Genomic DNA, 57671 nt, shown 5'->3' with positions numbered 1-57671 from the left:
CGACCAGCTTTTCAATACGGTGAGGAGCAATCGCCGTCAGCGCCATTGCCACTTTGCCGCCCATTGAATGGCCGATAATAATGGCTTTCTCTATGGCGAGGTGGTCCAGCAGTTCCAGTACATCTTGCGCCATCGCAGGATAATTCACTTGCGGTGATCGGGGTGATAAACCATGGTCACGCATATCAACCTGAATCACGTTATGATCTTTTTGCAAGTCACGAGCCAAAACACCCAGATTATCCAGATTACCAAATAGCCCATGGATCAGCATGATTGGCAGGGAAGGTGTGGCAGAAAGCGCGTTTTGTAAGCGGAAGTTTAATTTCATAGCGGCGTTCATACGAAGGAATAATGTGGCTAGGATATCATGTCTGAACCAAGGTGTGCTGCTACACAATTATTGGCCTTATCATCAGGCATATGTGGATTACTGCGTTGTGGTGGGCGCGGCGGGCCAGTTATCTCGATAACGCCATGATAACGGTACTCATCAGTGCATGCTGAGAATGAAAAGTCACACCAGGCTCATTGGAGGGTGGGTTTATAATAACGGAAACCACTGCTTAAGTTTATTATCAGTAAAAGATAAATTATCCTACGGTCGGTAATTAAAATACGAGGAAATAATATTTTTTGGGTGGGAATCCTGATTGTGGGATATTTCCTACAATATTAATTCTTTATTTATTATATGTATTTAAAGTGACGATAAAAATATTGAAAATAACGTTTTTACAGGCATAATGCGCACAATCTATTTTATATTTATCTACCCAAAATATTGGGGAAGGGCCTCCTCGTGTCACGTCCTTGTTATTTCATATTAATAGCTGGCATATTATCGCCAGCATTGACTATTCCGTTATCCAGTGTTGGCGCGGAATTAGCCCCTGTTCAACAGAGTATTCACCAACAGGAACGGCAACGGGCATTGGAAGAGCGCCTGGCCCCCGCAACACCGGATGTGCGCTTATCGGCACCGGCGGCCTCTTGGGGCCGGATTGTCTTTCCGGTTGAGAAACCTTGCTTCGTTATTGACCGCGTTACCCTCAGCGGCACCGAGCCTCTACCCCGCTGGTTGCCTCTGCAACGCCTCGCCAATCAGGCACAAGGCCAGTGTTTGGGCGGGCAGGGCATTAATCTGCTGATGAGCCAATTGCAAAACCGCCTGATCGACCACGGTTATGTCACTACCCGGGTGCTGGCCCCGCAGCAGGACTTAAACAGCGGCACGCTGGCGTTACACGTAGTGCCCGGCAAAATACGCAGCGTAGAGCTGACGCCCGACAGTGACCGCCATGTCACGCTGTTCAGCGCCTTCCCCGCCCGCCCCGGTAACCTGTTGGATTTGCGTGATATCGAGCAAGGACTGGAGAACCTGCAGCGCGTCCCCACCGTGCAAGCCAGTATGGAATTGATCCCCGGCTCCGCACCCGGTGAGACCGACATCGCCCTGAGCTGGCAGCAGCGCAAAATGTGGCGGCTGGCGGCCTCACTGGATGACTCCGGCACCCGCAGTACCGGCCGTTATCAAGGTGGCGCGACCCTGTTTCTCGATAACCCGCTTTCGCTGAGTGACCTGTTTTATGTCTCGGCTGGCGGTTCAATAAAGAATCGCGGCGAGAAAGGCACCAATAACCTGACTGGCCACTACTCGCTGCCATTCGGTTACTGGACGGCGGGCATCACCGCCAGCAGCTATGACTATCACCAGACGGTGGCGGGCCTGAATGGTGATATCCGATACCGGGGTGACAGTGAGAATGTGACGCTGCAACTCAGCCGCCTGCTGCACCGCAATGCCAGCCAGAAAACCACCTTTACTTACGATGTGCTGACCCGTTCGTCAAAAAACTATATCAATGACACCGAAATTGAAGTGCAGCGCCGCCGTACCTCAGCCTGGCGCGTTGGCCTGCAACACCGCCACTTTATCTCGCAGGCCACGCTGGATGCCGGTGTCAGCTACCAGCGCGGCACCCGCTGGTTGGGTGCGGTGCCGGCACAGGAAGAGTACGCCGGTGAAGCCACTGCCCTGAGCAAAATTCTGCGTTTGAATGCGCAACTGGATATTCCTTTTGCGGTTGCGGCGCAAAATTTCCATTACAACCTGCAATACCAGCGGCAAAGCACCCACACGCCACTGACACCACAGGATCAGTTCGCCATCGGTGGCCGCTGGTCGGTGCGCGTAATGCGGGTGAAATAGGCGCGTCAGCCGGCGATATCTCCATTACAGCCGACGGTATGCTGGTCAACAGCGGCCAGATCAACAGTGCTCAGCATCTGGCGGTGAAGACCACCGCCGGTATAGCAAACGCAGGAGTGCTTTATGCGCAGGGCAATACCCAGCTCACCACCGCAGGCACGTTGAATAACACCGGCACTGTCGCGGCGGCGGGTGATACTTCGCTGCGCGCGGTAGAAGTGAACAGCAGCCGCAATTCGGTGTTAGGTGCGGGTGTCAAATCCGACAATAGCAGTGTTACCAGCGGCACTCTTAGCATTGATGCCAGCGGGCAGTTAATCGCCCAAGGGAAAAATATCAGTGGTACGGCGCAGAATCTCAACGCGCACAGTATCGATCTTAGTGGCAGCCAAACTCAAAGCCGTGATATCACATTGACCACCCAAGGCGGGGCTATCGATCTCACTGGCGCGAACCTCTCCGCCAGCCAGCATCTGTCTGCTTCGACCGCCGCGCAGTTACGTACCGACAGCGCCCGCCTGATTGCAGATCAAGTCACACTGAACGCCCAATCGCTCTCCAATGTCGGCGGGGTAATAGCGCAAACCGGTACCACGGACTTCAATCTGACTCTGCCGGGTGATGTCGATAACCGGGGCGGCACCTTGCTCTCTGGCGGGAAACTCTCACTGCAAGCTGAAAACCTGAACAGCAACGGCAACAGCCTGTTGGGTGCAGGTGTACAAAGCGATGGCAAACTGGCCCAAAGCGGCTCGCTGAATGTCGCTACGCGGCAAGCATTGATTGCTCAGGGGCAGAGCGTCGCAGCACAAGACATGACGCTAACCGGCAGCCGTGTTGATCTCACCGGTAGCCAAACTCAGGCTGGCAATATCACTATAACGGCCCGCGACGGCGATGTTTCTACGCAAGACGCGACGGTGCTCACTCCCGGAACTCTTGCGATCACCGCCGCAGCAAATCCGAAACAAACCCTGAATAACAGTGGCGGTAAATTGCATGCCGATAATATCCAGCTCAATCTGGCCAAATTGGATAACAGCAAAGGGGAAATTGCGGCAGCGACCGACCTGTGGATACGCCTGCAAAGTGATTTCACTCATCAGGCTGGCGCACGTTTAACGGCGGGGCGTGATCTGGTGTTCAGTTCCACCGGTTCCCTGATTAACCAATACAAACTGGAAGCCGGGCGGGATATGCAGCTCACCGCGCTCAGTATCAGCAACACCAATGCTGATGACAGTAGCGCCCTGCTGGCGGGGCGTGACATGGCCTTGAGCACCGACAGTCTGTTTAACCGGGGTGCTATCTATGCCATCGGTGTCGGGCAATTTGCGGTTAACGGCAATGCTGAGAACCGCGGTGAGATTTATACCGAACAGCAACTGACGTTCACCACCACCGGCAATCTGGCTAACCGCGGTGTGATGCAAACGCGCGGTGATATGCGGTTATCGACGCAGGGCGACCTCAATAACAGTGGCACGCTATACAGCGCCGGTGACCAGATGCAGTTGTCCATCAACGGTAATCTAACCAACCAGGGTAAGCTGTACGCCGCCAATGGCAACGTCCACCTGCGGGCAGAAGGTTATCTTGATAACAGCGGCAGCCTGTATAGTGCAGGCAACAGCGAACTCATTACGCACGGCGACGCGGTTAACAGCGGCTCAATTTATGCTCAGGGCGCACTGCAGTGGCAGGCTGATGGGCGCGTAGGCAACAGTGGTTCAATCGCCGCACTTAGGGATCTCCAACTGCGCGCTAATGACTTATTTAGCGCCCATCAATCCCTGATAGGGGCGGGATTGCAATCTGACGGCAACCGCGCCAGCAGCGGTGATTTGACGGTCAGCACTGAACACGCCTTGATAGCACAAGGGCAAAACATGGCCGCCGGTGCATTGGCGCTATCGGGGAGCCAACTTGATCTCACTGGCAGCCAGACTCAGGCCAACGCCATCAACTTTGTGGCTAAATCTGGCGATATCACCTTAACGGAGGCCGTGGTAAAAGCGGCCACGCAACTGTCGGCCAGCACCACCGCCCTGCTGCGCGCCGATAAGGCCAACCTGATGGCGGAGAGGGTCACACTTAGCGCCCAATCGGTCTCCAATCTCGGCGGGGTGATAGCGCAAACCGGTATCATGGATTTCACCCTCAATTTGGCTGGCTATCTGGATAACCGCGCGGGCACGCTGCTCTCCAAAGGTAACGTGACGGTACAGACGGAGCGCCTTGACAGTGACAGCGACAGTCTCTTGGGCGCAGGTGTGCAGAGTAATGGCCGCCTGACGGATACCGGTGACTTGGTGGTGGCGACCGGTCAGGATTTGAATGCGCAAGGGCAAAATATCGCCGCCGGTGCCATAACGTTAACCGGTAGCCGGATTGATTTGACCGGCAGTCAGACCCAAGCCCGCGAGATAAACATCACCGCCAACAGTGGTGATATCAGCACGCAACGCGCCAACATAATCTCTCTCGGCTCGCTGACCATTAATGCGGGGGCAAATGCCGGGCAAACCCTCCATAACCAGGGCGGTGCGCTGGCGGCGAATAATATCTCGTTGAATCTTGGTCAGTTTGATGGCAGCGCAGGTAAAGTCAGTGCCAGTCAGGATCTGACTATTGGTTTACTGAGTGATTTCAATAATCTGGCCGGTTCGACACTTCAGGCCGGGCGTGATTTAACCTTGAGCACTGACGGCACGTTAACCAATGACGGGCAGTTATTAGCGGGCGGCAAACTCAGCACCCACTCGGTCAGTTTATTGAATAACGGCAATATCAGTGCGACCCAAGCCAGCCTCACCGCGACGGGCGCATTGACTAACCGTGGCGAGATCTTAACCCGTGGTCGGCTCGATACCGACTCCAACACCCTGTTCAACACCGGCTCCCTGATCAGTGCAGAAGCCACGCTGAAAGCGCGGGAGCGTATCACCAACTCTGGCCCTAACGCCCTGATGGGTGCCACCGATGAAAATGGCACGCTAGCCCTGCTGGCACCGGTGATTGAGAACAGTGATCTCGTCACGAGCACTGACACTGCCCCGACCACCACCCTTTTAGGGATGGGCAAGGTCATTCTGGCGGGCGGGCAAGATAAGGGCGGAAATTACCTGACGGCGGCTCAGATCCTCAACATTTCCGGTCTGATCGAATCCGGCAAAGATATGTTGATTTACGCCACGACACTGACCAATCGCCGCCATATTCTCACCGCCAATACACAATTTGTGACGGGCAATACCGTTAGCGGATCAGCTTACTGGTCGCCAACCAATCCTGATGTACCGGGTGGTCGCTATGCTGAACCACCTCATGGCGGCTCGATGAACAGTGATTATATTGGCACTAATTATACGTCGACTTACGCCTATAACGGCATTGATCAAATTAGCCCTGAGGCACACCTGTTAGCGGGGGGGAACCTGACCCCGCAGGTGGGCACGCTGGAAAACTTCTGGAGTAAAGTGAGTGCGCAGGGAGAGATTGATCTTTCGGGTGTCACCCTGAACCAGGATGGTTGGGGGAATGCACAACGCCTGATTGAACGGACGACATCCAGCGGTGAGTGGCGCTACCGTACCTACAAAGGCAATTTGTGGGGCACGGCGTGGGGGCCGGAGGTCAGAGAGCACACCACCAACCAATATGCCTCCAGTCTTACGGCGAAAACCCTGAGTGGCAGCGGCACAACGATCAACAATGGGGCCAACCCCGGTGCTATTGCGCCGCCGAGTGGTCGCGACCATACCGGTAAAGATCTCGCCGTCGAGTTTAACGGTATTTCGTTGACACTCCCCAATGGCGGGCTATATCAGCTCAACACAGATAAAGGTCACTACGCGCCGGATCCGGAAGGCAAACTTTCGTTCGACAGTATCAATACCCCCTCCGCCAACGTGGATCGCACTGGCCTCGCCGCCCCAGATCGTGCAGTAAGTGGTGGCTATCTGGTGGAAACTAACCCGGCGTTTGCCAATCTTAATAACTGGCGCGGGTCAGATTATGTACTCCAGCAGTTGAATAACGACCCGGATGTGATATTCAAACGTTTGGGGGATAACGCCTACGAACAACGTCTGGTGCGCGACCAGGTGCTGGCGCTGACCGGTCAGGCAGTCGCCAGTGATTACCGTAGCGCTCAGGAGCAGTTCGAACAGCTCTTTGCAGCGGGGCTCGAGTACAGCAAGACGTTCAATCTTGCCCTTGGCACCCACCTCAGTGCGGAACAAATGGCGGCATTGACCCGCAATATCGTGCTGATGGAAAGCAGGGACGTTGCCGGGCAAACCGTGCTGGTACCGGTGGTCTATCTGGCTGGCGTCAAACCGGGTGACTTACAGGCTAACGGGGCCTTGATTGCCGCTAATAATATCGAACTCACCGATATGCAGGGGTTCAATAACTCAGGGGCGATTAAAGCCAGCAATGACCTGCGCATTGACATGGCAAAAGATATCACCCTGACCAGTAATGGCGGTTTACTTCAGGCCGGTGGCAACATGCAGCTCAGTACGCTCAACAGCGATATTGACCTGACTGGTACGCGGTTAAATGCCACTAATCTGCAACTGGATAGCGGGCGCGATGTGATCCTGCGCACGGACAGTGAGCAACTCAGTAGCAGCAATGGTGCTGTGCTGCGTAATCAAACCCTGCTGGGGCCACTGGCGAGTATCAATGTCAGTAATAACGCCGCTATCAATACCGGTCGTGATTTTATCCTGCAAGGTGCTGGCCTGACGGTTGGCAAGGATCTTCAGGTCAATACCGGCGGTGACTGGATCCTCAATACCGTGCAAAGCAGCGACCAGATAAGTGCGAATTATGGTTATGGCAGTTCGACCAGTGAGCATATCCGCCATCTGGGCAGCGAGGTGAATGTCGGTGGTGCGTTGATCGCTAAAGTAGACAACCTGACTGCGGTGGGGGCTAACATCAATGCCGGCACAGTGGATGTGCAGGCACAAAACATTAACCTGAGTGCGGCGACCGACAGCTTGCACGTCACCGGTGAATCCTCGAGCAAGCGCCATACCAGTTCAGTGGATCTCTACGATGAAACCCTGCGTGGTAGCCAGCTGAATGCCACCGGCGACGTCAATTTGCAGGCAGCAAAAGACATCAAACTGAGTGCCAGTACAGTGGAAACCGACGGTGCGCTGAAGCTGGCGGCGGGCGGGGATGTCACGCTCACCACCCAGACTGAACAGCATGACGCGCAGCGCAATCATACTGGCATCAGCAAAGGGCTGGCATCGACGACGACCACACGTACCGAAGACAGTATTAGCCAGACACTGGCGGTCGGCTCGATGCTGTCAGCGGGTTCTATCGATGTCAGCGGCAACAATATCGCGGTCACCGGCAGTAATGTGGTGGCCGATAACGATATTAACCTGCGGGCTAAAGAGAACCTCACCGTCAGCACCGCGCAACAGAGCGAGAACGAGTCTCACCTGTTCGAGCAGAAAAAATCGGGCCTGATGACCACCGGTGGGATAGGTGTCACGGTGGGGAGTAATAGCCAGAAAACGACTGACACCGGCAAATCCATCTCCAACGTGGGCAGCACGGTGGGCAGTCTGGGGGGGAATGTCACTCTTGATGCGGGAAATCAGTTAACTATTCACGGCAGCGAAGTGATCGCCAATAAAGACATCAGCCTGCAAGGGTCAGATGTCGCGATAACTGCTGCGGAAAACAACCTGTCCCAACAACATACCACCGAGAGTAAACAGAGTGGCATCACCGTTGCCCTGTCTGGCGCGGTCGGCAGTGCGGTCAATACCGCGGTCACTACCGCACAGGACGCCAAAAAAGAGACCAACGGGAGACTGGCTGCCTTGCAGGGCACCAAAGCGGCGCTATCGGGTATTCAGGCGGTGCAGGCCGGTCAACTGGCGCAGGCACAAGGCGGTGATGCCGCCAGCATGGTGGGTATCAGTATTTCATTAGGGTCACAGAAATCGTCCTCGCAACAACATCAGGAACAGACCCGTGTGAGTGGTTCGACCCTGACGGCGGGCAATAATCTGACCATCAATGCGACCGGAAAAGGCAGCTCGGCGAACAGCGGCGATATCCTGATTGCAGGCAGCCAGCTCAAAGCCGGTGGCGACACCACCCTGGATGCGGCGCGTGATGTGCTGTTGCTCGGTGCCGCCAACACACAGAAAACCGACGGCAGCAACAGCAGCAGCGGTGGCAGTGTGGGAGTCAGTCTGGGGTTCGGTAGCGCTGGCGGTGGTCTGAGCATCTTTGCCAATGCCAACAAGGGTCAGGGCAATGAGCACGGCGACGGCACCTTCTGGAGTGAAACTCAGGTTGACACAGGCGGTACGTTATCACTGCACAGTGGTCGTGATACGTCATTGATAGGCGCTCAGGCGAGCGGTGAAAGTGTCAAGGCCGATGTGGGGCGTGACCTGTTGCTGCAAAGCCAGCAAGACAGCGATAACTATGATGCGAAGCAGACCAGTACCAGCGGCGGTGTCAGCATGGCGGTGGTCGGCGGCGGAGGCTCTGCCAACCTGAGCATCAGTAAAGATAAGCTGCACAGCAATTATGACAGTGTACAGGAACAGACGGGTATCTTTGCCGGCAAAGGCGGCTTTGATATCACTGTCGGTGAACACACTCAGCTTGATGGCGCAGTGATTGCCAGCACCGCGGACAAGAGCAAAAACAGTCTGGATACCGGCACGCTCGGCTTCAGTGACATTGAAAATAAAGCCGATTTTAAAGCGGAACATCAGGGCGGTAGCCTGAGCACCGGTGGCCCAGTGGGGTCTGACCTGCTGAGCAATCTGGGTGGCGTGGTGCTGTCGGGTCTGGGTAATGACGGTCATGCCGAAGGTACCACGCAGGCAGCGGTCAGTGAGGGTACCATCACTATTCGTGACACCGATAAACAACAGCAGAATGTCGATGACCTGAGCCGCGACACCGACAACGCCAACGGCAGCATCGGCCCTATCTTTGATAAAGAGAAAGAGCAGAACCGCCTGAAAGAAGCCCAGCTGATTGGCGAGATAGGGGGTCAGGTCAGTGATATCGTACGCACACAGGGCAAAATAGCGGAAGAAAAAGCGCTAAAAGACCCAGAGGCTATTCAGGCCGCCAAAGAGACACTGGCCAAAAAAGGGATATTGACTCCAACGGAAGAACAGCTGACCAACCAGATACGTAATACCGCCATGGCCCCTTATGGTACCGGCAGTGCACTGCAACAGGGGATTCAGGCGGCAACGGCAGCGATACAGGGGCTGGCCGGTGGGAATATGGCACAGGCATTGGCGGGAGCCAGTGCGCCGTATCTGGCGGAAGTCGTGAAAAACCTGACTACAGACCCGGTAACTGGAAAAACCAACGTGGCGGCCAACGGCATGGCACACGCCGTACTGGGTGCTGTCACCGCCTATGCCAGTGGTAACAGTGCGCTGGCGGGCGCAGCGGGCGCGGCCACTGCCGAGTTGATGGCCCCGACTATTATCGCCGCAATGGGCTGGGACAAGGATAATCTCTCCGAAGACCAGAAGCAGACAGTCAGCGCCCTGGCGACACTGGCAGCCGGGCTGGCCGGAGGCTTGACCGGTGACAGTACCGCTGATACGGTTGCGAGTGCGCAGACAGGCAAGAATGCGGTTGAGAATAACTTCCTGAGCGGTCTGGAAGGGTTTGGTCAAGGCATGATTAGCGCTGGTCAGGCCACCTCTACCCTAGGGCAGTTTATGGAACAGAACGGTGCGACAACCGCAGAGATAGCACAAGCACAAAGCGACCTAGCGAAAGGCCTGGGAACCGGTGCACCACAACCTGCTAGTGAGCTGGTTAAAACATGGGCGTTATTAATGAGTACTGTTGCAACAATGGGAACAGGGACGGCTACCGGAGCTGGGGCAATGGTTACTGGCGGAGTGATCAGTGGCACAGCTAATGTCAGTACACAGCTCACAGTGAACGGTGATAAACCATTTAGTTATACCGACGCATTGATAGCGATAGGTGCGGGGGCGCTGACACAGGGAAAAGGTCCGGTGTTAACTGGGGTCATCAGTGTTGGTGGCGCTTATGTAGGCAGCAAGCTCAAAGGTGAAGACCCGACAAATGCGATGATCGGAGCAGGATTGGGTTCGACCGCGGGTAGTGGAACAAGTAAGGTTGTTACCGATAAGCTCAAACCAATAATATCAAATGGTGCGGCGGAAACTATAGGTAACATAGGTGGTTCGCTTGCTGGAGAGATAGTTGGCAACAAAGTTCAGGATAAACTTAATGAGTCTGGAGATAAGAAATGAAAATCCAGACTGTTGGGATAAAGTTGCTTGCTATTTTAATTTGTTATTGTGTTTTGATACTGATTGGCATTGCGCTCTTAGCATGCCTATGTGCGGCGTTTTTAGTCTTTCTCAAAAATGGCACGTTTATTTTTGGTTGGAAAGATGATGTTGTTTACTCGGTTAAGGCTGGTATAGCTGCAGGGGTTCCTACTGGAGTAGGTATCTGGTTTATGTCTTTGATGAAAGCTCGCAAAGAAAAACAATCTCCACCTAAAGAGTAGTCTAGTCATCTCCCAATACCGGTTGGCTGCCGAGGTTGGGAGGAAATACTCTAGGTATCATATCGAATGTGGGGGGAAGTGGTTTTGCACATTGTGAGATAAACGATTTCTCCCTAAGATAGGGATGTTGAGATTAATAATTCAAGTAGTAATATAAAAGGATTTTAATATGTTGTGTAATACATGTAGATTGGAAGAAGAAAATAAAGAGTCTGGTTTATGTACTCACTGTGAAGATAAGGAGGCTAGAAAAATAAACGGCATTTTGTACCTCCCTGCTTTAGGAATTATAGGTAATGTTGTCAGCGGTTTTTTGAGTTTATATGTTGTTCTTTCATTGTTTATTAGCACTTATAATTACTCAGGAGAAGTGACAGTTTACGGCGTGTGTTTGTTATCGGTTTTAATGATAAATATTGTCATTACGCTTTTAGCGGCATGGTTTTTCTTTCGACGTCATATGAAAACAAAAAAAGTAATGATTTTTTATTATATTTTCGGGTTGTTTTATGCATTAATTGTTGTTGTCTTCCCAGTTATTTATTATGAAGCCATTCCAACAAAAACAGATATTCGCACATTAGTGGGTAGCATTATTGGGGTAGTCGCCTGGATACCATATTTCCTATTGTCGAAAAGAGTGCCTGTAGTTTTCAGTAGGTGAGTATTGTTCTGGAGAATAATAACCTTGCTATCTTGCGTACCGGTGCAGCCGCTTGTGCAGAGATAGCCGTTTGTAGCAAAGCGGTCATAGATCTTGGGTTTGGTGCTCTCATCGGTGTTGGTGTTGCCACTTTAGCGATTGAAGAACTTTCTGGCGTACAGAAAACCAATGTTATGCTGGCTGCAATGTCAGGTGATCAGGAACAAATAGATAAACTGTCACCTTCCGAGCGAGCAGCCTACGAAGAATTAAAAAATGGTAAGGGTTTAATTACGGGGTTCCCTACTCCAGTTGATGATCCCACAGGCGGTAAGCTGGTAAATCCTGCGCCCGATCAAAACAAGGGAACGGCGTTGGTGACACCAGATAAAAGTGGCGAGCAAAAGGGAATGATTACAATAACGCCTGAAAGCCAAAGTGGTAAAAACGATGGTGTATACATTAATCCTAGACCGACTCAACCTGATGTTAATGGATCAACTTATATATCTGAATCGGGTGAAGAAATTAATGCAGGGAGTTTCTTTAATGGTACAAAGTACACTGATAAAGTAAAACAGCAGGCTTCATCAGGAGATTACCATTCATTCCCTGAGTCTGTGGATGGTCATTCTGCCCAAGGTACAGTCACTGAAATTACTGGTGGGGATGGTATTAAACGTTGGAAACTAGAAATTTCGGGAAGTTACAAAGGAAATGATGGTGTGTTCGAATATATTCGAAACCCAGATGGTTCGATTAACCATCGACTTTTTATTCCTAATAAAAATAAGTGAGAAAGAACATGATTAGTCAGATATTGGAGTTATATGCACGTTGCGGTCGAAGCTTATCAAACAACGGGCTTGATGAAGCAGTTCTCCCATTATCGGAAGCCGAATATGCACTTAATCTTTTTGCAGAAAAAGGCTGGATCATATTAGGTGGAGATGTTTATCAATATAATAAAAGTGGAGAAATGGATAATTTTTATGCTGATTGGTTCTATAGCTCAACAAATTGTATTGAAAGCATTGCTCATGCAAAGAACCACTTAAGTAAGCTAGTTGGTGATAATTTATTTGTATCGTTTACTATAAAAAATCAGTAAGACGCAGTACTCTGAATATAATCAAAAGCCACGATATCATGCCGCCTACCTGCGTTAGTTAAAGGGGGGCGTAGATAAATTTGGTATAAATAGAGTTGCCTCCGTGGTAAACGCGGTAATGAACCCAGTTCGATGGTGCGGTGATTGGCTCCACTGCCACCGCCGATAAAAACACGTTGGATACTAGCTCGCTCGGCTTCAGTGATATCGGGAATAAAGCGGACTTCAAGGTTGAGCATCAAAGTGTCGGTATCAGTACCGGCGGTAGCATCGACGGTCAGTTTGCCGGGAATATGGCCAACGGCTTGTTGGTTGGTGCTAACAATGAAGGCCACGCCGACAGCACCACCCATGCCGCAGTCTCCGATGGCACTATCACGGTGCGTGACACGGATAAGCAACAGCAAAATGTTGATGACCTGAGCCGTGATGCTGAACACGCCAACAATGCACTCTCCCCTATTTTCGATAAAGAGAAAGAACAGAATCGCCTGCGCGAAGCGCAACTTATCGGTGAAATCGGCAGCCAGGTCAGTGATGTTATTCGCACACAGGGGCAGATTATCGCCACTAAAGCGGCGAATGAAAAAATGCAGGATGTGAGTGAGGCTGACCGTGACGCGGCTAAAGCAAGCTGGCAAAAAGCGAATCCGGGCAAGAACCCTACGGCAGAAGAGATTGATGGTCAGGTTTATAAAACGGCTTATGACAAGGCGTTCAATGAATCAGGCTATGGCACCGGTGGCAAATTCCAGCAGGCGGCGCAGGCAGCAACTGCGGCTATCCGGGGATTAATCGTGAAGACCTGACTGAAGAGCAGCGACAGACCATCAGCGCCTTGGGTACACTGGCGGCAGGATTGGCCGGGGGCGTGGTGGGTAATAGCACTGCTGACGTCGTTGCCGGGGCGCAGGCTGGGAAGAATGCGCTGGAGAATAACTTCCTGCTGCAAATGTTGGTGCCACCGCCACCGGTAGCGCAAACACCTAATAACACAGGTAATACAGAAGGTGCGCCTGATTTACCGACTAATTACGAGAGTAGTAATAAAATCACGCAAGGCCAGCATGCTGAGATCCGAAATAGTGAGGGGCGTCCAGTTGGCGCTGTCATTAATGATGTACAGAAATCACGACCAGCAGACATTTTGCTTCAAGAAGATGGTCGTTGGATCGTTAAAGGTAGTGGTGGAAATATCCACGTCATTGATCCTAATGGGGAAGTTGTAACTTCATTCAAGAACTCTGACAAGAACACAGCGCAACGTTTAAATGATGGTCGATGGAGCAGACCTGATAGCGGTCAACTAGAGGAATTTAAAAATAAATTCTCTGACTATGTAAGGTGGTAATGATGGATGTTCTCAAGGTTGATTATATTCCAGGGGTAAACGTCACTTTGTTTGATGTTCGTCTCTCTGAGTCTGAAGTTGTAGTTTTTTCAGACTGTGTAAACTATGTTTTGAAAAATTGCTCAGATGCACAAATAGAGAAATTAACTGAGTGTTCAGGCAAAGAAGAGCTATCTTGGTTTTTAGCTGATCTTTTAGGTCTGATGAAATCTATGGAACATAAGGAATATATACCTGAGAGATATAAAAATCTGGATTAATATATAAACTAGGATCTTTATAAATAACTATGTGTCTAATCCCGGCCAACTGGCCGGGATCTTTGCCGTGTGCCGGGCATGCTCAGCAGCTCGGGGGGGGAAGTCCCCCTGTCCAGCCTGATGGTGGCGAAGGACTAGTGAAGCGCAAGGGCGTCGTCGTGAGGCGGGGTCTGAAGGAAGCGTGGAGCAAAACCATGACCTGACGAACAGAAACCCGATATAAGGCCTAGCATCGGCGGTCAGTTTGCCGGGAATATGGCCAACGGCTTGCTGGTTGGTGCTAACAATGAAGGCCACGCCGACAGCACCACCCATGCCGCAGTCTCCGATGGCACGATTACGGTTCGTGACACGGATAAGCAACAGCAAAATGTTGATGACCTGAGCCGTGATGTTGAACACGCCAACAATGCGCTTTCGCCTACCCAAGGTACCAACCCGACATTGCATGGTGGTGGCACTCAGATATTTTTACCTACACCTAAAGATGACTGGATCATAAAAAAATGAATACGAGTGAAATAGTTGAGTATTGGGTAAGTAAAAGAAGCTCATTTTATTTCTTTCTACCAGATGGTCCCTATGGAAGACCTTTTGATAATCAATATCTTATTGAAAAGATAGAAAAAACAGATGGGTTTGGAATTTTTCTTTCGGACAACCTAGTGCTTAACTTTATTGGGGACGCAGAGGTTGATGATGAGGGATGTAATCTGAAAATTAAGAACTTTAATCACTGCATCTTGGTAAGAAATGGGAAAATTCTAAAAAAATATGACCATGGGGACGTAGTTTTAAGTGGTTTCTGAATGATTCAGCTCCTGATTGCTATGCCGGGAGCTGCTTTTCTGCAGGCAATTTATCCGGTGGGATCTTCAGCGGCTCTATCGGGTATTCAGGCGGTGCAGGCCGGTCAACTGGCGCAGGCACAAGGCGGTGATGCCGCCAGCATGGTGGGTATCAGTATTTCATTAGGGTCACAGAAATCGTCCTCGCAACAACATCAGGAACAGACCCGTGTGAGTGGTTCGACCCTGGCGGCGGGCAATAATCTGACCATCAATGCGACCGGAAAAGGCAGCTCGGCAAACAGCGGCGAGATCCTGATTGCAGGCAGCCAGCTTAAAGCGGGTGGCGATACCACGCTGGATGCGGCGCGTGATTTGCTGCTGCTCGGTGCAGCCAACACGCAAAAAACCGACGGCAGTAACAACAGCAGTGGCGGCAATATTGGTGTCAGTTTGGGCGTGGGGAGCTCTGGTGGCGGCCTGAGTATCTTTGCCAACGCCAATAAGAGCCAGGGGAAAGAACACGGCGACGGCACCTTCTGGAGTGAAACTCAGGTTGACACAGGCGGTACGTTATCACTGCACAGTGGTCGTGATACGTCATTGATAGGCGCTCAGGCGAGCGGTGAAAGTGTCAAGGCCGATGTGGGGCGTGACCTGTTGCTGCAAAGCCAGCAAGACAGCGATAACTATGATTCGAAGCAGACCAGTATCAGCGGCGGTATCAGTGTCGCGGTGATTGGTGGGGGGGGTCTGCAAACCTGAGCATGAGTAAAGACAAGCTGCACAGCAATTATGACAGTGTGCAGGAGCAGACGGGTATCTTTGCCGGCAAAGGCGGCTTTGATGTTAAGGTCGGCGAGCATACCCAGCTCGATGGCGCAGTGATTGCCAGCACCGCAGACAAGAGCAAAAACAGTCTGGATACTGGTACGCTGGGCTTCAGTAACATCGAAAACAAAGCTGATTTCAAAGCTGAGCATCAGGGCGGCAGCCTGAGTACCGGTGGTCCGGTGGGGTCTGACCTGCTGAGTAATCTGGGGAGTGTAGTGCTTTCAGGGCTGGGCAATGATGGTCATGCCGATGGTACTACGCAATCGGCGGTCAGCGATGGCACTATCACTATCCGCGATACCGGTAAACAGCAGCAGAATGTCGATGACCTGAGCCGTGATACCGACAACGCCAACGGCAGCATCGGCCCTATCTTTGATAAAGAGAAAGAGCAGAACCGGCTGCGAGAAGCGCAGCTTATTGGCGAGATTGGTGGTCAGGCAATGGATATTGCGCGGACACAAGGGGATATCATCGGTCTGGAAGCCGCACTGAAGGCCAATCCGACGTTGAAAGGCGATGCGGAAGCCTTGCGTGAGACAAAAGAATACAAAGCCGAAATGCAGAAATACGGCACCGGCAGTGCGCTGCAACAAGGTATTCAGGCCGCGACAGCCGCCGTACAAGGCTTGGCCGGTGGTGATATGGCGAAAGCGCTGGCAGGCGCCTCAGCCCCGTATCTGGCTGAAGTGATTAAGAAAAGCACCGGCGATAATCAGGCAGCTAACCTGATGGCCCATGCAGTACTGGGTGCAGTCGTGGCACAGGTAAACGGCAACAGTGCACTGGCGGGCGCTTCGGGTGCAGCGATGGGTGAGTATATCGCCCAGCAGATGTATCCGGGGATTAATCGTGAAGACTTGACCGAAGAGCAGCGACAAACTATCAGCGCGCTGGGTACACTGGCCGCAGGATTGGCTGGGGGCGTGGTGGGTAATAGCACTGCTGACGCCGTTGCCGGGGCGCAGGCTGGGAAGAATGCTGTGGAGAATAACTATCTGAGCAGCACGGAAAAGAGCCGCCAGACATATCTCAACAACAAACAGAACCTGACACCAGAAGAACAGAAAGATAAGGAGGCGTTAAATCGCAAGGATCTGGAAAGTGATCTGGCTGCTTACGCGGCCTGCAGTGGCGAAGGTGGTGACTGTCAGGTAGAAAGAGCAAAAGCGAAGGACGCGCAAGATACCTACTTCAATCAGACCTACCAGAATCCGAAAGAGGCTCAGGCGGGGTATCAGCAGATAATGAACTTGCTGAACTCAACAGATCCGAATGCGAAGGAAGTGTTTAACATTCTGGAAGGGTATACGCAGGCGTTCATGTCGTTTGGGTACACTGAGGATGAAGCCAAAGCGAGAGCAGGAGCCTATGTTGGTTCCATGTATATCGCGGGTGGTGTGAGTGCAGTAGTGGCATCTGGAGCACTGACGAAACAGTTTGGGAAGGATGTTGCGCTCAACAATAAAGGTTCTGCTTCAGGGGCAGCAAGTTCACTTGTTAAGAATGCAGATGGCATTTACGAAGTAAAAGTCAATGTCACGCCGCTGGAAGGACATGACCGACTTAATACACCGGATCTGGGGGGGAATGGTAAGCTAAAACCGGCTGAAGCCGCATCTGCAGCACAATTAGAGCCTAATCTCGGTACAATGGAGCGTTATACACCACCACCCGGGATGATCACTGATAAAACACCTGACTTTGTGATTACGTCAGGCCCCAATAAAGGTAAAACCGTCGATGCCATGTATACGACAGATAGACTGTCACAGAAAGAAATAGATGGATTAAACAAATTCTATGAAAAAAACATGGTTTCTGGGAATGGGCAAAAAGTCATTCAGGATCATTTGCAAAAAGCTGATTTTGTTCCTGTTGATTTTAGAGTGCTAACGCCTGCTAACCAAAATATTTTTATGAATTATATAAAAACACTGCCTAAAGTACAGCAAGATAAAATTATCATTATGAGGTAATGACATGGGAGCAAGTATTTTCTTTCGTAGAGATGAAACTATCGAAAAACCGGAAGATAGATTGACCTCTGCATTTATTCATAGCAGTTATTGGGATGCCTTTGGCGATCTGCTGGATGCTGTTTTTTTACCAGACTACCCCAAGTTGCATGAAATAATTAAGTCTGAAGAAGGTGAGTATCTAAAGTTTTATTCATTTGTTGAGTTAGATAAGGCAGATTTTAACCATGCTGTTAAGCTAATCAGGGACTATCTTGTGAAGCAACAAAACCCAACCGAATGGCAAAAGATGGCAGAAGTGGTGTGGGAAGATGTTGCAGAACCTTACATTATCCAGGATGAGCGTTATCAGCCTGATTAATGAGTAAATAAAACCCCAGCTTCGGCCGGGGTTCCTTCTTCTAAGCCCTTAATCCCCCCACTTCCCGCCGCCACAACCTAATTACACCAGGCACGGCGGTAACATCACTTGTTCAGCGCTGGTGATACCGGACTCGGGTGAGCCAGTCGCCACTGACAATCGCCTCGCCGTTTTCCCGCACCCTGTCCGTCCCTAAATCTTGCCGCTGTTGGCTGGGTATACTCGCCCTATCTTGAGCCTAGCTCCTTCGGGGTCGCTGCAAGCAGCGTTCAATTTTGCCTCCTAGGTGGCTTTATCGGTGTCGACAGTGATCCAGAGCTGGTGATACTGGAGCGTCAGTTGTAACGGGGTGCCAGCGGCAAATCCCAATGCGCCGCCTGCCAGCGTCAGCTCTGGGATCGGTTGAGGGGTAAAGGTGATGTTCATGCGACACCGCGCAACAGAGCGAGAGCGAGTCTCACCTGTATGAGAAGAAAAAATCGGGTCTCTCCACCAATGGGGGTATTGGGGTATTCATCGGCTCTTCAAGCCAAAAAACCACCGACAAAACGCAGACTCTGAGTAACGTCGGTAGCACGATTGGCAGTTTGGTGGGCGATGTCACTCTTAATGCAGGAAATCAGTTAACTATTCATGGCAGAGAAGTGATCGCCAATAAACCCGCCCTCGCAGTTTGGTCCCCCTGAATGTAGTCTTACAGCACAGAAAGCAACGTTCAACGCCGTGAAGTTGAGCAGGATGGTTGCGATTGATATCACATTGAGGCTGGGCATTGTTGTGGTCACTATTCAAAGTCATTGCGGGGAAAGTTGGATGACCTTCTAGAGTCTGTTAATCTAACCGAAAGCAGTGAAATATCGTAAAACCAGATGGTTAAAAAAATGTAAGTCAAAATTAAACTTTTCATTGACTGTTATAAAAAATATATAAAAATCAATTGAATTATTGTTTTGGATAAAGATGAAAACTATTGAACTCGACGAAGAACTTTATCGCTATATTGCCAGCCATACGCAGCACATTGGCGAGAGTGCGTCTGATATTTTACGGCGTATGCTGAAGTTTACGGCCGGTCAGCCGGTACCAAGCCTACCTGCCAGCACTGATACGGTGAAAGTGGCGGCGGCTCCAGCACCACGAGATCGGGTTCGTGCGGTGCGTGAATTGCTGCTGTCCGATGAGTATGCGGAACAAAATAGGGCGGTTAACCGCTTTATGTTAGTGCTATCCACACTTTACACACTGGATGCGCAGGCGTTTACTGAGGCGACTGAATCATTACATGGTCGCACTCGGGTTTATTTTGCCGGTGACCAGCAGACATTGTTGCAAAACGGGACGCACACCAAACCCAAACATGTCCCGGGTACGCCATACTGGGTCATTACCAATACCAATACCGAGCGTAAACGCAGTATGGTGCAACATCTCATGCTGGCAATGCAGTTCCCGCCGGATTTGACCGAAAAAGTGTGCGGGACTATTTAATTTCGTTGAACCGATACCCAAAGAAATTGGAGTTGCAGGTAGGCAGCAAGCGAATGGCAACTTGGTTGTAAATCATGTTGAACAGCGCTTGCACTGGCCCGCAGGGTGAACCTCATAGAGGCTCATAATCCCGATGAGCTTACGTAAATAAGTGATTCGGGTGAGTGAACGCAGCTTGCGGCTCCAAGTACGAAGGGGATATATAGGGAGTAGTGACTGTGGCCAATCACCCTCGTGCCGGGCAACCCGCTCAGCAAAGCGATTTGATAAATGTTGCTCAGTTAACGTCGCAATATTATGTATTGCAGCCAGATGCTGAAAATTCGGCCCATGCGGTCAAATTTGGCACCTCCGGCCACCGTGGCAGTTCATTACGCCACAGTTTTAATGAAGCACACATTCTGGCAATCGCTCAGGCGATCGCAGAAGTTCGTCACCAACATGGCATTAGTGGTCCGTGTTATGTGGGCAAAGATACCCACGCATTATCTGAGCCGGCATTTATCTCGGTATTAGAAGTGCTGACGGCGAATGGTGTGGATGTCGTGGTACAGCAAGATAATGGTTTTACACCCACTCCGGCGATTTCGCATGCCATCCTTTGCCATAATGTGCAGGGTAAAGCCTTGGCTGACGGCATTGTTATCACACCGTCACACAATCCGCCTGAAGATGGTGGCATCAAGTACAACCCACCAAATGGCGGCCCGGCCGATACCAATCTGACCTCGGTAATTGAAAAAAGAGCTAATCAGTTACTCAGCCTGAAATTGGAAGGCATCAAACGCCAAACGCTGGATAAAGCCTGGCGTGGTGATCATCTGCGCGAACAAGATTTGATTCAGCCGTATGTTGCAGGCTTGGTGGATGTGGTCGATATCCCAGCCATTCAACGTGCTGGTCTGAAATTAGGTGTTGATCCTCTCGGTGGCTCTGGTATTGCTTACTGGCAACGTATTGGCGAGCACTATAAGTTGGATCTAACACTGGTTAATGATTCCATCGATCAGACCTTCCGCTTTATGCACCTTGACCATGATGGCGTGATCCGTATGGATTGCTCGTCAGAATCCGCAATGGCTGGCTTATTGGCGTTACGCGATAAATTTGATTTAGCCTTTGCTAACGATCCCGATTATGACCGCCATGGTATTGTGACTCCGGCAGGGTTGATGAACCCGAATCATTATCTTGCAGTATCGATCAATTACCTGTTCCAGCATCGTCCACAATGGGGCGCTGATGTAGCCGTGGGTAAAACGCTGGTCTCCAGTGCGATGATTGATCGCGTGGTGGCCGATTTAGGCCGTAAGTTGGTAGAAGTCCCGGTTGGCTTTAAATGGTTTGTTGACGGCTTGCACGACGGTAGTTTTGGTTTTGGTGGTGAAGAGAGTGCAGGGGCCTCCTTCTTGCGCTTCAATGGCACGCCGTGGTCTACTGATAAAGACGGTATTATCATGTGTTTACTGGCGGCAGAAATTACAGCCGTTACCGGTAAAAATCCACAGCATCACTATGATGATTTAGCTGCACGCTTTGGTGCTCCAAGCTATAACCGTATTCAGGCTCCGGCGACTCAGGCGCAGAAGAATGCGTTGTCTAAATTGTCACCTGAGATGGTGAAAGCCAGCACGTTGGCGGGTGATCCTATTACTGCCCGTTTAACCACAGCACCGGGCAATGGTGCATCCATTGGCGGCCTGAAAGTGATGACGGATAACGGCTGGTTTGCCGCTCGTCCATCCGGCACTGAAGACGCTTATAAAATTTACTGTGAAAGTTTTATCAGCCCAGAGCATCGCGAAAAGATAGAGCAGGAAGCTGTAGATATTGTTAGTGAAGTGCTAGCGGGTAAATAGTCATAACCGGTAAGAAATAGCGCCTATTGGCGCTATTTTTTCGCCAGAAGCTCGATCAGCCGATAAACTGACACCTAATATTATATTTCTTCTTTTAGCCCTGCTTTCCATTGCCAGGAGCCGATTACCCCAATGCTACTAGCAATGCTCCGGCGGTAATTAGTGCAACGCCCAAACTGGCCAGCAGAGAGATTTTTTCACCAAACAGGATAACCGCCAGAATCACCGCAAAAACTACACTGAGTTTATCAATTGGGGCCACTTGAGAGACATTGCCATGCTTGATAGCCATAAAGTAAAACAGCCAGGATAACGCACCCGCAACGCCACTGAGAATAATGAATAACAGGGCTTTTTTATCGGCCAATACACCACCGATCAGATTGAATTTCCCTTGAGCTAACACCACACCGACCAGGAACAGCGCCATCACGACAGCACGAACGGCAGTCGCAGTATTGGCATCCAACTGCTGCAAGCCGATTTTACCGAAGATAGCGACCAGAGAGGCGGTGAATGCAGATAGCAGGGCGTAAATCAACCATGTACTCATGAATAATAAGACCTATTAGCATTTAAAGGCTTGATGCTACGCCGCTGAAGTCTATTTTCCTAGTAGCAATGTAAAATTTGATGTCACACAACATGTTACAGGATAAAGCGATAGCCGACGCCGGTTTCAGTTAGTAGATGCTTAGGGCGGGTAGGGTCTGTTTCTAATTTTTGACGTAAATGGCCCATATAAATGCGCAGATAGTGGTTGTGCTCGACATAATTCGGCCCCCAAACTTGGCTCAATAACTGGCGCTGGGTAATCACCTTACCGGCATTCGCCAACAATGCAGAGAGCAGGCGAAACTCAATCGGCGTAAGGTGCAGGTTTTCACCGGCACGGGTAACTTGCCGATTGATCAGATCAACGCTGATATCAGCAAAGTTCACCAGCGGGCTTTCCTGACTGCCCCCGCTATGGCGGCGCAAAGCAACTCGCACTCTAGCCAGTAATTCACTGATTCCAAAAGGTTTGCTTAGGTAGTCATCGGCCCCAGCATCCAGTGCGGCCACTTTATCTTCTTCACTGTTACGAGCCGATAAAACGATAATAGGAATGGCACTCCACTGGCGCAGGTCTTGAATATAAGTCAGTCCATCGCCGTCTGGTAACCCCAAATCCAAAATAATCAGGTCCGGTTTGCGGGTACCGGCTTCAATAAGCCCCCGTTGCAAGGTATCACTCTCGAATACTCGCCAGCCCTCACTCTCCAGCGCAATACGAACAAAGCGCCGGATCTCTTTTTCATCTTCAACGATTAGGATGTTAGTCGGGGATATAGTCACTTCTCCTCATACCCGTCATACTTCAAGCTGTTTGTGCGTTGGCTGCTTTCGTTACTCGGCCTATCCATGGGCCTCGCCTCTGTGAGGCCGCTGCAAGCAGCGTTCAAATCTGCTCCTGGCAGATTTGTCACCCCAGTCACTTACTTATGTAAGCTCCTGGGGACTTACTCAGTTGCCGCCTTCCTGTAACTCGAATTATTTAGGGTATATTATTTTTCAGCATCAAGGTGTTCACTATCAATATTTTCACCATCAATATCTGGCGCTTTCTCTAGTGGTAGCGTGAAGCGGAAACTAGCACCGCCATCTTTATTGTTCTCAACCCAGATGCGCCCACCATGTACATCAATAATGGCACGACAAATGGCTAAACCCAAGCCGACACCAGGAATGGCTGACTCTTTGTTACCTCGGGAAAACTTATCAAAAATCAGCTGTTCTTGCCCAAGGGTTACCCCAGGGCCATTATCCCATACTTCTACATTTAACCAATCACCTTGTACTGCGGCCCGGATCCCCAGTAATGCCCCCTGACCGGCATATTTATGGGCATTTTCCAACAAATTGATAAACACCCGTTCCAGTAAGCTGCCGTCACAGTTGATCAACACCATTTCATCCGGTAATTCGACGTTGATGTGATGATGATTGAGGGCGGTTTCTAGCATATGCAGGGCGCTACCCACGATCTCTTCCAGTGATTGCCACTCTTTACGTAGATTAAACCCACCCGATTGAATACGCGCCATATCCAACAAGTTATTCACAAGTCGGGTGGTACTTAATACCTGCTGGCGGATTTGATTGGCTTGCGGCGCATGGCGTGAGCCTTCCGCTGCCAGATCCAGCGTCAATATTTCGGCTTGACCGAATAATACCGTCAATGGGGTCCGTAAATCATGAGATAGCGCCGCCAGCAGCGAGTTACGCAATTGTTCCCGCTCGGCATCCAGTTTTGCTAATTCAGCACTGCGCGCCAGATGTAGCCTTTCCAGAGCATTGGCGATCAGACTGGTAAAGGTTTGCAGCAAGCGCTGCTGCTCCGGCACCATTAATTGGCGCAGGTTGGCAGGTTCTATTGCCAGCACGCCAAAGGTTTGCTTGGAGGCGGTTAACGGTAATAACTGATAGGGGACACCGGGCAGGGTATCGGTACCGGCACCGGCCGGCGCGCCTTTGTCAAAACTCCAGCGGGCAATGGCGACATCAACAGAAAGTGCCCCGCCTTCGTCCGTGACGACTTGCTGCAAGCGACCATCTTCCTGTGGCAGTAACAGGTCAGTTTTCGCTTGAAAACTACTGGAGAGGAAATGACGACTGGTTTTGACAATATCCGCAGGTGTTAGGGCTCGGCTTAATCCGCGTGACATTTCATACAAATGTCTGGCGCGTTGTTCTCGATAACGAGCAATTCTGGCTTGATAGCGCACACCGGCAGTAAGATTACCCACCATGATACCGACAATCAGCATCACGGCAAACGTCACCAGATACTGCACATCAGTGACCGCCAGTGACCAATGGGGTTGCACAAAAAACAGATCGAAACTGGCGACATTAATCACTGCCGCTAAGACCGACGGCCAGCGGCCATAGAACAGCGCAATAATCACAACACCCAGTAAGTAGACCATCACCAGGTTGGCTTGATCGAAACCGGGGATGAGCCACTGCGATAACACCGTAATCAGTGCGCACAAACCGATGGCTGCCGCACAGCCACGTAGTTGCATCCGCCACTTTTCAGTGAAGGTACGAGAATCATTCTCTTTCACCACACTGGGAGGGTTATCGCCTTCCAGAGCAATAATCACCAAATCCAGATCTGGCCCCAGTTTGCCTAAGCGATCTGCAAAACTACCACGCAGTTTCCATTTTTTTTCCGTGCGGCGACCAATGATGATTTTACCCAGATTATGTTCTCGGGCGTAACGCAGTATGGCCTGCTCTTCACGGGGTTCTGACAGCGTAGCGGTTTCTGCTCCCAACTCTTGCGCCAATTTCAGTGTACGTAAAATGGCCCGGCGCTTCGCTTCCGGCAGGCCATGCAGGCGAGGTGTTTCCACATAGACCGCATGCCAGATACATCCGAGTCGGGCTGCCAACCGGGCAGCGGTTCGAACCAGTTTTTCGTTACCGCTGTTATGACCAATACACAATAAGATGGCATCACGGGTATGCCAGACACGTTCGCGCCCCTGAGTGTCTCGGAAGGCACGCATCTGATCATCAACCCGATCCGCAGTACGGCGCAGTGCCAGTTCACGCAGGGCGATTAAATTGCCCTTACGGAAGAAGTGCTCGATGGCTCGCTCCGCCTGGCCCGAAATATAGACCTTGCCTTCATTTAGCCGCTGGCGCAGGTCATCGGGAGGGAGATCGACCAAAACCACTTCAGTGGCTTCATCAAACATATGGTCGGGCACGGTTTCCCGCACCCGGATACCTGTCACGCCACCGACCACATCATTCAAACTTTCCAGATGTTGTACATTGACGGTCGTCAGTACATCAATACCTGCATCCAGCAGTTCTTCAACATCCTGCCAGCGTTTGGGATGACGCGAGCCATAGGCATTACTGTGCGCCAGTTCATCCATCAGGATCAGTGCTGGGTGGCGTGCCAGTGCTGCATCCAAATCAAATTCACGAACGTGACGATTACGGTGGTGAATTCGCTTTTGCGGTAGGATGTCCAGCCCTTCCAGCAGCGCCGCAGTTTCGCTGCGCCCGTGTGTTTCTACCACGCCAACCAATACATCCAGCCCTTGAGCCCGCAGGCGCTGAGCCTCTTGCAGCATGGCGTAGGTTTTACCCACCCCCGCGCAGGCCCCGAAAAAGACTTTCAGCCGGCCACGGGTTTTCTCATTGGCTGCTGCGAGCAGGCTGTCAGGGTCTGGGCGGGTTGGTTCTGCATCCACCATGTTATGTCCTTAAGATTTTGCCGGGTTAGCCGGTACTTTTACCGGGCTTTGGGCATCCAATGCCATATTCAGGCTCAGCACATTGACTACGGATTCACCGAAGAAATTTGGTGTCGCTTTTTGTACATTGCTGTCAATCAACTGCTTCACCTCAGACAATGGCATTTGGCGCACGCTGGCGATACGGGGAGCCTGATAATAAGCCGCTTCCAGTGAAATACTTGGGTCCAGGCCACTGCCTGATGCTGTCACCAGATCAACCGGGACTGGGCCTGTTTGTGCCGGGTTAGCCTGACGCAGTAATGTTACTCGCTCACTGATAACCTGATCCAGTGCGGGATTGCTGATGGACAAATTACTACCACCAGAGGCCATTGGATTATAAGGCATATCTGCCGTTACCGATGGGCGGCCGGCAAAATAGCCCGGCTGAGTAAAGTTTTGGCCTAGCAAGGTAGAGCCGACAACTTCATCACCCAGCATCGCCAGTGAACCGCGCGCTTGCTCGGCAAACATCAATTTTGCCAATCCAGTGGTCAGCAAAGGATAAGCTATCCCGGTGATAAGTGTCAGTAATATCAGTAGAACCAGTGAAGGTCGCAGGTATGACATGGATATTGCCTCTCTATTCGGTCTTAATAGCGGCCACGAGCAAAACACGCCGTGGCCATTGCACAACATTGATTACTGCGCTTTTAGCTCATCATCAGGGCGGTCAGTACCAGATCAATCAATTTGATACCGACAAACGGCACCAATAAACCACCCAGTCCGTAGATCCATAAGTTACGGCGCAGCAGTGCCGCAGCACTCATCGCCTTATAACTCACCCCTTTCAGTGCCAACGGGATCAGGAACACAATCACCAACGCGTTAAAGATGACCGCCGACAGTATGGCCGATGCAGGTGAGTGCAACTGCATGACGTTCAGGGCATTGAGCTGTGGATAGGTGGCTGCAAATGCCGCCGGAATGATGGCGAAATATTTAGCAACGTCGTTGGCGATACTGAAGGTGGTCAGCGAGCCGCGGGTCATCAGCATCTGTTTACCGATATGCACCACTTCAATCAACTTGGTTGGGTTAGAATCCAAATCCACCATGTTGCCCGCTTCTTTCGCCGCTTGTGTCCCCGAGTTCATGGCTACGGCAACGTCAGCCTGCGCCAGTGCCGGGGCGTCGTTGGTGCCGTCACCGGTCATCGCCACCAATCGGCCTTCAGCCTGATACTGGCGAATCAAGGCCAGTTTGGCCTCTGGCGTGGCTTCCGCCAGGAAATCATCCACACCCGCTTCGGCGGCAATAGCTGCTGCTGTCAGGCGGTTATCACCAGTGATCATCACTGTTTTGATGCCCATTTTGCGCAGTTCAGCAAAACGTTCTTTGATGCCACCTTTGACGATATCTTTCAGCGCAACCACACCCAACACCCGTGGTCCATCGGCAACCACCAGTGGCGTACCACCGGTACGGGCAACGCTTTCCACCGCATCTTCCACTGCCCGTGGGAAATGGCCCTGATTGGATTCCACATGGCGGCGGATAGCATCCACTGCGCCTTTACGGATCATTCGGTCTTGCACGTTCACGCCACTCATTCGGGTTTGTGCCGAGAAAGGCACAAACGTGGCATTTAGGCTGTGCAAGTCACGTTCACGCAGGTTAAAGCGCTGTTTAGCCAATACCACGATACTGCGGCCTTCTGGCGTTTCATCTGCCAAAGAAGAGAGCTGTGCGGCATCGGCCAGTTGTTGTTCAGTAACGCCCGGCGCAGGTAAAAACTCAGATGCCTGGCGGTTACCCAGCGTGATGGTGCCGGTTTTATCCAACAACAGCACATCAACGTCACCAGCAGCCTCTACCGCACGCCCGCTGGTGGCAATCACGTTGGCCCCCAACATCCGGCTCATCCCGGCAACCCCGATGGCTGATAGCAGGCCACCGATGGTGGTGGGGATCAAACAAACCAGCAACGCCACCAATACGGTAATTGTTACCGGTGAACCGGCATGATTGGCCTCAACACTGAACACCGAGAACGGATAGAGCGTTGCTGTTGCCAGTAAAAAGACGATAGTCAGTGCCACTAACAAAATGGTCAGCGCCACTTCGTTAGGGGTTTTACGCCGCTTCGCACCTTCAACCATGGCGATCATCCGGTCCAGGAAGGTTTCACCGGGGTTAACGCTGCACTCAACCACCAACCAGTCGGACAGTACGCGGGTACCGCCGGTTACGGAAGAGAAGTCACCGCCGGATTCACGGATAACCGGAGCTGATTCGCCAGTAATGGCGCTTTCATCAACGGATGCGCCGCCTTCCAGCACTTCGCCGTCACAGGGCACAGTATCGCCAGCTTCAATCAGCACCACATCGCCTTTGCGCAAGCTATCAGCAGAGACTTTTTCCTGCGGAGCATCCACGCGGGCTTCTGACAGTTTTTTAGCCCAACTGGTTTTTTTCACCCCACGTAGACTTTCTGCCTGCGCTTTACTGCGCCCCTCGGCCAATGCTTCGGCGACGTTGGCAAACAGTACGGTAAACCACAGCCACAGGGCCACATTGCCAGTAAACATGGCGCTACCAGTGGCCTGGCCGCTTAATATGGCCAGCCAAATCAGGGTGGTCAGCCAGCTCCCCAGATAGACCACGAACATCACTGGATTACGCCACTGGACGCGCGGATCCAGCTTCTTCACGGCATCTATCAGCGCAGTACGAACCAGTGCAGGTTCAAAAATCGCGCGTTGTTTGCGTGTCATAGTCATTCTCTCATCAAAGTGCTAACCAAATTTGCAGATGCTCAGCAACTGGACCTAAGGCCAGCGCTGGGATAAAGGTCAATGCGCCGACCAATAACACCGTACCCACCAGCAAACCGATAAATAGCGGGCCGGCGGTTGGCAGCGTGCCATTACCCGCAGGTTGCCGTTTCTTGGCGACCAGAGAACTGGCAATCGCTAATACCGGCAGAATCACGCCAAAGCGGCCAAGGAACATGGCGGCAGCCAGCAGCAGGTTATAAAACGGTGTATTGACACTCAGGCCAGCAAAGGCGCTGCCGTTATTGTTGGCCGCAGAGGAGAGGGCGTAGAGAACTTCGCTAAAACCATGCGCACCGGGGTTAAGAATCCCCGCCCGCCCGGCATCAGTGCAGAGCGCCAGTGCGGTACCCAGCAGCACGATAGTTGGGGTGACCAGAATGGCCAGCGCGGTCATTTTCATATCAAACACGTCAATTTTCTTGCCGAGATATTCAGGAGTACGGCCAATCATCAAACCGGCAATAAACACCGTCAACAGCACGAATAACAGCATGCCGTACAAACCAGAACCGACACCGCCGAACACCACTTCGCCAATTTGCATTAACCACATTGGCACCATGCCACCCAGTGCAGTAAAGGAGTCATGCATGGCATTAACCGCACCACAGGACGCGGCAGTGGTCACCACGGCATAGATGCTGGTGGCGAGAATACCGAAACGGGACTCTTTACCTTCCATATTGATATTACTGTCGGCACCTAACTGAGTTAAATGTGGGTTACCGGCCAGTTCGGCATACATCACGACGACCACTGCCACCACAAAGATCAGTGACATAGCCCAGATAAGCGCATGGCCTTGGCGGTTATCCCCCACCACCTGACCGAAGGCGAAACAGAGCGCACAGGGGATCAGGAAAATGGCCAACATCTGGACAAAGTTGCTAAATGCAGTTGGGTTTTCAAATGGATGTGCAGAGTTAGCACCAAAGAAGCCCCCGCCGTTGGTCCCCAGTACTTTTATCGCCTCCTGTGATGCCACCGGCCCCATTGGTAGGGTCTGTTTTACCCCTTCTAATGTGGTGATGTGCAGGTAGCTATCCAGATTCTGTAATACCCCTTGGCTGACGAAAATCAGCGCGATAATCAGCGCAATCGGCAGTAAGACATATAAGGTGATGCGCACCAGATCGACCCAGGCATTTCCCAGTGTGTGGGCAGAGTGGCGGGCAAAAGCACGGATCAGAGCAAAAGCGACGGCAATGCCCGTTGCGGCAGAGAGGAAGTTCTGTACCGTCAGACCAGCCATTTGACTCAGATAACTGAGGGTGTTTTCGCCGCTATAGGCTTGCCAGTTGGTGTTAGTGACGAAGCTGACAGCCGTATTTAAGGCCAGATGCCATGACATACCCGGCATATTTTCAGGGTTCAGCGGTAACGAACCTTGAGCCATCAACAGCGTAAACAGCAGGACAATACCCAGTAAGTTAAAGCAGAGAATGGCGAGCGCATATTGCCAGCCGTTCATCTCTTCATTTTTTACACCGCTACAACGCCATAAACCGGCCTCGATCTGGCGCAACGGGGCAAAGGGTTCGCCTTCGATTATGCGAGCCAAAAAGCTCCCCAACGGACGGGACAGCACCAACAACACCAGCATGAAGCTGGCGATAAGCAGAAATCCTGACGCTGCCATTTAAAAATCCTCCGCATTAAACAAGGCATAAACCAGATAGCCCAGAAGCAGTAGAACCAGCAGCGCACCACTAATGATGCTGAAACTCACGATACACCTCCACAGCGCTTATTTTTGATAACAACAGCTTATGAAGTCATACGAAAAGTTCCTGATAAAAAAAGGCCGTGAGGTGTAAAAAAAGTATAAAAACGGTCAAAAAATAGACATTAAATGCGTGTAAATTGAGTAGTGGCAGCGTAGCACTGCCAATTCTGGCCCTTGAAGGGTTAGCACTGAGTCAGTACATATAATTTGCCAATTGGTAAATAGTACATAACGGTAATGTAACTAACGGTTGGTTTTAAGTTAACCTATCTGTAACAAAATTACAGGATTGACAATTTATTCCGGTTTTTTACGTAATTAAGTGGTCGGATGAGTGGTAAACTTTCAACCAATGCGGTAAAATTTTGTCCAGTTTCCATTTTTGTTTATTTTATTTTTAACGCCAAGCTGTAAATCGACCCTCTGTTTAGTGGAGTTGGCTGTTACACGAAGGCGTTTTAAAGGAGGATCACTATGTCCATGTACAACGCATATCCATTACATCAGGTTCTCTTGCGCCGGAGCGCAGCGATTCTGGTCGGAGTATTGGCACTGCCGGTAATGCTTTTCCGCAAAGACCGTGCCCGTTTTTACAGTTACCTGCACCGTGTTTGGGCTAAAACCAGCGATAAACCGGTATGGTTAGCGCAATCTGAATCGGCGGCGCAAGATTTTTACTGATATAAATCAGTTGTTTATAATTAGGTAAAGGTGTCGTAAAATTAATGGCCCGTGAGCAAACACTCACGGGCTTTTTACTGTCTGCGATACCTGACAGAGATATAAAGGTATCAAGCAATAACGTGGTTCTCGGGCAACAACTGTTATGCTGTGATGAGAAAAGCTGCCAAGGCCAAGGGAGAATAGAATGCTGGAGAGTAATCAGGTAACGCACAGTATTGAGTACCGTCATGCGCGTGATGAACTCGATGCGTTATGTGCATCAGGCATAACGCGTGGCAAACTGATGGATTTTCATAGCTGCTATAAGTTAGTGCTATTGGCGCATTCACAGCCTGAATATCGCGAAATTGGTCCTTTTATTGCCTCAATGGATAGGTGGTCATCATTAATTGAGTTTACTGCTGAGTATCGCCAGCGTTTACTGCATTTGTTGTCTCATCAACCCACGCCCGCCAATCACACCAACGTATTAATGCATGTACAGGGCTATTTTCGGCCTTACCTTACGTCAACGCAACGTCAGGCATTAGCACAACTTATCGACCAGTATCGGGTAGGTGAGTTGCCTTTGAGTGCCCCCATTGACCAAATAAATGCTTATTTGCTTGAGTTCCCAAATGATTATTTGGCCGGGCAACGCTATTTTACGTTTTACTCGGCACAAGGATAAGGTATGGCGACGCATCTGATCTGGTTTCGCAATGATTTACGCATAACGGATAATCTGGCGTTGCATGCCGCTTGCCAAGATCCGCAAGCCACTGTGATTGCGGTATTTATCGCGACCCCTGCACAATGGGCCGCACATGATATGGCTCCTCGGCAGGCCGCATTTCTGCTGCAAAATCTACAACAGTTACAGCACGCACTGGCTATCCGGGGGATACCGCTACACTATCACCAGTGTGATGACTTTCAGGATTCCATTATCTGGCTGGATGATTTTTGTCAGCAACAGCAAGTCGATGCGCTATTTTTTAACCAACAATATGAGTTAAATGAACAACTGCGAGATGGGGCGCTAGTCACGCGGCTCAATCATCGGCAAGGAGCCGGTCACACCATTACCTGCCACCGTTTCGATGACAGTGTGTTATTGCCGCCAGGCAGCGTCCTGACCGGTAATAATGAGATGTACAAAGTATTTACCCCGTTTCGCCGTGCTTTTATTCAGCGTTTAATGATGAGTGAATGCCGCTGTGTCCCTGCGCCAAAAATACGCGATAGCGTGGCTGTTATGCCATTACCGCTGCTCCCGTTTGACTATCCACAACAGCCGGTAGACAACCAATTATTCCCGGCAGGCGAAGAGGCTGCATTGCAACGCTTGCGCAGTTTTTGTCGTGAGCAGGTTCAGGACTACCAGTTACAACGTGATCTGCCCGCAGTGGCAGGGACCAGTTGTCTGTCACCTTATCTGGCGCTGGGGGTACTTTCACCCCGCCAATGTTTTAACCGCCTGTTGGCAGAATGCCCGGCATTGTTGGAAAATACCGACGGCGGTGCTTTTACTTGGCTTAATGAGTTGATCTGGCGTGAATTTTATCGTCATTTGTTAGTGGCTTATCCGCGTTTATGCCGCCATCGTCCCTTTATTGACTGGACTGATGGCGTAATATGGAATCACTCAGAGCAACAATTAATCGCCTGGCAGCAGGGGCGGACAGGTTACCCTATTGTTGATGCAGCTATGCGGCAGTTGAATGAAACCGGCTGGATGCATAACCGCCTGCGGATGATCAGCGCTAGTTTTCTGGTTAAAGACCTGTTGATCGATTGGCGACACGGCGAACGCTATTTTATGTCCCAACTATTGGATGGGGATTTGGCCGCCAATAATGGCGGCTGGCAGTGGGCTGCCTCAACGGGTACTGATGCTGCACCGTACTTTCGTATTTTTAATCCCACCACCCAGGGCGAGCGTTTTGACTCGAACGGCGCTTTCATCCGCCGCTGGCTACCTGAGCTGGCGGGGGTGCCAGACAGTGATATCCATCAGCCATGGCGTTGGGCGCAGCGGCAACAGCAACATCTGGATTACCCACTACCGTTGGTGGATCATAAGCTGGCCAGATTGGCTACACTCGCGGCATTTGAAGCCGCTAAGCGGGATGGCCGCAAGGACCCCTAATCACCAGGAGCCTGCATGTTTTTGACATATATTTCGACTAAATTCTGTGTTTCAACTAAAACCCATGTTTTAACGAAACCCATGTTATGCGCCAATAAGATAACCCATATGGCGCTTAACGCCGGGCTGATTTTATCGTTTAGCCTATATAGCTCGCTGGCAACGGCCGGTTTCGAGGTGGTGGCACTGGGGGTTGATGGTGGTGTCAGCGATGGCAATCTGACATCTTATCTGATTCGTGACGATAGCCAGCCGGTCTACTTAGCTCTGGATGCCGGTTCAGTGTTGCCGGGGATTGCTAAAGCACTGGAGAAGGGGGCCTTCCCCGAAATTACCGATGAAACTGCCGCCCCATTGACACGTCAGGGTTATATCTTCCGCCAGCGCATCAACAGCTATTTTCTTAGTCATGCCCATCTGGACCATGTTTCCGGCCTGATTATCGGTTCGCCGCAAGACAGTAAAAAGACTATTTATGCCTCGGCAGACACGATTGATGTGTTGCGGAACTACTATTTTAACTGGCGTGTCTGGCCTAACTTTACTGATAGCGGCAGCGGTACCCGGCTGGGAACCTATCGCATGCAAATGGTGCGGCCAAACCAGCCTCTGAGCCTGGGGTTAACCCGTTTGACGGGGGAAATGTATCCACTGAGCCATGATAAATCACCTTCTTCTATGTTGTTGATCAGTAGTAATAATCAGTCATTTGCCTATTTTGGTGATACTGGCCCGGATGAGATGGAAAAGTCGAAGAATCTGGATACGGTGTGGCGTAACCTGGCCGAAAAGGTTAAACAGCAGCAATTGAAAGGGATGATAATTGAAGTTTCTTTCCCCAATGACGTTGCTGATAATCAGTTGTACGGCCATATGACGCCAAAGTGGTTGCTGAAAGAATTGAAAAATCTGGAGAAATACAGCGGTGAAGGCCAACCATTAAAGGGGCTGCCGGTGGTTATCAGCCATATAAAACCTTCATTTCAACAGGGGCAGGATGTGCGTAAAACTATTGCCGCTGAGCTGCAACAAGGCAATGATATGGGGGTTGATTTTATCCTGATGGAGCAAGGCGATAGCCAGCGTTTTTAACTACCCATTTATATTTTTTGAGGCTGATGAAATGCGCAATACCGAACTGGAAACTCTACTCAATAACCAACTGAATATATCGGCTTTCCAAGACTATGCACCCAATGGTTTGCAAGTTGAGGGGCGCGAAAAGGTCAAGCGCATTGTCACCGGCGTGACCGCCAGCCAGGCACTATTGGATGCTGCGGTTGGGCAACAGGCCGATGCTATTTTGGTTCATCATGGTTATTTTTGGAAAAATGAACCGGTCGTGGTGCGTGGAATGAAACGTAACCGGCTGAAAACATTGCTCACCAACGATATCAATTTGTATGGCTACCATTTGCCACTGGATGCTCATCCTGAATTAGGCAATAACGCGCAATTAGCTAAATTACTGGGTATTCGGGGGCTGGGGGAAATTGAATCTTTCTTACCTTATGGTGAGTTTGATGCACCGCTAAATGCAGTGACCTTACGTGAACGGCTGGAAACGCTGTTGGGCCGTGAGGTATTACATTGTGGTGTTCACGCACCGGCTGATATACGGCGCATTGCCTGGTGTACCGGCGGCGGGCAGGGATACATTCAGCAAGCGGCAGAATTTGGTGTTGACGCATTTATCACTGGTGAGGTTTCAGAGCAAACAATTCATATTGCCCGAGAGATGGGTGTGAATTTTTATGCGGCGGGGCATCACGCCACTGAGCGCTACGGCATCAAGGCGTTAGGTGAATGGTTGGCTAGCGAACATCAATTTGAAGTTATCTTTATCGATATCCCCAATCCCGCCTGACCATTATGCAACATTATGCACTGGTAATAAGTATCGGTGCATAACCTGCTGTTGGCATCCCCTCTCTGAGACGCAATTAAACCGCATTTAAAACAAAGCTTTATTCGCTATCTGGCTATTTAAAATTATCATCTGGCCATGGTTGGATGATAAATCGGCAGTTTTTAAGAAAATTCCCGCTTTATAGTCTGATTCTCAATAAGAAAATAATTGGTTTTTTACCATTATCCTTATTAAAAAACGCTAAAAAATGCTTTTTTTAGGCGTTAATTTCAGTATTTATACCCAATGTAGTGATTGCTGACATCTATTGGTTAATTTAGTTCTATTGACAGCAGTTAGGTGCTAACGCATAAATATGTCCTTATAAAAGCTATTTATCTAATGAAAAATAAAAACTATACATGTCTTAGGGAGACGGGAGTGCAAAGAGCACGATGCTATTTATTGGGAGAGAGTGCGGTGGTTCTGGAGTTGGAACCGCCGGTAACATTAGCAAGCCAGCAACGGATCTGGGGCTTGGCTGATCGTCTGATTCATCATCCTGACGTCCTTGAAGCGATTCCGGGTATGAATAATCTGACCTTATTACTGTCAGATCCACAAAACACGGCGCTGGACGCCATTGAACGCCTCCAACGCTGGTGGGAGGAGAGCGAGTCATTAGTACCTGAATCACGTGATATCACCATTCCGGTGATTTATGGCGGTGAGGCTGGCCCAGATCTGGCTGAAGTGGCTCGTCACACCGGCATGACAGAGCGTCAGGTGGTGGAGTGCCACGCTGGTGCGAGCTATATCGTCTATTTTCTGGGTTTCCAACCGGGCTTCTCATATTTGGGCGGCATGCCGGAAAAACTCGCTACGCCACGGCGTGCTGAGCCACGCTTAGTGGTCGCGCCCGGTTCTGTCGGCATCGGCGGCAGCCAAACCGGAATCTATCCACTGGCAACGCCCGGTGGCTGGCAACTTATTGGCCGCACATCGTTGGCACTGTTTAACCCGCTGGAGATGCCGCCAACCTTGTTACGGCCCGGCGATAACGTGCGCTTCCTACCCTTAAAGGAGGGCGTATGCTGAATATTATCCGTTCAGGCATTTACACCACAGTACAAGATAATGGCCGTGGCGGTTTTCGCCGTTTGGGAATCAGCCAAGGTGGAGCACTCGATTTACCGGCGCTAAGCATGGCGAATATGCTGGTAGGTAATGAGCCTGATGCTGCCGGGCTGGAAATTACCCTCGGTCAGTTTACGGCACAATTTACTCAACCGGGCTGGATAGCGGTGACAGGAGCCGGTTGCGATGCCCGGCTTGATAACCAATTGCTGTGGACTGGCTGGCGTTACCCAGTCAAACCAGGGCAGCAGCTAAAACTCAGTGTGCCATATCGGGGAATGCGCAGCTATTTGGCCATCTCTGGAGGGATCGCAGTACCGGAGATGTTGGGTTCACGCAGTACCGACCTGAAAGCCGGGTTTGGCGGTTATCAGGGGCGGCTGATCAAAGATGGTGACACCCTGCCATTAGGCCAGATCACACGTTTGCCTCGTGAGTCTGTCGGCATCAAGCAATTGCTATTTGGTAACCGTGTTCGGGCAGTTCCTGGCCCGGAATATCATGAGTTCGACGATATCGCACAGGGTGCTTTTTGGCGTGAAGCCTGGCAACTTAGCCCACAGAGCAATCGTATGGGATATCGCCTGACCGGGCGCGAATTAGCCCGCACCACGGACCGCGAGATGCTATCCCATGGGCTATTGCCCGGTGTGGTGCAAGTACCGCACAACGGCCAGCCGATTGTGCTGATGGCTGACGCACAGACAACCGGCGGTTATCCGCGCATTGCCTGCGTTATCGAAGCAGATCTTTACCATTTAGCTCAACTTAGGCTCGGTGAACCAGTGCATTTTGTGCCATGCACGGTTGAGGAGGCACTGCGTGCCAAAGTGGAGCAACAGCATTTCTTAAAACAAATCGAATGGGGTTTACAGCAAGGATTCGATGCGACGGAGGCCAAATGAAGATTGATTTAAACGCCGATTTAGGTGAAGGCTGCGCTAATGATCACGCGCTGCTGCAATTAGTCAGTTCAGCCAATATAGCCTGTGGTTTTCATGCCGGTGATGCGCAGACCATGCGCCAGTCGGTGCTCTGGGCTATGGAATATGGTGTTGCTATCGGTGCGCATCCGAGCTTCCCTGATCGCGAGAATTTTGGCCGAACCGCGATGCAGTTGCCCCCTGAGACGGTGTATGCCCAAGTGGTTTATCAATTAGGTGCTTTGGCAGCCATCGTGAAGGCGGAGGGCGGCGTGATGCAACATGTGAAACCTCATGGCATGTTGTATAACCAGGCGGCGGTTGATCCTTTGCTGGCGGATGCAATAGCAAAAGCAGTGAAAGCGGTGGACTCGTCGTTACGGCTGGTTGGATTAGCGGGAAGCGAATTGATCCGTGCCGGTGAGCGCGCAGGTTTGGTGACCCGGCAAGAGGTATTTGCTGATCGTCGCTATCAAGGTGATGGCACTCTAGTGCCGCGCAGCCAGCCAGATGCCTTAATTGAAAGTGACGAGTTGGCGTTGTCACAAACCCTGGCAATGGTGCAGCGTCAGCAGGTTCAGGCTCGTGATAGCAGTTGGGTAGCGGTACAAGCGGATACAGTATGTGTCCACGGTGATGGTGCCCATGCCTTGGATTTTGCCCGCCGTTTACGCCACAGTTTTCAACAGCAAAATATTACAGTAACCGCGCAGTAAGATGGTCGTTGGGCAGTAAAAATCATAACCGCCTGGCCCGGGTGGAATGGCTTCATCAATTAGCTACGTATCACACTTTATAAAAACACTTTAGGACAGGAGAGTCACCTTGGAACAAACGGTAAACCTTTGGCCGCTAATTGGTATTGCGGCGATCGTAATCGGATTTTTACTGCGCATAAACGCAGTACTGGTGGTGATTACCGCCGGCATCATCACGGGTCTGGCGGCGTTAATGCCAATAGCCACTATTTTGGAAAAGCTGGGTGAAGGTTTTCTCAATACCCGCAACCTGCCCCTGATTCTGTTACTGCCACTGGCTGTTATCGGTTTGCTGGAGCGCCACGGCTTGAAAGAGCGAGCGCAGGCGTGGATTTCACAAATTAAAAGTGCCACCTCTGGCCGTTTGTTGATTGTGTATCTGTTTGTGCGTGAAGCGACAGCCGCGCTGGGTTTAACTAGCTTGGGGGGGCATGCGCAAATGGTACGGCCATTGCTGGCACCGATGGCAGAAGGTGCGGCTCAGACCCGTTATGGTGAGTTACCGGAAAAAGTGCGTTATCGCCTGCGTGCAATGTCGGCCGCGACCGATAACGTCGGGTTGTTTTTCGGTGAAGATATCTTTGTTGCTTTCGGTGCGATTATTTTTATGCACAACTTTATGCTGGAATCCGGTGGCATTCAGACTGAGCCGTTACACATTGCGTTGTGGGGTATCCCGACCGCGATTTGTGCTTTCCTGATCCACGCTTACCGTTTGCAACGTTTGGATAAACACCTCGCCGCTGAGTTAACCGCGCTGAATCAGTCTGCTTTGGCTACCAAGGGAGACGCAAAATGATTTTCCAACAACAATATCTTTATTGGTTGGCTGGCGTGGTGCTGCTGATTGTCGCGCTAATGTCATTTCGTGATAAGGCCAACCCGCGCCGTATCACCACCGGTTTATTTTGGGGATTATACGGGCTGATTTTCCTGGTGGGCGATTGGACCTATCGTCTGGCCAATGCTTTGGCGGGCGAGGGGCCGGATGAGAAACGCATTCTGAATATTACTGTCGGTGTGGTCGTCGTGATTATGGCGCTGATTGCCGGTTTTGGTGGGGTAAAACTGGGTAGTTATCATCAACGCACCCCAGAGCAGCGCGAAGTGAGTGCCAAGCGTTTGGGTAACCGGCTGTTCATCCCGGCATTGACGATCCCGGTGGTGACGGTTATTGGTGTGCTGCTGTTTAACAATATCCCCGCGCTGGATCAATGGCTGTTTGGCACCGGTAACCACTCTACCTTGGTCACCTTATTCTCCATGACTGTTGGTTGTGTTCTCGGTTTGATTATTGCGGTCGTCATGACCCACGAAACTGCGGCACAACCGGTGCAGGAAGCACGGCGTCTGCTGGACTCCATCGGTTGGGCATTTATCTTGCCACAAATATTGGCCACCCTTGGCTTGCTGTTTACCACCGCCGGGGTTGGAACCGCGATTGCCCATCTGACACAAGAATATCTGGCGGTAGATCATCGCTTTGTCGCTGTGGCGGTCTATGCTATTGGCATGGCACTGTTAACCATGATCATGGGTAATGCCTTTGCTGCCTTCCCCATCGTCACTGCCGGTATTGGTATTCCAATTTTAGTGTTGCAACACGGCGGTAATCCCGCAGTGATGGCGGCTATTGGTATGTTCTCGGGTTACTGCGGTACCTTAATGACCCCGATGGCAGCCAACTTTAATATCGTTCCTGCTGCGTTATTGGAGTTGCCGGATAAGAATGCGGTGATTAAAGCCCAAATTCCAACCGGGGTGACTCTGTTGATTGTTAACGTATTCTTGCTGTATTTCCTGATGTTCCTCTAGGAGTGGTGATGAGAAGTGTATTAATTACCGGGTTTGAGCCATTTGGTGGGGAGCGAGTAAATCCTTCTTGGGAAGTGGTCAAACAACTGAATGATTTAATGCTGGGTGGGGTCAGAGTGGTGGCTCGCCAGTTGCCTTGCGCCTTTGGTGAAGCATTAACTGCACTGAATGCCGCGATAGATGAGATTCAGCCAGTATTGGTGCTGGCTGTCGGTCAGGCCGGGGGGCGTGCCGATATTACTATCGAACGGGTAGCCATTAACGTTGATGATGCTCGTATTCCTGACAATTTGGGGAATCAGCCGGTAGACCAACCGATAGTTGAGGATGGCCCGGCGGCGTACTTTACCCGTTTACCGATCAAGGCGATGGTGCAAGGTATCCGTGAGGCGGGCATTCCGGCTTCGGTCTCCCAGACGGCTGGGACCTATGTCTGTAACCATGTGATGTACGGGTTATTACATCGCTTAAATCAGTTCAATAATGAGGTAAAGGGGGGATTCATTCATATCCCTTATCTGCCGGAACAGGCGGTAGCTCACCCTGGAGCACCCAGTATGTCGACACATTCAGTGTTGATAGCCTTAGAACTGGCTATCTCTATTGCCATGCAAATTGAACACGATCTGCATATATCAGGTGGCGCAATTCACTGATTTATCTATAAAAAAACGCCACCTTCACAGGTGGCGCTCTCATCATAAACAGCCTGACTTCTCTGCTTATTTCTTCAGTTGACTATTGAAATCACGTTCGGCATAACCGGTATAAAGCTGACGCGGACGGGCAATTTTGAGGCCCTCATCGTGCATTTCATTCCAGTGAGCAATCCAGCCAATGGTACGGGCTATCGCGAACATCACAGTAAACATTGAAGACGGGATCCCCATGGCTTTCAGGATGATACCTGAATAGAAGTCCACGTTTGGATACAGTTTTTTCTCAACGAAGTAAGGGTCTTCCAGAGCGATACGTTCCAGCTCTTTCGCGACAGCAAATAGGCTGTCATTTTCCAGTTTGAGTTCTTTCAATACCTCGTCACAGGTTTCTTTCATCACCGTCGCGCGTGGATCGTAATTCTTATACACACGGTGACCGAAGCCCATCAGGCGGAACGAGTCGTTTTTATCTTTCGCGCGTTTGATAAATTCTGGAATGTGCTCGACGGATTTAATCTCTTCCAGCATTTTCAGACAGGCTTCGTTCGCGCCGCCGTGAGCTGGCCCCCACAGGGATGCTATCCCCGCAGCGATACAGGCAAACGGATTAGCGCCCGAAGAACCGGCGGTGCGCACCGTAGAGGTAGAGGCGTTCTGTTCGTGGTCGGCATGCAGGATAAATATACGATCCATCGCACGTTCCAGCACCGGGTTGACTTCATATTCCTCGCAGGGTGTGGAGAACATCATGCGCAGGAAGTTACCGGCATAGGACAGGTCGTTACGTGGATAAACAAACGGCTGGCCGATGGAATATTTGTAACACATGGCAGCCACTGTTGGCATTTTAGACAGCAGACGGAAGGCGGTAATTTCACGATGGCGCTCGTTATTAACATCCAGAGCATCATGGTAGAAAGCGGCCAGCGCACCTGTCACCCCACATAATACTGCCATCGGATGTGAGTCGCGACGGAACCCACGGAACAGGCTGGTGATTTGCTCGTGGATCATGGTGTGGCGGGTTACTGTCGCTTTGAAGGTTTCATACTCTTCTGCTGTGGGTGTTTCGCCGTACAACAGAATGTAGCAAACTTCCAGATAAGTAGAGTTTTTTGCCAATTGATCAATGGGGTATCCACGGTGCAGTAGGATCCCTTTATCACCATCGATAAATGTGATTTTTGATTCACAGGACGCGGTAGAGGTAAACCCAGGGTCATAGGTAAAATACCCTTTAGAACCTAAAGTGCTGACGTCGATCACGTCAGTGCCGAGGGTTGGGGATAGAACCTTCAGTTCAATCGCAGCTTCGCCTGTCAGATTCAGCGTCGCTTTTTTATCAGCCATTTACAGTCTCCTTCGCGCTTATTTTAAAAACCTCTAACAACTGGAATGTCTTAGATGCCCGCAGGGCATTATCTCATCGGCACTGCTCTGTTTGATTCACGATTAAACGTTTTATTCACGATTAAAACATGATTTAGGGTACAGAGTGTTTTACCAATGCGGCCAGCGATCCGAGAGGTTGGATCGATAGCGACGTTACAAAGTTGTTAATGATTTGTCGGATACTTATCGTTTATGGTTCATTGCCTACGATATCTATGGGGATATTCACTTAATACACTGTTGCATAACTTAGGCTTATGGGGAAGTGTATCCGCAGACCTTTAGTGCATCATAGGGCTTATTTCTACCCTAGTTGTAATGGAAATGTTTATTCTTTGTCAAATCAGATAATTAATTTTATATAAATTGTGTAAATCGTGATCCTAATCACTGTTCAGGGGAAATGTTACCAATCAGTTTGTGTGGGAATTGTAATAAGAATGTGAACCACCTATACTGCCGCCAGGTCTCCGGATTACCCTGTAGTAGGAGCACCCAGCGTTATACAGAACACGTCATCTAAGCATGCAGGATGTTATGTTTAAATGTGCGATGTGAAGGGTTTCGGCTCTTAACGCTGTCTGATCCCAACAAGGCCCGGAGGAAGGAAAATAATAAGAGCTGTGTGGGCAAAACCGTGAAAAAACAAAGACCTGTCAACTTGGATCTGCAAACGATTCGATTTCCTGTTACTGCGATAGCGTCCATTTTACACCGAGTCTCTGGCGTAATTACTTTCGTTGCCGTTGGTATCCTCCTCTGGCTGTTAGGTTTGTCTGTTTCCTCGCAAGAGGGATTCATGCAAGCAGCAGTCATCATGAATAGCTTTTTTGTTAAATTCATCTTCTGGGGAATACTCACTGCACTGGCCTATCACGTTTGCGGTGGCATCCGTCACTTGCTTATGGATTTCGGCTATATCGAAGAGAGCTTGGCTGCGGGGACCCGCTCCGCCCAAGTAGCAATGGTGTTAACCTTGGTGCTGTCAGTTTTAGCTGGAGTCCTTGTATGGTAAGCAATGCTTCTGCGTTAGGGCGTAATGGAGTACACGACTGGCTGTTACTGCGTGCTTCTGCAATCGTCATCACTCTTTATATTCTTTATATTCTGGGCTTCGTTGCTATTGTCCCAGACATCACCTACGAAGTCTGGCGCGGCTTTTTCGCCTCGCACATCACAAAAGTATTTACCCTGCTGACCTTGCTGTCGATTCTGGCTCACGCCTGGATTGGTCTGTGGCAGGTATTAACGGACTATATAAAGCCGCTAGCGGTACGACTGGTGTTACAACTGGCCGTCGTGGTTACGCTGCTGGTCTATCTACTGTATGGAACAATTGTGGTGTGGGGTGCTTAAATGAAACTGCCGGTCAGAGAGTTTGACGCTGTTGTTGTCGGTGCAGGTGGTGCAGGTATGCGCGCCGCACTGCAAATTTCACAAATGGGGCTGTCTTGTGCCCTGATATCTAAAGTTTTCCCTACCCGTTCTCATACGGTATCTGCGCAGGGCGGTATTACCGTGGCGCTGGGTAATACCCATGAAGATAACTGGGAATGGCATATGTATGACACGGTAAAAGGCTCCGATTATATCGGTGACCAGGATGCCATTGAATATATGTGTAAAACCGGTCCAGAAGCGGTACTTGAACTGGAACATATGGGGTTACCTTTCTCCCGTTTAGAAGATGGCAGCATTTATCAGCGGCCATTCGGTGGGCAATCGCGCAACTTTGGCGGTGAGCAGGCGGCGCGTACTGCGGCAGCCGCTGACCGTACCGGCCATGCGCTATTACACACCCTTTATCAGCAAAACCTGAAAAACCACACCACTATCTTCTCTGAGTGGTATGCCCTGGATCTGGTGAAAAATCAGGATGGCGCCTTTGTTGGCTGTACGGCTATCTGTATTGAAACCGGTGAAGTGGTCTATTTCAAAGCGCGGGCAACGGTGTTGGCCACCGGTGGTGCCGGGCGTATCTATCAATCAACCACCAATGCGCACATTAATACTGGTGACGGCGTGGGCATGGCACTGCGTGCCGGTGTGCCGGTGCAAGATATGGAAATGTGGCAGTTCCACCCGACAGGCATTGCCGGGGCGGGGGTGTTGGTTACTGAAGGTTGCCGTGGTGAAGGCGGTTATCTGCTGAATAAACACGGTGAACGTTTTATGGAACGTTATGCCCCGAACGCCAAAGATTTGGCGGGTCGTGACGTAGTGGCACGTTCCATTATGATTGAAATCCGTGAAGGTCGTGGCTGTGATGGTCCTTGGGGCCCGCATGCCAAACTGAAATTAGATCACTTGGGTAAAGATGTGCTGGAATCCCGCCTGCCGGGTATCCTTGAGTTATCTCGCACCTTTGCTCATGTTGACCCAATCAAAGAGCCTATTCCTGTTATCCCAACCTGCCATTACATGATGGGCGGTATTCCGACCAAAGTGACCGGTCAGGCAATTACTGTAAATGAAAAGGGTGAAGATGTTGTTATCCCTGGCTTGTTTGCGGTAGGTGAAATTGCCTGTGTTTCCGTCCACGGTGCCAACCGTCTGGGTGGCAACTCATTGCTGGACCTGGTGGTGTTTGGTCGTGCCGCCGGTATGCATCTGCAAGAGTCGTTACTGGAGCAGGGGGCTAGCCGCGATGCCAGTGAATCAGATATTGAAGCCTCACTGGCGCGAATGAACCGTTGGAACAATACCCGTTCAGGCGAAGATCCAGTCGAGATCCGCAAAGCACTGCAATCTTGCATGCAGCATAACTTCTCGGTATTCCGTGAAGGTGATGCAATGGCAAAAGGGTTGGAAGAGCTAAAAACTATCCGTGAACGTCTGCAAAATGCCCGTCTGGATGACACTTCTAGTGAGTTCAATACCCAGCGTATTGAATGCCTGGAATTGGATAATCTGATGGAAACTGCGTTTTCCACTGCCGTATCAGCAAACTTCCGTACCGAAAGTCGTGGTGCTCATAGCCGTTTCGACTTCCCAGACCGTGATGATGCTAACTGGTTGTGCCATTCGCTCTATTTGCCAGGCACTGAAAGCATGACCCGCCGTGAGGTAAACATGCAGCCTAAGCTACGCGCGGCATTCCCGCCGAAAGTGCGTTCTTATTAATGCATGTGTTGTGTTGAGAGGGTTAAACCTAACCCGTTGCGGAGGAAAAGGTCATGAAACTTGAGTTCTCAATTTATCGTTATAACCCGGACGTCGATAACGCGCCGCACATGCAAGATTTTGAGCTGGAAGCGGAAGAAGGCCGGGATATGATGTTGCTGGATGCGCTTATCCAGTTGAAAGAAAAAGATCCCACCCTGTCGTTTCGCCGTTCATGCCGTGAAGGTGTGTGTGGCTCAGACGGTTTGAATATGAATGGCAAAAATGGTCTGGCTTGTATTACGCCAGTCTCGGCGTTGCAAAAGGGTAATAAAAAGATTGTGATTCGCCCATTGCCGGGGTTACCGGTGGTGCGGGATTTAGTGGTCGATATGGGGCAGTTTTATACTCAATACGAGAAAATCAAACCTTACCTGTTGAATGATGGCAAAAATCCGCCGGCACGTGAGCATTTGCAATCACCGGAACAGCGCGAAAAACTGGATGGTTTGTATGAATGTATCCTGTGCGCCTGTTGCTCGACATCTTGTCCGTCATTCTGGTGGAATCCAGATAAGTTTGTCGGCCCGGCAGGATTACTGGCTGCCTATCGTTTCCTGATAGACAGCCGTGATACTGAAACAGCAGCACGTTTGGATGATCTGGACGACGCTTTTAGTGTTTTCCGCTGCCATAGCATCATGAATTGTGTCAGTGTTTGTCCTAAAGGCCTTAACCCGACCAAAGCAATTGGTCACATTAAGTCTATGTTGTTACAGCGTAGCGCATGATAGTTACCGCGTAGCGCATGTATAGCGGCAGCGTAGTGATTGATAGCTACGCTGTCGTGAATGATAGTTGCAACGTAGAGCATGATGTGAGTTTATTAGCCCGGGGAATGTATTTCCCGGGTTGCTTCAAGGTAGGGAATCTCTAAAAGCCGGCACGCAGTCAGTTTTTAGAGGTTCCTTGAACGGGACCGTTAAGGTCCATAACAGAACGTGCATTGAGCACGTCGAGTGAACCGTTTTTACGGCAAACCGTTTATATTACGGTGTATATGTTAACCACGGCGAAAACTGAAGCTTCAAAGCTTAAGGGATCATGATGCAGAACGGCGCAATGAAGGCCTGGCTGGATTCCTCCTATCTGGCGGGCGCGAACCAGTCCTACATAGAGCAGCTCTATGAAGACTTTTTAACCGATCCTGGTTCCGTTGATGATAGTTGGCGTTCAATTTTTCAACAGCTACCAACAACGGGTGTAAAACCTGATCAGTTCCACTCTCAAACACGTGAGTATTTCCGTCGCCTGGCGAAGGATTCCTCTCGTTATAACTCATCCATCAGCGATCCTGAAAATGATGCCAAGCAAGTTAAGGTGTTGCAGTTAATCAACGCCTTCCGCTTCCGTGGTCATCAACATGCCAACCTTGATCCACTCGGTTTGTGGAAGCAGGAGTCTGTTCCAGACCTCGAGCCTTCCTACCACCATCTGACCGAAGCCGATTTCCAGAACACCTTCAATGTGGGATCTTTTGCTATTGGCAAAGAAACCATGAAGTTGTCTGACTTGTATACAGCACTGAAGCAGACCTATTGTGGTTCTATTGGCGCTGAATACATGCACATTACCAACACCGAAGAGAAACGCTGGATTCAGCAGCGCATTGAGTCGGTAGTTGGGAAACCGACATTCAGCGATGAAGAGAAGCGTCGCTTCTTGAGCGAATTGACTGCCGCTGAAGGTCTGGAGCGTTATTTAGGGGCTAAATTCCCAGGCGCGAAGCGTTTCTCGCTGGAGGGCGGCGATTCGCTGGTCACCATGTTGAAAGAGATGATTCGCCATGCGGGTAAAAATGGCACCCGCGAAGTGGTTCTGGGTATGGCTCACCGTGGCCGCCTCAACGTATTGATCAACGTTTTGGGTAAGAAACCGGAAGATTTGTTTGACGAATTTTCCGGTAAGCATAAAGAGCATTTGGGGACCGGTGACGTTAAATATCACCAAGGTTTCTCATCCGATGTGGAAACTGAAGGTGGTCTGGTTCATCTGGCACTGGCCTTTAACCCATCCCATCTGGAAATTGTCAGCCCAGTGGTTATCGGTTCGGTACGTGCACGCCGTGACCGTCTGGATGAAGCCCGCAGCAATATGGTTCTGCCAATTACCATTCATGGTGATGCGGCAATTGCCGGGCAGGGCGTAGTACAAGAAACACTGAATATGTCACAGGCGCGTGGCTATGAAGTGGGCGGGACAGTGCGCATTGTTATCAACAACCAGATTGGTTTCACCACCTCGAACCCACTGGATGCCCGTTCTACCCAATACTGTACCGATATCGCCAAAATGGTACAGGCACCGATTTTCCACGTGAATGCTGATGATCCTGAAGCTGTGGCGTTTGTTACCCGTCTGGCGTTGGATTTCCGTAACACCTTTAAACGTGACGTGATGATCGATCTGGTTTGCTACCGCCGCCATGGGCATAACGAAGCCGATGAGCCAAGTGCAACGCAACCCGTGATGTATCAGAAGATTAAAAAGCACCCGACGCCGCGCAAGATTTATGCTGACAAGCTGACCGAGCAAAATATCGCCAGCCTGGAAGATGCCACGGAAATGGTCAACCTGTATCGTGATGCGCTGGATGGTGGTGACTGTGTGGTGGAAGAGTGGCGTCCGATGAATCTGCAATCCTTCACCTGGTCGCCGTATCTGAACCATGAGTGGGACGAAGAATATCCAAGCAAAGTTGAGATGAAACGCCTGCAAGATCTGGCGCGTCGCATCAGCCATGCGCCGGAAGCCATTGAAATGCAATCCCGTGTTGCCAAGATTTATGGTGATCGTGCCTTGATGGCAAGTGGTGAGAAGCCGTTTGACTGGGGTGGGGCTGAAACACTGGCTTATGCAACGCTGGTAGATGAAGGGATCCCTATTCGTTTGTCCGGTGAAGACGCGGGGCGCGGTACCTTCTTCCATCGTCATGCGGTCATTCATAACCAGAAAAATGGCTCGGTTTATGTGCCGCTGGCGAATGTACACAGCGGGCAGGGTGACTTCCAGGTCTGGGACTCCGTGCTGTCAGAAGAAGCGGTGTTGGCATTTGAATATGGCTATGCCACCGCAGAACCACGCACCCTGACTATCTGGGAAGCGCAGTTTGGTGACTTTGCCAACGGTGCGCAAGTGGTTATCGACCAGTTCATCAGCTCCGGTGAGCAGAAATGGGGCCGGATGTGTGGCCTGGTGATGCTGCTGCCACATGGTTATGAAGGGCAGGGTCCAGAGCACTCTTCTGCACGATTGGAGCGTTATCTGCAACTTTGTGCCGAACAAAATATGCAGGTGTGTATCCCTTCTACGCCGGCGCAGGTTTATCACATGATCCGCCGCCAGGCATTACGCGGTATGCGTCGTCCGCTGGTGGTAATGTCACCTAAGTCATTGTTGCGTCATCCGTTGGCCATATCATCGCTTGATGAATTGGCAAATGGCAGCTTCTTGCCAGCGATTGGCGAAGTTGACGAGATGGATGCGAAAGGCGTCAAACGTGTCGTCATGTGTTCAGGCAAAGTGTATTACGATTTGCTGGAACAACGCCGTAAGAATGGGCAAACCGATGTTGCTATCGTGCGTATCGAGCAGCTTTATCCGTTCCCGCATCATGCTGTACAAGCGGTGTTGGAACAATTCGCTCATGTGCATGATTTCGTCTGGTGCCAGGAAGAGCCGCTGAACCAAGGGGCCTGGTATTGCAGCCAGCACAATTTCCGCGAAGTGATTCCATTCGGTGCTTCCTTGCGTTATGCAGGTCGCCCGGCATCAGCTTCACCGGCAGTTGGATACATTTCCGTACACCAGAAACAACAACAAGCTCTGGTTAATGACGCGCTGACCGTCGAGTAGCGAGCCGGTTAACATATAAAGGATAGAGAATGAGTAGCGTAGATATTAATGTTCCTGACCTCCCTGAGTCTGTGGCTGATGGCTCTGTAGCAACTTGGCACAAGAAACCGGGCGACAGCGTTAAACGCGATGAAGTGCTGGTTGAGATTGAAACGGACAAAGTGATTCTGGAAGTTCCGGCCAGTCAGGACGGTATTTTAGACGCCATTTTGGAAGACGAAGGCGCGACTGTGACCTCACGTCAGGTTCTGGGCCGTATTCGTCCAAGTGACAGCTCAGGCAAGCCGACGGAAGAAAAAAGTCAAAGTACCGAGTCCACTCCGGCACAGCGTCAGACTGCTAGCCTGGAAGAAGAGAGTAACGAGACTCTCAGCCCGGCAATTCGTCGTCTGATTGCGGAACATGACCTTGATGCTACTGCCATTAAAGGCAGCGGCGTGGGTGGCCGTATTACCCGTGAAGATGTCGATAGTCATTTGGCAAACCGTAAATCGGCACCAGCAGTGGCTGAAACCAAAGTCGCTGCCGCCGCACCTGCCGCACTGGCTAGCCGCAGCGAAAAACGCGTACCTATGACCCGTCTGCGTAAACGTGTTGCTGAGCGTCTGTTGGAAGCGAAAAACAGTACAGCGATGCTGACCACGTTTAACGAAATCAATATGAAGCCGATCATGGACCTGCGTAAGCAGTACGGTGAAGCTTTCGAGAAGCGTCACGGTGTTCGTCTGGGCTTTATGTCCTTCTATATCAAAGCGGTAGTTGAAGCTCTGAAACGCTATCCTGAAGTGAATGCTTCTATTGATGGCGAAGATGTGGTTTACCACAACTACTTTGATGTCAGTATTGCGGTGTCTACCCCACGCGGTCTGGTAACCCCAGTGTTGCGTGATGTCGATACCCTGGGTATGGCTGATATCGAGAAGAAAATCAAAGAACTGGCTGTAAAAGGCCGTGACGGCAAACTGAAGGTTGAAGAACTGACTGGCGGTAATTTCACGATTACTAATGGCGGCGTATTCGGCTCCCTGATGTCGACTCCGATCATTAACCCACCACAAAGCGCGATCCTTGGTATGCATGCTATCAAAGACAGGCCAATGGCGGTAAATGGTCAGGTAGTGATTCTGCCAATGATGTATTTGGCACTGTCCTACGATCACCGTTTGATTGATGGCCGCGAGTCTGTCGGCTACCTGGTGACGGTGAAAGAGATGCTGGAAGATCCAGCTCGCTTACTGCTCGACGTATAAAAAAGATAAATGACAAGGTCAGTCTGGTTGCAAGGTGTTGATTAACCTGCCTCCGCGCAATCAGGCTACCTAGTAGGCTTCGGCCCATCTCAGACCTTATATGGATAGAACATCATGAATTTACACGAATATCAGGCAAAACAACTGTTTGCTCGGTATGGCATGCCAGCGCCAACTGGCTACGCTTGTACTACACCGCGTGAAGCAGAAGAAGCCGCATCTAAAATCGGTGCTGGCCCGTGGGTGGTTAAATGTCAGGTGCATGCTGGTGGTCGCGGTAAAGCGGGCGGCGTGAAACTGGTTAACAGCAAAGAAGATATTCGTGCTTTCGCTGAACAGTGGTTGGGTAAAAACCTGGTGACTTACCAGACAGATGCTCACGGTCAGCCGGTTCATCAAATTCTGGTTGAAGCAGCGACTGATATCGATAAAGAGCTGTATCTGGGCGCAGTTATTGACCGTAGCTCCCGTCGTGTGGTGTTTATGGCATCCACTGAAGGCGGTGTTGAAATTGAGAAAGTTGCCGAAGAAACACCTGAACTGATCCACAAAATCGCATTGGATCCGTTGACGGGGCCGCAGCCTTATCAAGGCCGCGAATTAGCCTTTAAACTGGGACTGACCGGTAAGCAAGTTACTCAGTTCACGAAGATCTTTATGGGTTTGGCAACGCTGTTCCTGGAACGTGACCTGGCGATGGTTGAGATCAACCCGCTGGTGATTACCAAACAGGGCGATCTGATCTGTCTGGACGGCAAGCTGGGTGCTGATGGTAACGCCTTGTTCCGTCAACCAGAATTGCGTGAAATGCGTGACAAGTCGCAGGAAGATAAACGTGAAGCCGATGCGGCGCAGTGGGAACTGAACTACGTGGCGTTGGATGGCAACATTGGTTGCATGGTAAACGGTGCCGGTTTGGCAATGGGAACCATGGACATTGTGAAACTTCACGGTGGTGAGCCGGCTAACTTCCTTGATGTTGGCGGTGGCGCAACCAAAGAGCGTGTGACTGAAGCGTTTAAAATCATTCTGTCTGATGACAAAGTGAAAGCGGTTCTGGTTAACATTTTCGGCGGCATTGTGCGTTGTGACCTGATCGCTGACGGCATCATTGGTGCGGTTGAAGAAGTGGGCGTCAATGTGCCAGTCGTGGTTCGTCTGGAAGGAAATAACGCTGAACTGGGTGCCAAAAAATTGGCAGACAGCGGTTTGAATATCATTGCTGCGACCAGCCTGACAGATGCGGCTCAGCAAGTTGTAGCGGCAGTGGGGGCTAAATAATGTCTATTTTAATTGATAAAAACACCAAAGTTATTTGCCAGGGCTTTACCGGTAGCCAGGGGACTTTCCACTCCGAACAAGCTATTGCCTATGGTACTAAAATGGTTGGCGGTGTTACGCCAGGTAAAGGCGGCACTGAGCATCTGGGCCTGCCAGTATTCAATACTGTGCGTGAAGCCGTAGAGGCCACCGGTGCTACGGCATCGGTTATCTACGTGCCAGCGCCGTTCTGTAAAGACTCCATTCTTGAAGCTATCGATGCGGGTATCAAACTGATCATCTGTATTACTGAAGGTATCCCAACACTGGATATGCTGGTAGTAAAAGTCAGATTAGAACAGTCTGATGCACGGATGATCGGCCCGAACTGCCCAGGTGTTATCACCCCAGGTGAATGTAAGATTGGCATCATGCCAGGCCACATTCATTTACCGGGCAAAGTGGGTATTGTTTCCCGTTCAGGGACGTTGACCTACGAAGCGGTAAAACAAACCACGGATATCGGTTTCGGTCAGTCAACTTGTGTTGGCATCGGTGGTGACCCGATCCCAGGTTCTAACTTTATTGATATCCTGAAGTTGTTCCAGGAAGACCCGCAGACTGAAGTTATTGTGATGATCGGTGAGATCGGTGGTAACGCTGAAGAAGAAGCGGCTGCTTATATTAAAGATCACGTGACCAAACCTGTTGTGGGTTACATCGCCGGTGTAACAGCACCAAAAGGCAAGCGTATGGGCCACGCAGGCGCCATCATTGCGGGTGGTAAAGGTACTGCGGATGACAAGTTCGCTGCGCTGGAAGCTGCCGGTGTGAAAACTGTCCGCAGTCTGGCTGAAATCGGCAATGCCGTTAAAGCGGTATTACCGCAGTAAGTCATTAGGTGCGATGTTAGTTTGATAACTAACTCAAGATAGAGGCCACCTTGCGGTGGCCTTTTTTTGCCTAATCAGAACGTATTCAGGGCGGTGATTAGTGTTATATCAGTTTGTACTTGCTGCTTAGCCTGTTCAGTGCTGGCACTGGCAGCTTGTTGCTGCAACGTAGCCAATGCGGCATCGTAACTGGCTCTATCCTTAAACAACTTATCTTTGACGTTAATTGACGCAATATTGGTGTAGCGGCCATCTGCTGTTGCTGGCACTGAAATTTTACCGCTATTAATCAACTGCTTGACGATCTTCTGCTCTTTGTCAAAGCCTTCTAACCCGATTAAATGCCAGCGCTGCTGAGCTTTACCCTCATATTTTCCAGCTTTAATATCAGTCAAATAGCGAATGGTCAGATTACGTATTGTGCCGTCTTCCTCACCGTATTGCGCTTTACTGTCAGACAGTATCTGGAATTTCTGTCCTTCCAACGCGCCACCTTTTTGCGTCAAATGCCCCATCCGGTAACTGTTCATTCCCAGATGAATAGGGGTGCTATCTGTAACAGGTGTACCGTCATTGAGGCGTAGGTTGGTAATGCGCGAACCTGTTGGTTTACGCAAATCAATGGCGTAGGTCACACCATCGAAGAAGTCATTGGTCGAATATTTTGAGGCGCGGCGTTGCGGATTAAAACTGTAGGTGACATCGCCCGCTTTAACCTGATTAAAGTAATCAGCCGACCATTCCATATATTGTTTTAACGCTTTGCCGGTCAGGGCATAAACGGTGATTTCACCGCCGGCATATTGATAGTTAAAAGCAATGTCTTTAGCGGTGATATCACCGACATCCAGTTTCGGATGGTCATTATCAATTTGTAAGGCAATAACCTGCGCCTGAGGAGCATAATAATGCGCCGCCTCCTGATACAACGCGCTGATACCGGTATCCTGAATATGGACCTGAGGAATACCTTTAATCTCATCGGCCGGTACCAGATTACTGCCGCTCAAGGTCGCAATTACCCGATTAGCATTGGCGCGCAAAATATCATGATAAGGTTGGTAAATCGCTTCCAGCTTTTTATCAGACTCGACCCCCTTGATCGGATAGGTATAGCTGTTTTTATCCACCAGATGATATTTACCCTCACGCTGCTCAAATTTCAGGTCAATGCGGGAGAGCGCGCGGCCATATTTATCCGGTTCAGTGATAATGACACCGTTAACCACTGCTTTATCAATCTTCACATGCATATGGCCTGCGACAATGGCTGCCAGCTCTGGATTGGCCTTGGCGATATCGCCAACCCCGGTGCCGGGGCGCTGATTCTCATTATCGACGCCCATATGGGCGACCAACACGATGGCGTCTACCTGTGGTTCTATCTGCTGAATAACCTTTTTTACTTCTTGCACTGGATCGGTGAAATGGATGCCATTGATACGGTCAGTACCCTGTGCGAACTCCGCAGTCATTGGGGTATCCATACCAATAATGCCGATTTTCACCCCCTGACGTTCGATGATTTTATAAGAGGGGAGGTAAGGCTTACCCGAATCCCAGAAGATGTTCCCCGCCAGTGCCGTGCCATCAAATTGTTTTAGTGAAGTGGAAAGGGCTTTCAGGCCAAAATCAAACTCGTGGTTACCCATCACCCAGGCATCATATTTCAAGGCATTGAAGCCGAGAATCATCGGGCTGATTGGCTCATTTTTAAAGGTTTCAACAAAGTTGCCCTGAAGGGTATCACCGGCATCAACCAGAATCAGATTCGGTTGTTCAGCACGTATTTTTTGCACTTTAGTGGCTATCTGGCTCAGGCTACCAGCCAGGTTCTCAGTGTCGCTGGCATAGTCCCACGGCACAAAAGTGCCATGTAAGTCAGAGGTACCCAAAATAGTGATATCGACTTGTTGCGCAGCGATGGATGCAGTATTGACACAGAGTAATGTGGTGAGCGCTATTTTTTTCATTGTAGGAGATTCAATATTTTATCAAGAAATAGCATTTCATCATGCAACAAAATGGCAACACTTGCGAACGCTTCCCTCAACCTAGACTAATATATTCATATAAAACTCGGAATTGTGATTTAACTCACCCTGAGTCTAATAAATTTAAACGTTAACCTGGATCGCATAATAATGAACTAATAATGCATTAGATAAACCATAAAATTACATCTCATTAACAGTTCAGGATTATATAAAAACAATCGAACTTTTAATTAACATGAAAAAGAATTAATTGTTCTAAATCAAGTTTTGAATATGGCAATAATGTTCATATGAGCTTAAATTGTTCTGGATCAAACTACGGCCAGATGGGTAAATGACCTGTTTGTTGACCTGTATCCAGAACTCAAAGCTGGGTCACGTAAAATCCTATTTATTGTGTGGGATTAGAAGCGTACTATTACCACGGTGTAATACTGGGTAGTTGATATTGTTATTTTTGTTGTGTTTTTTTGGGCATTCACTGCGGGTAATTGCGGGGCTTCCAATTTAGTTAGCGGAAGCTCAGTTGCCGCAAGTCGGAGTCTTCCTGCGAGGAGCAAGGAGTCAAGATGTTTGATATTGTCGAACTGTCACGGTTACAGTTTGCCTTAACGGCAATGTACCATTTCTTATTTGTCCCATTAACGCTGGGTATGGCGTTTATGTTGGCAATTATGGAATCGGTTTATGTGCTGTCTGGTAAACAAATCTATAAAGATATGACCAAATTCTGGGGCAAGTTATTTGCTATTAACTTTGCTCTGGGGGTTGCTACTGGTTTGACCATGGAGTTCCAGTTCGGGACTAACTGGTCATATTTCTCACATTACGTCGGTGATATCTTCGGTGCCCCTCTGGCAATCGAAGGTCTGATGGCGTTCTTCCTGGAATCTACTTTCGTCGGTCTGTTCTTCTTCGGATGGGATCGCCTGAGTAAACATCAGCATTTGGCTGTAACCTGGCTGGTTGCATTAGGCTCTAACTTCTCTGCGTTGTGGATCTTGGTTGCCAACGGTTGGATGCAAAACCCGATTGCATCTGATTTCAACTTTGAAACTATGCGTATGGAAATGCTGAGCTTCTCTGAACTGGTTCTCAACCCAGTTGCACAGGTGAAATTCGTTCACACTGTAGCGGCAGGGTATGTTACTGGTGCGATGTTTGTGCTGGGTATCAGCTCTTACTACCTGTTGAAAGGCCGTGATATTCCGTTTGCCAAGCGTTCCTTTGCAATTGCTGCGAGCTTTGGCTTGGCTGCCGTATTGTCCGTTATCGTGCTGGGTGATGAATCTGGTTACGAAATGGGTGACGTGCAGAAAACCAAACTGGCTGCAATTGAAGCTGAATGGGAAACCCAACCGCCTCCGGCAGCCTTCACCCTGTTTGCTATCCCGAATCAGGAAACCATGGAGAACCGGTTTGCTGTTCAGATCCCATTTGCACTGGGCATTATCGCTACGCGCTCACTGGATACACCAGTAACTGGCTTGCGTGATTTGATGTCGCAACATGAAGTGCGTATTCGTAATGGTATCCAAGCTTACAGTCTGCTAGAAAAATTACGTTCAGGTAATACTGACCCTGCTGTGCGTGAAGCATTCAGTAAGGCGAAACAAGATCTGGGCTATGGTCTGTTACTGAAACGTTATACACAAAACGTTACCGATGCGACTGAAGAACAAATTAAGTTAGCAGCTAAAGACTCAATCCCACGGGTTCTGCCGCTGTATTTCGCGTTCCGCATCATGGTTGCCTGTGGCGTGCTGATGTTACTGATCATTGGTCTGTCCTTCTATAATGTGATTCGTGGTCGGATTGGTGAGAAGAAATGGTTACTGCGTGCCGCACTGTTCGGTATTCCGTTGCCGTGGATTGCAGTAGAAGCAGGTTGGTTTGTGGCGGAATATGGTCGTCAGCCATGGGCTATCGGTGAAGTGCTGCCGACAGCAATTGCAAACTCATCAGTCACCGCTGGGGATATTCTGTTCTCCATGGGGTTGATCTGTGGTCTGTACACGCTGTTCCTGGTTGCAGAAATGTACCTGATGTTCAAATTCGCGCGCCTTGGGCCAAGTAGCCTGAAAACGGGCCGCTATCATTTTGAACAGCCGACTGCCCCAGTGCAGGAAGCACGGTAAACAGGAGTCCACTTATGTTTGATTATGAAGTATTACGATTTATCTGGTGGCTGCTGATCGGTGTGCTGCTGATTGGGTTCGCAGTAACCGATGGTTTCGATATGGGTGTCGGTATCCTGCTGCGCATCATCGGTAAGAATGATACAGAACGTCGTATTATGATTAACTCGATTGCCCCTCACTGGGATGGTAATCAGGTTTGGTTGATCACTGCGGGTGGGGCGCTGTTTGCTGCCTGGCCAATGGTGTATGCAGCCGCATTCTCCGGCTTCTATATTGCGATGATTCTGGTATTGGCTGCGTTATTCTTCCGTCCGGTCGGTTTTGATTACCGTTCTAAGTTGGAAAATAACCGTTGGCGCAATATGTGGGACTGGGGCATTTTTGCTGGTAGCTTCGTGCCAGCAGTGGTCTTCGGTGTGGCATTCGGTAACTTGCTGCAAGGCGTACCGTTCCATATGGATAGCTACATGCGCTTGTTCTACACCGGTAACTTCTTCCAGTTGCTGAACCCGTTTGGTTTACTGGCGGGGGTTGTCAGCTTAACCATGTTGGTAACGCAAGGTGCTACTTATCTGCAAATGCGTACCCGTGGTGAGTTGCATCTGCGCTCCCGTACTGCGGCTCAGATCTCGGCTCTGGTGATGAGTGTGGCCTTCCTGCTGGCCGGTATCTGGTTAGTTAAAGGTATCGATGGTTTTGTTATTACTTCAGCTTTGGATACGGCGGCTGAATCTAACCCGATGCGCAAAGAAGTTGCACATCAGGCTGGTGCATGGTTGATTAACTTCAACAAGTACCCAAGCCTGTGGGCGCTGCCAGCTCTTGGGGTTATTCTGCCACTGTTCACCATTTTGCTGTCGCGTTTTGAAAAAGGGGCTTGGGCCTTCCTGTTCTCATCACTGACTATTGCCTGTGTGATCCTGACTGCCGGGGTAACTATGTTCCCGTTCGTTATGCCATCAAGCACTGTGCCAAATGTCAGTCTGACAATGTGGGATGCAACATCTAGCCTGTTGACGCTGAAAGTGATGACTATTGTTGCGATAATCTTTGTTCCTATCATCTTGCTGTACACCAGTTGGTGTTACTACAAGATGTTCGGGCGCATTGATAAAGATTTTATCGAAAACAACAAGCACTCACTGTACTAAGGAGCATAAAGCATGTGGTATTTTGCCTGGATTCTAGGGACACTTCTGGCCTGCTCCTTTGGTATCATTACTGCTCTGGCGCTGGAGCAGAGTGAAGCCAATGCAGCAGCGAAGGCCGCTAACAACGGCAATGATGATGTTGTCCGATAAGTTATACGATTTAATGGATAAGGGCCCTTTTAGGGCCCTTTCACTGGTGCTCGCCTTTGCTGTGGCATTCTGTGTGTTTTGGGACCCTTCGCGTTTTGCGGCGGCAACCAGTTCACTTGAGGTCTGGCAAGAGGTGTTTATTGTGTGGGCGGTTTGTACTGGTGTGATTCATGGGGTTGGTTTTCGCCCT

Annotated in this window: 46 protein-coding genes and 4 pseudogenes (2 of these 50 running past the window's edge); 39 read left to right on the top strand and 11 right to left on the bottom strand. The window is 50.3% G+C overall.

Annotated elements, in window-relative coordinates:
- Positions 1–331, bottom strand: partial view of an esterase gene (gene ybfF / locus A6J67_RS19010; protein ID WP_005193250.1) — the start only. Its footprint begins 461 nt before the window's first position; 331 of the gene's 792 nt are visible here — the first part of the coding sequence; it begins with the start codon at positions 329–331; its stop codon lies beyond the left edge, outside the window.
- A gap of 471 nt (positions 332–802) precedes the next feature.
- On the opposite strand from ybfF, the pseudogene A6J67_RS19005 reads away from it, so the two are divergent.
- The 13 genes and pseudogenes from A6J67_RS19005 to A6J67_RS18940 form a co-directional block, all read left to right on the top strand.
- Positions 803–2194, top strand: a pseudogene (locus A6J67_RS19005) (ShlB/FhaC/HecB family hemolysin secretion/activation protein); the annotation flags it as partial.
- Positions 2195–2250: 56 nt separating this feature from the next.
- A complete protein-coding gene (locus tag A6J67_RS19000) occupies positions 2251–10524 on the top strand; it encodes a hemagglutinin repeat-containing protein (RefSeq protein WP_319016465.1) in 8274 nt (2757 codons plus the stop codon).
- Positions 10521–10787 (top strand): hypothetical protein, encoded by a 267-nt coding sequence (locus tag A6J67_RS18995; protein WP_050297689.1) that lies wholly within the window; start codon positions 10521–10523, stop codon positions 10785–10787. The genes A6J67_RS19000 and A6J67_RS18995 overlap by 4 nt, the downstream gene beginning before the upstream one ends.
- A 169-nt stretch (positions 10788–10956) precedes the next feature.
- Positions 10957–11451: a DUF2569 domain-containing protein gene (locus tag A6J67_RS18990; protein ID WP_050297690.1), complete on the top strand. Its 495-nt coding sequence runs from the start codon at positions 10957–10959 to the stop codon at positions 11449–11451.
- On the top strand, positions 11448–12227 hold the full coding sequence (locus A6J67_RS23885) for a hypothetical protein (RefSeq protein ID WP_301280546.1): 780 nt from the start codon (positions 11448–11450) through the stop codon (positions 12225–12227). Before A6J67_RS18990 ends, A6J67_RS23885 begins: the two co-directional genes overlap by 4 nt.
- An 8-nt stretch (positions 12228–12235) precedes the next feature.
- On the top strand, positions 12236–12541 hold the full coding sequence (locus A6J67_RS18975) for a hypothetical protein (RefSeq protein ID WP_080608321.1): 306 nt from the start codon (positions 12236–12238) through the stop codon (positions 12539–12541).
- Between the two features lie 122 nt (positions 12542–12663).
- A pseudogene (locus A6J67_RS18970) lies at positions 12664–13487 on the top strand (VENN motif pre-toxin domain-containing protein); the annotation flags it as partial.
- A 404-nt stretch (positions 13488–13891) separates the two neighbouring features.
- A complete protein-coding gene (locus A6J67_RS18960) occupies positions 13892–14152 on the top strand; it encodes a hypothetical protein (protein ID WP_226967854.1) in 261 nt (86 codons plus the stop codon).
- Between the two features lie 228 nt (positions 14153–14380).
- Positions 14381–14575, top strand: a pseudogene (locus tag A6J67_RS18955) (hemolysin); the annotation flags it as partial.
- An 83-nt stretch (positions 14576–14658) separates the two neighbouring features.
- On the top strand, positions 14659–14961 hold the full coding sequence (locus A6J67_RS18950) for a hypothetical protein (protein WP_080608320.1): 303 nt from the start codon (positions 14659–14661) through the stop codon (positions 14959–14961).
- Positions 14962–15705 carry a hemagglutinin repeat-containing protein gene (locus A6J67_RS23980; RefSeq protein WP_404810541.1) on the top strand — a complete coding sequence of 248 codons (744 nt, stop codon included), beginning with the start codon at positions 14962–14964 and terminating at the stop codon, positions 15703–15705. It begins immediately after the preceding gene.
- A gap of 2 nt (positions 15706–15707) precedes the next feature.
- A complete protein-coding gene (locus A6J67_RS23975; RefSeq protein ID WP_050297698.1) occupies positions 15708–17753 on the top strand; it encodes a VENN motif pre-toxin domain-containing protein in 2046 nt (681 codons plus the stop codon).
- 4 nt (positions 17754–17757) lie between these two features.
- Entirely contained in the window at positions 17758–18114 is a 357-nt protein-coding gene (locus tag A6J67_RS18940) for a hypothetical protein (protein WP_050088235.1), read from the top strand.
- A gap of 282 nt (positions 18115–18396) precedes the next feature.
- Here A6J67_RS18940 and A6J67_RS23535 read toward each other — a convergent pair whose 3' ends face one another.
- Positions 18397–18540, bottom strand: coding sequence for a hypothetical protein (locus A6J67_RS23535; RefSeq protein ID WP_172668590.1), 144 nt, complete (start codon positions 18538–18540; stop codon positions 18397–18399).
- Between the two features lie 5 nt (positions 18541–18545).
- Here A6J67_RS23535 and A6J67_RS18935 point away from each other — a divergent pair.
- The 3 genes and pseudogenes from A6J67_RS18935 to pgm form a co-directional block, all read left to right on the top strand.
- Positions 18546–18773 (top strand): annotated as a pseudogene (locus A6J67_RS18935) (hemagglutinin); the annotation flags it as partial.
- A gap of 301 nt (positions 18774–19074) precedes the next feature.
- On the top strand, positions 19075–19602 hold the full coding sequence (gene seqA, locus A6J67_RS18930) for a replication initiation negative regulator SeqA (protein WP_005188877.1): 528 nt from the start codon (positions 19075–19077) through the stop codon (positions 19600–19602).
- A gap of 218 nt (positions 19603–19820) precedes the next feature.
- A complete protein-coding gene (gene pgm, locus A6J67_RS18920; RefSeq protein WP_005188878.1) occupies positions 19821–21461 on the top strand; it encodes a phosphoglucomutase (alpha-D-glucose-1,6-bisphosphate-dependent) in 1641 nt (546 codons plus the stop codon).
- A 124-nt stretch (positions 21462–21585) separates the two neighbouring features.
- Here pgm and A6J67_RS18915 read toward each other — a convergent pair whose 3' ends face one another.
- The 7 genes from A6J67_RS18915 to A6J67_RS18885 all read right to left on the bottom strand — a co-directional run bounded on the left by A6J67_RS18915 (position 21586) and on the right by A6J67_RS18885 (position 30277).
- Positions 21586–22014 (bottom strand): EamA family transporter, encoded by a 429-nt coding sequence (locus tag A6J67_RS18915; protein WP_005188879.1) that lies wholly within the window; start codon positions 22012–22014, stop codon positions 21586–21588.
- A gap of 95 nt (positions 22015–22109) precedes the next feature.
- A complete protein-coding gene (gene kdpE / locus A6J67_RS18910) occupies positions 22110–22799 on the bottom strand; it encodes a two-component system response regulator KdpE (protein WP_042569393.1) in 690 nt (229 codons plus the stop codon).
- Between the two features lie 209 nt (positions 22800–23008).
- Positions 23009–25723, bottom strand: a complete 2715-nt coding sequence (kdpD, locus tag A6J67_RS18905) for a two-component system sensor histidine kinase KdpD (RefSeq protein ID WP_050288821.1) — start codon at positions 25721–25723, stop codon at positions 23009–23011.
- Positions 25724–25732: 9 nt separating this feature from the next.
- Entirely contained in the window at positions 25733–26335 is a 603-nt protein-coding gene (gene kdpC, locus A6J67_RS18900; RefSeq protein WP_005188890.1) for a potassium-transporting ATPase subunit KdpC, read from the bottom strand.
- A gap of 83 nt (positions 26336–26418) precedes the next feature.
- Positions 26419–28485 (bottom strand): potassium-transporting ATPase subunit KdpB, encoded by a 2067-nt coding sequence (gene kdpB / locus A6J67_RS18895; RefSeq protein ID WP_042569396.1) that lies wholly within the window; start codon positions 28483–28485, stop codon positions 26419–26421.
- A 13-nt stretch (positions 28486–28498) separates the two neighbouring features.
- A complete protein-coding gene (gene kdpA, locus A6J67_RS18890) occupies positions 28499–30187 on the bottom strand; it encodes a potassium-transporting ATPase subunit KdpA (RefSeq protein WP_005188896.1) in 1689 nt (562 codons plus the stop codon).
- Positions 30188–30277 carry a K(+)-transporting ATPase subunit F gene (locus tag A6J67_RS18885; protein WP_032907040.1) on the bottom strand — a complete coding sequence of 30 codons (90 nt, stop codon included), beginning with the start codon at positions 30275–30277 and terminating at the stop codon, positions 30188–30190. It lies immediately after the preceding gene.
- 471 nt (positions 30278–30748) lie between these two features.
- Between A6J67_RS18885 and A6J67_RS18880 the strand changes: the two genes are divergently transcribed.
- The 11 genes from A6J67_RS18880 (at position 30749) to pcp (ending at position 40227) form a co-directional block, all read left to right on the top strand.
- Positions 30749–30955: a YbfA family protein gene (locus A6J67_RS18880; protein WP_032907042.1), complete on the top strand. Its 207-nt coding sequence runs from the start codon at positions 30749–30751 to the stop codon at positions 30953–30955.
- 187 nt (positions 30956–31142) lie between these two features.
- On the top strand, positions 31143–31628 hold the full coding sequence (locus tag A6J67_RS18875) for a YbgA family protein (RefSeq protein WP_050088226.1): 486 nt from the start codon (positions 31143–31145) through the stop codon (positions 31626–31628).
- Positions 31629–31631: 3 nt separating this feature from the next.
- Complete coding sequence (gene phrB / locus A6J67_RS18870) at positions 31632–33089, top strand: deoxyribodipyrimidine photo-lyase (RefSeq protein WP_050088225.1); 1458 nt, start codon at positions 31632–31634, stop codon at positions 33087–33089.
- 81 nt (positions 33090–33170) lie between these two features.
- A complete protein-coding gene (locus A6J67_RS18865; protein WP_005188914.1) occupies positions 33171–34181 on the top strand; it encodes an MBL fold metallo-hydrolase in 1011 nt (336 codons plus the stop codon).
- Between the two features lie 31 nt (positions 34182–34212).
- On the top strand, positions 34213–34956 hold the full coding sequence (locus tag A6J67_RS18860) for a type 2 GTP cyclohydrolase I (RefSeq protein ID WP_005188917.1): 744 nt from the start codon (positions 34213–34215) through the stop codon (positions 34954–34956).
- A 423-nt stretch (positions 34957–35379) separates the two neighbouring features.
- A complete protein-coding gene (gene pxpB, locus A6J67_RS18855; protein ID WP_050086195.1) occupies positions 35380–36036 on the top strand; it encodes a 5-oxoprolinase subunit PxpB in 657 nt (218 codons plus the stop codon).
- The gene (gene pxpC / locus A6J67_RS18850) at positions 36030–36980 is read left to right on the top strand and encodes a 5-oxoprolinase subunit PxpC (RefSeq protein ID WP_050074695.1); all 951 of its coding nucleotides are present in this window, start codon (positions 36030–36032) and stop codon (positions 36978–36980) included. The genes pxpB and pxpC overlap by 7 nt, the downstream gene beginning before the upstream one ends.
- A complete protein-coding gene (gene pxpA, locus A6J67_RS18845) occupies positions 36977–37714 on the top strand; it encodes a 5-oxoprolinase subunit PxpA (RefSeq protein WP_042569402.1) in 738 nt (245 codons plus the stop codon). The genes pxpC and pxpA overlap by 4 nt, the downstream gene beginning before the upstream one ends.
- Before the next feature lie 109 nt (positions 37715–37823).
- A complete protein-coding gene (locus A6J67_RS18840) occupies positions 37824–38555 on the top strand; it encodes a DUF969 domain-containing protein (protein ID WP_042569403.1) in 732 nt (243 codons plus the stop codon).
- Entirely contained in the window at positions 38552–39571 is a 1020-nt protein-coding gene (locus A6J67_RS18835) for a DUF979 domain-containing protein (protein ID WP_042569404.1), read from the top strand. Before A6J67_RS18840 ends, A6J67_RS18835 begins: the two co-directional genes overlap by 4 nt.
- A gap of 8 nt (positions 39572–39579) precedes the next feature.
- Complete coding sequence (pcp, locus tag A6J67_RS18830) at positions 39580–40227, top strand: pyroglutamyl-peptidase I (protein WP_032907052.1); 648 nt, start codon at positions 39580–39582, stop codon at positions 40225–40227.
- Positions 40228–40293: 66 nt separating this feature from the next.
- Here the strand turns inward: pcp and A6J67_RS18825 are convergent, their stop codons facing one another.
- Positions 40294–41580 (bottom strand): citrate synthase, encoded by a 1287-nt coding sequence (locus tag A6J67_RS18825; RefSeq protein WP_005188942.1) that lies wholly within the window; start codon positions 41578–41580, stop codon positions 40294–40296.
- Between the two features lie 667 nt (positions 41581–42247).
- Here A6J67_RS18825 and sdhC point away from each other — a divergent pair.
- From sdhC to sucD, 8 genes are all read left to right on the top strand, one after another.
- The gene (gene sdhC / locus A6J67_RS18820; RefSeq protein WP_032907076.1) at positions 42248–42637 is read left to right on the top strand and encodes a succinate dehydrogenase cytochrome b556 subunit; all 390 of its coding nucleotides are present in this window, start codon (positions 42248–42250) and stop codon (positions 42635–42637) included.
- Positions 42631–42978 (top strand): succinate dehydrogenase membrane anchor subunit, encoded by a 348-nt coding sequence (gene sdhD, locus A6J67_RS18815; protein ID WP_005188945.1) that lies wholly within the window; start codon positions 42631–42633, stop codon positions 42976–42978. Before sdhC ends, sdhD begins: the two co-directional genes overlap by 7 nt.
- Entirely contained in the window at positions 42979–44745 is a 1767-nt protein-coding gene (gene sdhA, locus A6J67_RS18810; protein WP_005188948.1) for a succinate dehydrogenase flavoprotein subunit, read from the top strand.
- A gap of 53 nt (positions 44746–44798) precedes the next feature.
- Positions 44799–45515 carry a succinate dehydrogenase iron-sulfur subunit gene (locus tag A6J67_RS18805; RefSeq protein WP_005188950.1) on the top strand — a complete coding sequence of 239 codons (717 nt, stop codon included), beginning with the start codon at positions 44799–44801 and terminating at the stop codon, positions 45513–45515.
- Between the two features lie 316 nt (positions 45516–45831).
- Positions 45832–48639 (top strand): 2-oxoglutarate dehydrogenase E1 component, encoded by a 2808-nt coding sequence (sucA, locus tag A6J67_RS18800; RefSeq protein ID WP_080608319.1) that lies wholly within the window; start codon positions 45832–45834, stop codon positions 48637–48639.
- A gap of 29 nt (positions 48640–48668) precedes the next feature.
- Entirely contained in the window at positions 48669–49889 is a 1221-nt protein-coding gene (gene odhB / locus A6J67_RS18795) for a 2-oxoglutarate dehydrogenase complex dihydrolipoyllysine-residue succinyltransferase (protein ID WP_005188954.1), read from the top strand.
- Between the two features lie 114 nt (positions 49890–50003).
- Positions 50004–51170 carry an ADP-forming succinate--CoA ligase subunit beta gene (gene sucC / locus A6J67_RS18790; protein ID WP_005188956.1) on the top strand — a complete coding sequence of 389 codons (1167 nt, stop codon included), beginning with the start codon at positions 50004–50006 and terminating at the stop codon, positions 51168–51170.
- A complete protein-coding gene (gene sucD / locus A6J67_RS18785; RefSeq protein ID WP_032907056.1) occupies positions 51170–52042 on the top strand; it encodes a succinate--CoA ligase subunit alpha in 873 nt (290 codons plus the stop codon). Before sucC ends, sucD begins: the two co-directional genes overlap by 1 nt.
- Before the next feature lie 74 nt (positions 52043–52116).
- Here sucD and A6J67_RS18780 read toward each other — a convergent pair whose 3' ends face one another.
- Positions 52117–54015, bottom strand: a complete 1899-nt coding sequence (locus A6J67_RS18780; protein ID WP_050297701.1) for a bifunctional metallophosphatase/5'-nucleotidase — start codon at positions 54013–54015, stop codon at positions 52117–52119.
- Positions 54016–54608: 593 nt separating this feature from the next.
- Between A6J67_RS18780 and cydA the strand changes: the two genes are divergently transcribed.
- The 4 genes in view from cydA to ybgE are tightly spaced (at most 14 nt apart) and all read left to right on the top strand, a layout consistent with a single transcriptional unit that may run on beyond the window.
- The gene (gene cydA / locus A6J67_RS18775; RefSeq protein ID WP_005188961.1) at positions 54609–56177 is read left to right on the top strand and encodes a cytochrome ubiquinol oxidase subunit I; all 1569 of its coding nucleotides are present in this window, start codon (positions 54609–54611) and stop codon (positions 56175–56177) included.
- 14 nt (positions 56178–56191) lie between these two features.
- Positions 56192–57331, top strand: coding sequence for a cytochrome d ubiquinol oxidase subunit II (gene cydB / locus A6J67_RS18770; RefSeq protein ID WP_005188967.1), 1140 nt, complete (start codon positions 56192–56194; stop codon positions 57329–57331).
- Positions 57332–57343: 12 nt separating this feature from the next.
- The gene (cydX, locus tag A6J67_RS18765) at positions 57344–57481 is read left to right on the top strand and encodes a cytochrome bd-I oxidase subunit CydX (protein ID WP_004712290.1); all 138 of its coding nucleotides are present in this window, start codon (positions 57344–57346) and stop codon (positions 57479–57481) included.
- Positions 57468–57671: the 5' portion of a cyd operon protein YbgE gene (ybgE, locus tag A6J67_RS18760; protein WP_170930806.1), read on the top strand. It continues 84 nt past the right edge of the window; the window shows 204 of its 288 coding nt (coding positions 1–204); the start codon lies at positions 57468–57470; the stop codon falls past the right edge of the window. The genes cydX and ybgE overlap by 14 nt, the downstream gene beginning before the upstream one ends.

The sequence above is a fragment of the Yersinia sp. FDAARGOS_228 genome (assembly GCF_002073315.2).
Lineage (GTDB): Bacteria > Pseudomonadota > Gammaproteobacteria > Enterobacterales > Enterobacteriaceae > Yersinia > Yersinia intermedia.
This window is presented reverse-complemented; position numbering and strand designations above follow the sequence as displayed.

Bases quoted from the DNA above. Each gene is read 5' to 3' on its own strand.
- A6J67_RS18835 (WP_042569404.1), top strand. From the start codon at position 38,552: ATGATTTTCCAACAACAATATCTTTATTGGTTGGCTGGCGTGGTGCTG.
- kdpA (WP_005188896.1), bottom strand. From the start codon at position 30,187: ATGGCAGCGTCAGGATTTCTGCTTATCGCCAGCTTCATGCTGGTGTTG.
- A6J67_RS18860 (WP_005188917.1), top strand. From the start codon at position 34,213: ATGCGCAATACCGAACTGGAAACTCTACTCAATAACCAACTGAATATA.
- A6J67_RS18995 (WP_050297689.1), top strand. From the start codon at position 10,521: ATGAAAATCCAGACTGTTGGGATAAAGTTGCTTGCTATTTTAATTTGT.
- A6J67_RS18825 (WP_005188942.1), bottom strand. From the start codon at position 41,580: ATGGCTGATAAAAAAGCGACGCTGAATCTGACAGGCGAAGCTGCGATT.
- A6J67_RS18975 (WP_080608321.1), top strand. From the start codon at position 12,236: ATGATTAGTCAGATATTGGAGTTATATGCACGTTGCGGTCGAAGCTTA.
- kdpC (WP_005188890.1), bottom strand. From the start codon at position 26,335: ATGTCATACCTGCGACCTTCACTGGTTCTACTGATATTACTGACACTT.
- A6J67_RS18865 (WP_005188914.1), top strand. From the start codon at position 33,171: ATGTTATGCGCCAATAAGATAACCCATATGGCGCTTAACGCCGGGCTG.
- A6J67_RS23975 (WP_050297698.1), top strand. From the start codon at position 15,708: ATGAGTAAAGACAAGCTGCACAGCAATTATGACAGTGTGCAGGAGCAG.
- A6J67_RS18915 (WP_005188879.1), bottom strand. From the start codon at position 22,014: ATGAGTACATGGTTGATTTACGCCCTGCTATCTGCATTCACCGCCTCT.
- cydB (WP_005188967.1), top strand. From the start codon at position 56,192: ATGTTTGATTATGAAGTATTACGATTTATCTGGTGGCTGCTGATCGGT.
- A6J67_RS23535 (WP_172668590.1), bottom strand. From the start codon at position 18,540: ATGAACATCACCTTTACCCCTCAACCGATCCCAGAGCTGACGCTGGCA.
- A6J67_RS18880 (WP_032907042.1), top strand. From the start codon at position 30,749: ATGTCCATGTACAACGCATATCCATTACATCAGGTTCTCTTGCGCCGG.
- sucA (WP_080608319.1), top strand. From the start codon at position 45,832: ATGCAGAACGGCGCAATGAAGGCCTGGCTGGATTCCTCCTATCTGGCG.
- sdhA (WP_005188948.1), top strand. From the start codon at position 42,979: ATGAAACTGCCGGTCAGAGAGTTTGACGCTGTTGTTGTCGGTGCAGGT.
- sucC (WP_005188956.1), top strand. From the start codon at position 50,004: ATGAATTTACACGAATATCAGGCAAAACAACTGTTTGCTCGGTATGGC.
- A6J67_RS18805 (WP_005188950.1), top strand. From the start codon at position 44,799: ATGAAACTTGAGTTCTCAATTTATCGTTATAACCCGGACGTCGATAAC.
- cydX (WP_004712290.1), top strand. From the start codon at position 57,344: ATGTGGTATTTTGCCTGGATTCTAGGGACACTTCTGGCCTGCTCCTTT.
- pxpA (WP_042569402.1), top strand. From the start codon at position 36,977: ATGAAGATTGATTTAAACGCCGATTTAGGTGAAGGCTGCGCTAATGAT.
- kdpD (WP_050288821.1), bottom strand. From the start codon at position 25,723: ATGGTGGATGCAGAACCAACCCGCCCAGACCCTGACAGCCTGCTCGCA.
- odhB (WP_005188954.1), top strand. From the start codon at position 48,669: ATGAGTAGCGTAGATATTAATGTTCCTGACCTCCCTGAGTCTGTGGCT.
- sdhD (WP_005188945.1), top strand. From the start codon at position 42,631: ATGGTAAGCAATGCTTCTGCGTTAGGGCGTAATGGAGTACACGACTGG.
- pcp (WP_032907052.1), top strand. From the start codon at position 39,580: ATGAGAAGTGTATTAATTACCGGGTTTGAGCCATTTGGTGGGGAGCGA.
- sucD (WP_032907056.1), top strand. From the start codon at position 51,170: ATGTCTATTTTAATTGATAAAAACACCAAAGTTATTTGCCAGGGCTTT.
- A6J67_RS18780 (WP_050297701.1), bottom strand. From the start codon at position 54,015: ATGAAAAAAATAGCGCTCACCACATTACTCTGTGTCAATACTGCATCC.
- pxpC (WP_050074695.1), top strand. From the start codon at position 36,030: ATGCTGAATATTATCCGTTCAGGCATTTACACCACAGTACAAGATAAT.
- kdpB (WP_042569396.1), bottom strand. From the start codon at position 28,485: ATGACACGCAAACAACGCGCGATTTTTGAACCTGCACTGGTTCGTACT.
- A6J67_RS23980 (WP_404810541.1), top strand. From the start codon at position 14,962: ATGATTCAGCTCCTGATTGCTATGCCGGGAGCTGCTTTTCTGCAGGCA.
- phrB (WP_050088225.1), top strand. From the start codon at position 31,632: ATGGCGACGCATCTGATCTGGTTTCGCAATGATTTACGCATAACGGAT.
- A6J67_RS18950 (WP_080608320.1), top strand. From the start codon at position 14,659: ATGAATACGAGTGAAATAGTTGAGTATTGGGTAAGTAAAAGAAGCTCA.
- cydA (WP_005188961.1), top strand. From the start codon at position 54,609: ATGTTTGATATTGTCGAACTGTCACGGTTACAGTTTGCCTTAACGGCA.
- A6J67_RS18940 (WP_050088235.1), top strand. From the start codon at position 17,758: ATGGGAGCAAGTATTTTCTTTCGTAGAGATGAAACTATCGAAAAACCG.
- A6J67_RS18990 (WP_050297690.1), top strand. From the start codon at position 10,957: ATGTTGTGTAATACATGTAGATTGGAAGAAGAAAATAAAGAGTCTGGT.
- A6J67_RS18960 (WP_226967854.1), top strand. From the start codon at position 13,892: ATGATGGATGTTCTCAAGGTTGATTATATTCCAGGGGTAAACGTCACT.
- seqA (WP_005188877.1), top strand. From the start codon at position 19,075: ATGAAAACTATTGAACTCGACGAAGAACTTTATCGCTATATTGCCAGC.
- A6J67_RS18875 (WP_050088226.1), top strand. From the start codon at position 31,143: ATGCTGGAGAGTAATCAGGTAACGCACAGTATTGAGTACCGTCATGCG.
- A6J67_RS19000 (WP_319016465.1), top strand. From the start codon at position 2,251: ATGCTGGTCAACAGCGGCCAGATCAACAGTGCTCAGCATCTGGCGGTG.